This window comes from Clostridium fungisolvens (assembly GCF_014193895.1).
GTDB classification, from domain to species: domain Bacteria; phylum Bacillota; class Clostridia; order Clostridiales; family Clostridiaceae; genus Clostridium_AR; species Clostridium_AR fungisolvens.
On the sequence record NZ_BLZR01000001.1, the window covers coordinates 403,701 to 461,371 of the forward strand.

Consider the following 57,671-nt stretch of genomic DNA (forward strand, 5'->3'; position numbering starts at 1 on the left):
CTTGAAGTGGAGAAAGTTCAGCAACTATTGTATCAGCTACATCGCTCTTAAGCTCTGCATAACCTTTTCCTACATAGTCAGCAACCACTTCGTCAGGCTTTAAGCCTTTTATGGCACACAATATATCTATAAGGTTTTTTACGCCAGGTTGTTCGTCAGTATAGTTTACCACTCCAATACCATCAGTAACGGCTCTGCTTACTTTCTTTCTTATAACTTCTGGTGGGTCTAGAAGCAAGATGAAGCTATTTTGATTTTCATCGGATTTAGACATCTTCTTTGTTGGCTCTTGAAGACTCATTATCTTTGCACCTTCTTTAGCTATATAGCCTTCAGGTACAACAAAGGTTGGGCTGTAAGCATTATTGAATCTTTGAGCTAAATCTCTAGCTAATTCTAAATGTTGAGTTTGGTCCTTTCCAACAGGAACTAAATCTGTATTATATAAAAGTATGTCAGCGGCCATAAGAACTGGATAATTGAAAAGTCCAGCCACTATAGAGTCGCCCATCTTTTGTGATTTATCTTTATATTGAGTCATTCTTCCTAGTTCACCCATATATGAATTACAGTTTAAAAGCCATGCTGCTTCGCTGTGGGCAGGTACATGTGATTGTATGAAAAGAGTATTCTTTTCAGGATCTATACCAGCAGCTATATATATTGCTAAGACTTCTAGAGTTCTTCTTCTAAGGTCTGCAGGTACTTGCTTTACAGTAATTGCGTGTAAATCTACTACGCAGAATAGACAGTCGTATTGATCTTGAAGTTTAACCCAGTTTTTTATAGCTCCTAAATAATTCCCTATGGTCAATTCGCCAGAAGGTTGAATACCACTAAATATTACTTTCTTTTTGTCTTCCATTCTTTATTCCTCCTACTCGGTTATAATGAAATTAAATTATCTATAGTATATCTACTTAAAAAGATAAAAAAGTCGCTGAAGTGATCTTCTTCAGAGAGTTTTTTTGCGCATCTGCCTTTTCTTAAGCGTATGTGAAGAAATTCTGGCAGGCGACATAAATTTTGTTTTTTACTGTTTACATAAATAGTTGTTCTGAGCACTTGATATTGATAGGTTTTGTTATCAAAAAAAATTATGCTTTCCTAAACAGTAAAAAAGCCCTATGGATAAAAATCCATAGGGCGTATAAAACGCGGTGCCACCTATATTCAAGAGAAGTTCATTCTCTTCTTTAATTAAGATACAATAATATCCTATCTCTATAACGTGAGAACACGACTAAAACTACTTAATTATCTATAATAATTTTTCGTCTAAGTATCTCAGAGATCCATTCAACTTAAACAACATTACTGTAATTTCACCGCCTACAGTTCTCTGGAAATGTGAACTAAAGTTTACTATTTCTCTTCTTTGATTTTAGAATATAGAAGTAATAATTTATTACTTCTATAATATGACATATAAAACAAAGTGTCAACTCAGACTTTATTCTTTCTTCCGAAGATTAAGTTAACTATAAAAATTATTGCTGCAACTACAAGAAGAATGTTGATAAAGTAACCTCCTATTCTGAAGATTATTCCAAGTAACCAAAAGAATATTACTATACCACCAAGCCATCTTAGGAAAGCCATATAATCACCTCCTTTTTAGTACAGATGATTTTAAGAAATATTTGAAACTAAATTTGTCATTAAATCATGAATCTTGATAATAGTATTAGTAAAAATAAAATAATAATACATAAACTTTGTATCGATACATTTGCAATGCAATAGGTTATGTTATATCATCCATTTATGGAATAATTTCTTATTAAAAAATTTAAAAAGGGGCTAGATATTATGGAGAATTCAAAAAACTTAAAAGCTAGAGATTTAGCTTTAACAGGATTGATGATTGCATTGGTTTTTATAGCTGGGAATATAATTAAGATTCCTACTGCAGGTGGTTTTGTGCATTTAGGAGATTGCATGGTTCTTCTTTCAGCAGTTGTACTAGGGAAAAAGAGAGGTGCATTAGCCGCTGCTATAGGGATGGCTATGGTAGACATAAGCGGAGGATGGCTTATCTGGGCTCCGTTTACTTTTATAATAAAGGCTGGTATGGCTTATATAGCTGGAGTTGTGATTGAAAGATTCAAGGGGACTTATATTTCATATGTAGTAGGTTTTATTTTAGGGGGGATATTCATGATTTTTGGATATTTCTTGGCTGGCACAGTTATTGCAGCAGCTACATCAGGAAACGGATTTTCAACTGCTATAGTTGGTGGGCTTGTATTTGCTGCTAAAGATATTGTGGGAAATGTACTTCAAGCGACTTCTGGTGTTGTTATAGCATTACCTTTGTCAGTGGCACTTGTGAAGAAAAGAAAAAGTGCCAGTATTTAAATTGTCACATGGATGTACCACTTCATTTTAGAATTTATATTTTCAAAACTCCTCTCAGAACCCAGATGAGTTTTGAAAATAGTTTTCAGATTGAAGTAGTACATCCTCAAAACCAAAATAAATAACCCAGTAATCCGTATAGGACTACTGGGCTTACTCAAAATCTCGAAAGATTAATTAGAATCTATCTCTTTGTTTTTGAGCTTTTCTTGCTTTTCTGCATTCTGGACATCTTACAGGATCATTTTCAAATCCTTTTTCTTTGTAGAATTCTTGTTCTCCAACTGTGAAAACAAATTCCTTTCCACAATCTTTACATAATATTTTCTTATCTTCCATTAAAAAAACCTCCTTTAAAACTCATAGGCTATTTTGGATATTTACTGCCTTACCAGTCTTTAAAGGGTAGGTTAGTAAACAGAAAATTTCCTATAAAATTTTAATAATATTCACACCTATATTATAGCATATTTTAGGAGATTTTCAACTGGATTTTTTATTTAACAATTCTTCTTAAGCTTTAGTTTTCCTCTGTTTCCGTGAAAATGCTTTGCTCTATAAATGCTAAAAAGTATCAATGGAAAAATCAAAAATATCACTAGATAAATGTATTGATTTATTTCTAAAATATCCATAAATCTGAAAGCATTATTACCAATTAATAGTGAATAAATGTAAAGTAATATTGAAAGTGTTGTTACAAAAAGTAATTTATTTTTTATATTGTTTCTAAATAACATTACGATTCCATTTATAGCCAAAATGTATTTTACCATCAGTCCAAGTGTGCACAAAATTAGAACTAATATTTGGCCGTTTTCAATAAAGTTTCCGTAGGATATTCTTTGCACTTGTCTAAATGCTGGAAATAGTATGTTTTTTGCTCTCATGGAACCCATACTTGCGATATGGCCAGTTATTGCAAAACACACCAAGTCCACGGATAATAATACTCCTATGAAAAAGTGAAAAGTAAAACTTCTAGTTTTTCGTACATTTTTTAGTAAGGGGAATATTATTGCAACACAGCTAAAGCCACCTAAAAACTCTAAACCACAGCGTATTTGGTCATAAAGTGAGTTGTACTTAAATAAGGGGAATAGGTAGTCAAAGTGTTTATACCTATGTACTAATAACTCTATTACAACTATGGTTATTAGTACTATAGATGTTGCAATGAGTACTATATTCAGTACACTGTTGAAATTCCTAGATGCAATATACACTGCTGGAACAATAAAGAACAACATTATATACCAAACAGGGCTTTCTATAAATATGTTTACATGTATGGAGCTCGCTTCCACTGCAGCGCTTTCACCAGCGGATATGAATAGACCAACAGCAAAAAGCCATATATAAACCTCGCCAAATCTATCACCAATGGCACCATGGACTATCTCTCTAAAATTGAAAGTCTTTGCTTTGCTAAATGTATTTACAATGTATAGAATTAAAATCATAAATACAATTGATGAAAGTATACCAATAAACCAGGTGTCTCTTCCCCCCGTGGATATGAAGATTGATGAAAAAATCTTCATGGATACTATCATAGAGCCTGCTATAAAAAGTATTAAATGTTTTGATGACAATCCTTCCAAAAAATTCACCTCTTTTAAAAATCCTATAATTACCTTAATTTATTATTCTCCAAAAAGTGAATATTAAACATTTTTAGTGAAGATAATATTTTTAGGTGATGATTATGAAGAATACAAAAGATTATATTTCAGAAAAACTAAAGGGTTCTTTTGACTTAAAGATTAGGGAGGTAGATACAACACTCGGAAAGGCTACTGTAATATTTATAGATGATATGTGCTCTACAGTATTTGTGAGTCAATATATTGTTGCTCCTTTGATAAATGCTAAAGTAGGCATAAACTCTATAGAGGATATGGCAAGCAGAGCCTTGGATATAAATATAGTAGGCTATGCAAAAAATGATGATGATGCTATTCTTCACATTCTATCAGGTGATGTTATAGTATTGTTTGATAATTATGATGGAAAGCTACTATACTGCGAGGCTAAGGGTTTTATAAGAAGAGGGGTAAGTATACCGGTTTCAGAAGCGGTTCTTAAAGGCCCTAGAGAAGGCTTCACAGAAGCTTTTGTGGATAATGTGGCTCTGATAAGAAGAAGGATAAAAGATCCGGATTTAAAGTTTGAGCCTATATACGTAGGTGATAAATCAAATACTGTAGTATGTCTTACTTATTTGAAAGGTACAGCGCCTAAAGGTTTAGTTGATTATGTAAGAAATCAGATAAATGAATTAGATTATGACTTTATCTTAGATACAAACTACATAGAGAATAAACTAAGAGATAAAAATACAATTTTTGATACTATAGGATATACTGAGAAACCTGACACTGTTGTAGCAAAATTAATGGAAGGAAGAATTGCAGTGTTAGTAGATGGAACTCCTTTTGCAATGACTGCACCGTGTTTCTTTATAGAAACCTTTCAAGCTCAAGATGATTATTATATAAATAGGTATTATGCTAATTTTACAAGATTTATGAGATGGCTTGCTTTCTTCTTTGCAGCATTTTTGCCAGGTTTATATCTAGCCATAGTAACTTATCATTTTGATGTAATACCTCCATCGTTTGTCTTTAGATTAGCAGTTTCTAGAGCAGGTGTGCCAATACCTACTGTGGTCGAAGTTATACTTATGATGGTTTTCTTTCAGTTAATAAAAGAAGCAGGACTCAGACTTCCTCAGCCTATAGGTACGGCAATGAGTATAGTATCAGCTCTTATACTAGGAGATGCAGCTGTTGGAGCAGGAATCGCTTCCAGAATAACAATATTAGTGGTAGCAATAAGCTCCTTATCATATTTTCTAATTCCTAGGATATATGGAGCACTTACAGTATGGTCTATGATTTTGATAATTATGGCTGCATTTTTGGGGTTGCCTGGTTTCTTCGTTGGAGTAATGCTAATGTTTGCTCATATATGTAATCTTAAGTCATGTGGATATTACTATATGTTTCCTATAGGAACTTTAAAAAAGTTAAAACTTAAAGACATAGTATTTAGAGGACCTTTAGAAGATATTTCAAATGATTTTTTAGGTGAGGATGATACTAATGAAAAGATTAAATAAGATAGTTTCAGTTCTGTTGATTATATGTCTTTCAATAGGGCTAACAGGGTGCTATAACTATAGGGATATTAATAGAGCTACATTTGTAACAAGTTTAATTTATGATATTGATGAAAATAAAAATACAGTCTTATACTTGGATTGTGTTATGCCTTACAGAAGTACAAATGAAAGTTCTGAAAAAGGAAAAAGAATGGTCTTTAAAGGACAAGGGAAAACTGTCCTAGAAGCAATTAGAAATGCAAGTACCTTTTCAAGTTTTAAGCTTAATATGACTCAATGTAGAGCCTACATTTTCTCTGAAAGGGCAGCAAAAGAAGGTGTGGGGCAATTTGTTGATATAATGGCGAGAGATCAAGAATTTCTTATAAGACCTTACGTTTTTGTGTTTTTTGGTCAAATTGAAGATCTTTTCACCAAGGTAAAATCAGACGAAGAATACTTAGGGATATTTTTAGATGAATTGGTGTATAAAATGAAATCAAGTCCTAGAACTATAGCAACTAACTTAAATGATTACCTAACTAATAGAATTAATGGAGGCAATGTTGCAGTTTTAGGAGGATTAGAAATTGTCAAAGATATTATGGAAAACAGAGTGCAAATAAAAGGTGGAGCTATTCTTAAAAATGATAAGCTTGCTGCTAAATTAAGTATTGAAGAAGCACTAAGTTATAGTTTTTTAAGCAATAATGTTAAGAGTGGAACTCTTGAAATAAATAATCCTCAGAATCCGGACCAATTCATAACCCTTGAGATACTAAATTCAAAGACTAAAACGGACGTAAAATACGATGGTGAAAGAGTAAAATTATACAAAACTATAAATATAAGATGTGATTTGGCCGAATCTCAAGGAAGGTTAATAGTAGATAAGACCGTACGAGATTATATAAAAAGTGCTGAAGAACAAAATGTGAAGAAATATCTTAATATGGTATTTGATGCTTATAAAGTACAGGATTTAGATGTATTTAAGGTTGGAAGGCTCATGGAAGAGAAATACCCTAATGCAAATCTAAAAGGTGAACTTATGGAGAAAACTGATTTGATATTAAATGTAAATGTCAACTTAGAAGGCCCTAGCGTAAGAGAACATACATTTTAATGTCGTAAAAAAGTAAATATTGATTTCATAAATTTAGATGAATTAAAAAGATTACTTAACATGTAATAATTTAGGGGGCATGTGTATAAAAATGCCCCTGAAATTCTTGATGAAAGAAGGTACATAAGCTAAAATAACCATATGAAGAATAAACCCCCTAGGGGAATAATTGAAGGGCAAAAGTTTATTTCGTAAAAAATGAAAGTTAAATGAAAATTGCAATTTAATTAATTGAATATTTCAGAAAAATGTAATAAAATGGCTATTTTTTTCGATTTACAAATTAAACCTAATAAGATAAAATAATATTGTATGTCATAAATTATTTAAATATCCTAAGTACTCTAATAATGACATATTAGAGCTTGTTTTTTTTACCCTTTATAAATTTGAAATTTTAAGTAATATAATAGATTTATAGATGATATTCTAAATTTGGTTTGTAAAATATTTTAATATAATGTTGAAAATGTATTTAAGTATGAAATAGGATATATAAAAATGGAACACTTCAATTTGAAAATATAAGTTTAATTATGAAGTGGTTCATATATATATGATTAAAAAAGATTCAGATAATGATAACTTACATTCATTATAAAGAGTAAAAGAAGAAAAGTAGTAGGAGAGTTGCTTATGGACGATTACAGATTGATGTATGAAAGAATACATGAAGAGTTTGAGACCTATCAAAATTTTGCTGAAAAGCAATTACAGGTGCTAAGTGAAAGAAATACTAGATTGGAAAGAGATCTAGATGCACTAGCAAATATAGTTGAAGTAAGCCAATATATTAATTCATACATTTCTCATGAAAACTTAATATCAATGATAAATGATATGATTGTTGGTATACTTGGAGGAACTTACTCTACAATCTATCTTATAGAAGATGGAAAACTAGAAGTTAAAGCAACTAATACAAACTCTCAAGAAATAATATTTCCTACTATTATAAACAGTTATATTGAAAATGCTGAAGAATTCGTAGTAAATTCCAAAGATATAATATTTGAAGATCAAGACTTTAGAAGAGACATTCGTTCAGTAATAGGATTTCCTATAAGAATAAGAAATAGAAATATTGGATATATAATGGTTGAACATACATTATATAGATTCTTTACAAGGGCACATATAAAGTTTGTGTCGTCTATTGCCAATCAGATTGCTATCGCTATTGAAAATAGTATACTTTATAAAAGAATTCAGGAATCATCCAAGAGGGATCCTCTTCTTAATATATATAATAGAAAATATTTCTTTGAAAATTTAGATAAGAAGATTAAAGATTTTCCAGATAAGAGCTTCGGAATAGTTATGATAGATGTAGATAATTTCAAAAAGGTTAATGATAATTTTGGACATCAATTTGGAGATGAAGCCCTTCAACATGTAGTTGAGGTTATAAAAAGCTGCCTTAAAGATGAAGATATAATTGCAAGATATGGTGGAGAAGAAATAATAGTTTGTCTACGTGGTGACGAAACAGAAAAAGAGATGGAAGAACGAGTAGAGCAAACAAGAAAAAAATTGGAGAATAGTCCTGTTATAAGAGACAATATTATAAAGACAATAACTATAAGTATTGGATTAAGCTTTTATCCTGTGGACGGACATAGCGTTGATGCGGTGGTAGAAGTAGCCGATTCACTAATGTATAAGGCTAAGAGTTCCGGTAAAAATAGAGTAATAAGTTCACTGATTTTCAGATAAAAACAGCTTGTTGTACAGGCTGTTTTTTTTATAATTTAACTTTTATGTGGTATCTTATACAAGGCTATTGGAATATAATATATTATATTAGGGAGATTTAATTTAACTTTTGAGAGGAAATTTCTAATGGATAAGAAAAAACTTTTAAGCCTACTAGCTAGGGAAGAAGGAAGAAAGTTAGATTTTAAACAACGATTAGAGTTGAACTTTGAAACGGGCAAAAAGGAATTAACGAAGGATATATGTGCTATAGCTAATTCTAATGGTGGAAGAGGCTATATAGTAGTTGGAATAGAAGATAAGACAAAGAAAATCATAGGGATAAGTGAAGAAGATAAATTTAATGAGGAAAAAATTCAGCAGATAGTAGCCTCTAGGTGTGATCCTCCAATACCGGTATCTGTGGATTATCTTAGAATTGAAGATAAAGATGTAGCAGTGATAACCATATATAACTGGGAACAGAGACCATATCAAGTAAGAGAGAGTGGAGCGTTTTTTATAAGAAGGGGTTCCACTACTGATATCATGAGAAAACAAGAGCTTGTTGCTGCTTTTGAGGAAAGTTTAAACCTTAATATAGAAGCCTGTGCTATTGTAAGGAGTGACATCAGTGCTTTAAATATGGAGATAGTTAATAAGTACTTTAAGTCTAAATCCATTGAAATAAATGATGAGAATAGAGAATTTCTTCTTCAAAGGAGCTCGATAACTTCTAGAGACAGGGAAACAGGAGAAACTATTTGTACTCTTGGAGGGCTCTTAGTATTTTCAGATATAAATAGTATATATATACCTCATAACATGATAAAAATAATAAATAAAATAAATAAGAATAAACCAGAGGTTATAATAGTTCAAGGTAATATAATAAATATGATTGATCTTTGTGAAATTCACTTAAAGGAATTGCTGCCAGCTGATTACCCATATATTGCAGTATTAGAAGCTATTAAAAACGCGGTTTTATACAGAGAATATTCAGAATTCTCAAGGATAATTGAAGTTTATATGGGATATAACTCCATTGTAGTGATGAGTCCAGGCGAGCTTATGAAAACCAATAAAAAGAATGGTGATACAAGGGATTATAATAGAAGAAATATGTGGTTATATGAAAAAGTGATAACCCTAGATGATAAAGGGAGATTTCTAAAGAATAACACAGGTTTGTCTAACATGAAAAAAGCTTTTAAAGGAAAAGGAAAGATAATATTTATTAATTCTAAACAAGAGAATGTTTTTAAAGTTATATTTCCAGGAGTAAGTGAAGCTTTATAAAATTTAAATATTTATGAAAAATGTTAAGAAAATCTGAATATTATATAAATAAAGGAAAATTATATAATTAGTTGATTTTTTTCACTATTTCTAGTTAATAATCTATATAAAGATTAAGTAACTTCTATAAAATCTTAATTAATGTTCGTTTGTACTTATTCTTTAGTTGAAGATTTTTCACAAAATATCTGTGTGAAATCTTGAACTAAATTAAAATAAATTTAAGGAGTGATTCTAATGATTCAGGTATTCTGTAATAAGAGAGGTTCTGGGAAAACAAAAGAGCTAATAAATCTTGCAAACAGAAATGTTTTAACTGAAAAAGGTAACTCTGTTTTTATCGATGATGATAGCAGATGCATGCTACAAGTAGACAAAAAAATAAGGTTTATATCTACTAGCGATTTAGGTCTAATGAGCTATGAAGGTATGTATGGTTTTTTGTGCGGCATAATTTCTGAAGACTACGATATTGAGAACATCTATATAGATGGTCTGTGTAATATTGTTGATTGTGAAATAGAAAATGCGGCACATTTGTTTTATAAATTAGATGAATTGGCTAATAGATTTGGAATAAACGTATACATTAGTATTAATCATGAAAAAGAAGCTCCGGAATTTATTCAAAAATACACTAACTATCAATTGGTTGCTAACTAAGAATTTATATGATTAGGAAACTATGATTTTTAACTTCATAACTTAATAGGTGAAATTGAATATTATAATATGTTAAATAAGGGAGCTACTATATAGTAGCTCCTATTAAGTTTGTTGTAAAACTTGAAATTATTAGCCTTTTAATTTAATTTATATGGAGACAGCCTATATTTAGAGTTTTATGTTGATAAATAAAGGGAATATTTATATACTATAATTATTGGCTTTTACGAGCAGATGTGGGGCTTTTAGCTTTTAAAGAGAAAAACAAAATAACAGTTGGATGATAAAGTGATACATCTAAGAATATTTGGAGGGATTTAAATGGCACAAGTACTTGATGAGTTAGTTGAACGTGGATACATAAAACAGTTTACTCATGAAAATGAAACTAGAGAATTACTAGAAAAGGAAAAAATAACTTTTTATATAGGTTTTGATCCAACAGCTGATAGTCTTCATGTTGGGCATTTTATTGCTATGATGTTTATGGCACATATGCAAAGAGCTGGACACAGACCAATTGCACTAATTGGTGGAGGAACAGCTATGGTTGGAGATCCAAGTGGAAAAACTGATATGAGAAAGATGCTTACAAAAGAGCAAATACAGCACAATGTAGATTGCATAAAGAAGCAAATGGAGAAGTTTATTGATTTCTCAGAGGGAAAAGCAATTCTTGCAAACAATGCTGATTGGCTTTTAAATCTAAACTATGTAGATTTCTTAAGAGAAGTAGGAACCCATTTCTCAGTAAATAGAATGCTTACTGCGGAATGCTTTAAACAAAGACTAGAAAAGGGACTTTCCTTCTTAGAATTTAACTATATGTTAATGCAAGGTTATGATTTCTATGAATTAAACCAAAAGTATGATTGTAAGATGCAGCTTGGAGGAGATGATCAGTGGTCAAATATGATTGCTGGTGTTGAACTTATAAGAAGAAAATCTCAGAAAGATGCTTTTGCAATGACATGTACGCTGCTTACTAACAGTGAAGGTAAGAAGATGGGGAAAACAGAAAATGGGGCTTTATGGTTAGATCCAGAAAAGACATCTCCATATGATTTCTATCAGTATTGGAGAAATGTAGGAGATGCTGATGTTGAAAAATGTCTTGCATTACTTACTTTCTTACCTATGGATGAAGTAAGAAGACTAGGTTCGTTAAAGGACGCTGCTATAAATGATGCAAAGAAGGTTCTTGCTTTTGAAGTTACAAAGCTTATACATGGAGAAGATGAGGCTGCTAAAGCTCAAAGCGCAGCAGAAGCTTTGTTTGGTGCTGGAAGTGATATGAGTAATGTACCTACAGTAACTGTAACTAAAGAAAAGCTAGGACTATCACTTTTAGATGTTCTTGCTGAAACTGCTATAATTCCATCAAAGGCTGAAGGAAAGAGATTAGTTCAACAGGGCGGATTATCAATAAATGGAGAAAAGGTAACTGATTTTAAAAGAGAATTAACTGAAGAAGACTTCAAAGATGGAGCTGCTCTAATAAAAAGAGGTAAAAAGAATTATAATAAAATTGAATTAGCTTAAGCAGATTTTAATGCACTACTACATGCTTTTTATTGAAAATAGCCATTTGTTTTGAATCAAGGTTATTTGCAATGATTTAAGCATGAAGTAGTGCTTTTATTTATTATTTGGATATACCTGTTTATTTTAATATATCCATGGTGCTATACAAATTTCAACAGCAATATTGAGTGTAATATTTAGAGAAAGCTCAATATATATACATTTATCTACTAAATGGATTATAATAGATACAGTGAATTTTAAGAGAAACAATTATTAAAGAAAAGGTATTTATTTTTCGATAATATATTATAAATAGTTTTCTAGAGAGGAGTAGCTTATGCCAGCGATTTGGAATGTAAATAATGTATATAATACTGGGAATAAAAAACTATCTTCAAAGCTAACCTTTGAAGTGGGAGAAAAGTTCTCTGGAAGAGTTGTAAAAGCTTTAGATGATAAAAATGAAGTAATGATTAAGCTTATAGATGGTTGGCAATTTGCTGCTGAAGTAGATGCCCCTCTAGAACAGTTGAAAGATGGAATGGTTAAGTTTCAAGTAGATGGTTTTGTAGACGGAAAATTAAAACTTAAGCTTGTAAATGATGATACTAAAACTGGAAGCAGTACCAAAGATCCTGTTGATGATTTTATTAAAGCAGAGGGTCTTTCTTCAGATGATAAGGATACTATAAAGTTAATGATAAAATTTAACATGAGTTTGACAAAGGATAATGTTGTAAGACTTAAAGGAATTATGAATTTTAAGGACAAGCTACAAGGTAATCCTAAAGAAGCTGAGGTGTTTATAGATAAATATCTTTCTACAAAAGGCATAGAAAAAAATAGCGAGCAAGGTCAAAAGATTGAAAGGCTTTTAAAAGATTTTTTTACTAACTTTAAGTCTTTAGATAAAAATGCACTTATGATGATGATGGAAAATGGTATAGATTTAACATCAGAAAATATACAGAGTTTTAATAAGATATCAAAAAATTTCTCGGTAATTTTTGAAAGCTTGAATTTAGTTAAAGATGAGCTGTCTGAAACGGAACTAAAGTCAATTGCTAATGGATTGGATTTAAAACAGTTATTTTCTTCTGAGGAAAATGAGAATAGTAGTAAAATTAGCATTAACCAATCGAATAATGAAAAAGCTGCTAATAGTATGGGGAACACTAGTGAGGCTAATACTGAGTTAACTTTCAATAATTTAAGAGCTAAACTCATTAATGACTTATATTCCACAGGAAATAGTAAGGTTAATATGCTTCAACTTCTTAAATCTATGAATTCAAGTGATAATGATATACTGAAAAACAGCTTAAAAGACTTACTAGTAGATAATAAAAGTCAATTTATAATGTCTGGTGAATATGATGCATTGGAAAACAGATTAAATTCACTATCAGATAAAGAACTGATTGCTACAATTAGACAGGAAGTTTTAAATAGCGGTAATGAAATGTCCAAGGTGAGTAAGGAAAATATAGAGGACAGTGTATTTAAGATATTGGATAGAAGAATGAACGTATCCAATAAAGATCTTAACAAGCTTCAAGATATTATAAGGATTGTTAATGCTTCTTATGAAGAGAGTGGGGTAGACGATACTTCTAGTACAAATGGAACAATAACAGAAGGAAAACAAGCAAACGCCCCTGAAAGCAAACCAATAAGCCTTAATGAGTCTAATGGGATGAGTAAGTTATCTTACGATAAAGATGTAAATTTTGATTCAAACTTACCTAATAATGAAATTATAAAGAATCAATTTTCTAGCCAAAACGAGCAAGTAAAGGATATTATAAAAAAGGTAATAACTCATTTAGATTTAGTAAACAGTACAATAAATAATGATTTAAATACCTCGATCGATGATGTTATAAATAAAATTGTTCAAGAGCAGACTAATAGTGATGGAATAGCAACTGAAGGCAAAACAAATACTATTAATAAGAATGAAACTGTTCTTAATAGAGAAACTATTGGATATAAAGAAAATTTGCTTAAAGATAAGGCAGAGCTTCAATCAACTAAGTCCTCTATTGATAAATTAACTGAGCAGTTGTCACCAAAAGACATCGAAAATTCTAAGCTTGATATAGTAAAGCTTTTATCAGATAAGCATGGAATGGATAAGATTTTGGATGTAAAAATGGCTAATTTGGATGAATCAACAAAAATGAAGGTTATTGAAAAATTAAATGATACTATTAAGAATCAATTAAATGGGGTATTTTCTGAAAAACTCGGTGAAAAAGTTATGGAACTTTTAAAAAATAATATGAATGATTTTAAAGTATTTAATAATTTAAATAATCAATATTATTGTTTAGATCTTCCTATCCAGCTAAAAGAAAAGGACTATCCTTGTAAGCTTATAATAAAAGATGATAGAAAAGAAGGCAAAAAAGTTGATTCTACTGATGTTAAGATGGTAGTTACCGTAAAAACATTTAATTTAGGCACAGTGGACGGATATTTAAATTTAAAAAATAAGGTTCTTAACATTGATTTAAAATGTGACGGAAGATTTGTTAAGGCATTGGATCTTGGAAAAAGTAAACTTCAAAATTCATTAGAGAATATGGGCTTTGTTTCTAATATTGTCATATCAAAAAAACTAGAAGATGTTAATCTAGTAAATTGTAGAGATTTTTTTGATGATAAGAATATATCTGCCATAAATGTAACTGTTTAATATATACGATTTACCGATTAATCTGCTATAATTAAGAGTAGAAACTTTATTTATTCTTTTTAAAATTATAAATTAATTAGATTTGTTGATAAGAATTGGTAATAGACTTAAAATATATATAAGTCAAAGAATAAATAAGAAGAATATGTAGCCTGCCAGATTTTCCTCATATACATTCGGAAAGGCAGATGCGCAAAAAAAATTAGCTGCTTCAGCAATTTTTTGATAGATTTTAACTATAAGGTTACATATCGATGAATGGAATAGGCAAAGGGTGTGATGATGTGAACCAAAGGAGAAAAGCTGCTGCACTTAAATACGAACAGAATTTTGAAGCACCTATTGTAACTGCAGCAGGTATGGGAGTTATCGCTGATAAGATAATTGAAAAAGCAGAGGAAAATAAAATACCTGTGGTTTATAATAAAGAGTTAGCTGAGATGTTGTCAAACGTAGATGTAGGCGATAATATTCCCTATGATCTTTACGAAGCTGTAGCCCATGTGATAGCCTATGTAACTGATATAGATAAACTAATAGACGAAAGGTGAATTTAATATGGCGCTATATGCTATTTCTGATCTTCATCTTGCTTTGAATGTTGATAAGCCTATGGATATATTTGGACAGAACTGGTATAGGCATGATGAAAAGATAAAAGAAAATTGGATAAGTAAAATAACCGCAGAAGATACTGTACTAATAGGCGGTGATATATCATGGTCAATGACTGCTGATGAAAGTAAGGATGACCTTGATTGGATTAATAATCTCCCAGGAAGAAAAATAATAATAAAGGGAAATCATGACTATTGGTGGAGCAGTATATCTAAATTAAACGCTATGTATGAAGGGATGCATTTTATACAAAATAACTTTTTTACATATGAAGATTATGCCATATGTGGCACACGAGGATGGATTTGTCCAGGTAGTGACAAGTTTACAAGCCGTGATGAGAAGATTTATTCTAGAGAACAAATAAGATTAAAGCTGTCCTTAGATGCTGCTAAAAGAGCTGGATATGAAAAGTTTATTTGTATGATACATTATCCACCTACTAATGAAAAATTTGATGGATCGGCCTTCACAGAAATATTTAAAGAATATAATGTGGAAAAGGTCATATATGGCCACCTGCATGGCCCAGCACTATCAAGAGTGATAAATGGTATGCATGAAGATGTTCAGTATATAATGACTTCATGTGACTATATTAACTTTAACCCAGTAAAGATTTTAGATTAAATACTGATTTGTTAAATCGCTGTGCTTAAATAAAATGGTTATACATCCAATGCTTTAATGAGCATCTCCTGTATAACCATTTTATTTTAAATATAGTATAAATAATGAAAACCACTTCGGTAATAAAACTGAAGTGGTTTTTTAATACATAATTATTTATTGTTAAATAATTATTGACTAATATATCACTATATCGTAATATATGAATATACTAATATTAGATGGAACGAAAATGATCAAATACCGAGGTGAAGTAAATGGAAATGAATTATAAAGAATTAGAAGAATTAGCAGAGATGCTTAAAATAATTGCACATCCTGTAAGACTTTGTATAATAAAAGGTTTGCTTGAGAGTGGAGGCTGCAATGTTTCTCATATGCAGGAATGTTTAAAATTACCTCAATCAACTGTGTCTCAGCACCTTCAAAAATTAAGATCCTTTGGAATTATAGAAGGCGATAAGAATGGGCTGGAAATAACCTATAGAGTTAGTAATGACAAAGTAAGCAAGATAGTAAAGGCTATAACTGAGATAGATAGATTATCAAAATAGTAAAAAGGTTTCAATTTAACAATTTAAAGTTGGTTTTAACAAAAATTATTGGAGGCGTAGTAATATGAGTAAAAAAGTTATAATAGTTGGTGGAGTAGCAGGTGGAGCATCTGCAGCTGCAAGGATTAGAAGATTAGATGAAAATGCTGAAGTTGTTATGTTCGAAAAGGGTGAACATATATCTTTTGCAAATTGCGGACTACCATACTATATCGGAGAAACTATTAAAGAGAGAGAAAAGTTATTGGTTCAAACTCCAGAAGCTATGAAGAGAAGATTTAATATAGATGTAAAAATAAATAGTGAAGTGGTATCTGTTGATACAGAAAGAAAAAGTGTGAAGGTAGTTTCTAAAGAGTATGGAGAATATGAAGAATCATATGATTTTCTGGTACTTTCACCTGGTGCAAAACCTATAAGACCAAATATAAAAGGCATAGATAATGATAATATTTATTCACTAAGAAATATAGCAGATACAGATAGAATAAAGGCTGTAATTGATGCGAAAAAATCACGTAAGGCTGTTGTTATTGGTGGTGGATTTATTGGTATTGAAATGGCTGAAAATCTCGTTGAAAGAAACTTGCAAGTTACTTTGGTAGAAGCAGCCCCTCATATCCTAGCTCCATTTGACACAGAGATGGTTGCAATTGCAGAAAAGGAACTTGCCTTTAGTGGAGTTTCGCTGATTCTTAATAATGGTGTTAAAAGCTTTATTGATAGTGAATCAGGAGTAGTAGTTGAACTAAATGATGGAACAAAAATAGAGACAGATATGGTAATTCTAGCTATAGGTGTAACTCCAGATACAGCTTTTTTAAAGGAGTCAGGAATAAAGTTAGGTGAAAGAGGTCACATTTTAGTAGATGCGCACATGAAAACTTCTGCAGATGGAGTTTTAGCTGTTGGTGATGCTATAGCAGTTAAAGACTTTGTAAATGGAAATGAAGCTTTTGTTCCACTTGCTGGACCAGCTAACAGACAAGGAAGGATAGCAGCAGATAATATCTGTGGAATTAGCTCAGAATATAAGGGAACCATGGGAACGTCTATATTAAAGATATTCTCACTTGTTGCAGCTTCAACTGGAAATAATGAGAGAACATTAAAGAGATTAGGTAAAGAGTATAAGAAAGCGTATGCTCATCCTATGTCTCATGCAAGCTACTATCCAGGAGCTACTGAACTTTCAATAAAGCTATTATATGATTTAGATGGCAAGATATTGGGAGCTCAAGCGTTAGGTTATGATGGGGCTGATAAGTTTATTGATGTAATAGCTACAGCAATAAGATTTGGAGCTAAAGTTGATGATTTGACTGAACTAGAACTTGCATATGCACCGCCATTCCTTTCAGCTAAATCACCTGCAAATATGATAGGATTCATTGCTCAAAATGATTTAAGAGGTTTGGCTGATTTATATTCGTTAGATGAACTAAAGACTTTAGATAAAGATGATACTATACTGCTAGATGTTAGAGATGAATTAGAAGCAGAGAATGGGATTATAGAAGGAGCGATAAACATACCTGTCAATTCGTTGAGAGAAAGAATGAACGAGCTTGATAAAGCAAAGGAAATATTAGTATATTGTGCTGTAGGTTTAAGAGGTTATGTTGCTTCGAGAATGCTATCTCAAAATGGTTTTAAAGTTAAAAACCTCACTGGTGGATATAAGAGCTTTATGCAAGGAAATTATAAGGTTAATGAACCTTCCTTAGAAAATGCTTTCACTAATAAGGATGATATTAAAGATTATAGTTCTGAAACTGTAGAGAAAGGTTATGAAAATATGGATAACAGTAAGGTTATTGAATTAGATGCTTGTGGACTTAGTTGTCCTGGACCATTGATGAAAGTAAAAACTGCTATGGATAGTTTAGAAAATGGAGATGTTCTTTGCGTTAAGGCTTCTGACCCAGGCTTCTATGAAGATATCAAAGCTTGGACTAAGAGAACTAATAATGAACTACTAGATATAAAGAAATCTGGAGCAATAATAAATGCTTATATAAGAAAGAGTAATGTATTAAGTCATGAGACTGCAGTTACCAGTGATGGAGGTCAGATAAAAACAGATAATGATGGAAAGACTATTGTAGTCTTCTCAGGTGATTTAGATAAAGCTATAGCATCCTTTATAATTGCAAATGGAGCGGCTGCTATGGGAAGAAAGGTCACTATGTTCTTTACTTTCTGGGGACTTAATATACTTAGAAAACATGATAAAATAGACACTAAAAAGAATATTGTTGAAAAAGCATTTGGAATGATGATGCCTAGAGGCAGCAAAAAGCTTACACTTTCTAGAATGAACATGGGTGGCCTTGGTGCTAAGATGATTAGAGCGGTTATGAAAAATAAGAATATACAATCCTTAGAGGATTTAATACAGGCTGCAATGGATAATGGAGTTAATATAGTAGCATGTACTATGTCTATGGATGTAATGGGAATAAAGAAAGAAGAGCTTCTAGATAATGTTAATTTTGGTGGCGTAGGTTATTATTTAGGTGAAGCTGAGGATTCAAATGTGAATCTTTTTGTATAAGTGATATAGATGTGCCGTTAAAGATAAAAACCACTTCAGTATTAAAACTGAAGTGGTTTTTAATTTACCTATTTATTAAGATCTTTCTCTATTTCCTTAACTGAATCAGTAAATTCTGAAAGAGAGCCAACTTGATCATTTAGAGTTACTGCTATTTCATCTACCAAAGCTGAATTTTCTTTTGATAGAGTAGTTACATTTCCTATAAAATTAATTAAGTTATCCTTTTGTTCAGCAGTTGCAACAAGGTTAACTAAACAATCATTTATTTCTGAAGTAGCACCATCTATAGAATTTTTAATATTAGTGAAAGTATCTTTTGTTTCAACTATAGTATCATGTTGAGCTACTATTGCTGTATTTCCGCCATTCATAGCAGAAGAAGCATTAAGTATTTCTACTTTTATTTCATCTAATATTTTTGTTATACTTTGAACAGCTTGTTTTGAGTTTTCTGCAAGCTTTCTAACTTCTCCAGCTACTACAGAGAATCCTTTACCAGCTTCACCAGCTCTAGCTGCTTCAATAGCTGCATTTAAAGCAAGTAGGTTTGTTTGACTTGCTATTTGGCTTATTGAGTCAGTTATCATATTAACTGATTCTAACTTTGATACAAGCTCATTTACAGTTGAATATGAAACTTGGAAAGCTTGTTGAAGTTCTTTTAGTGATGAATCTAATGAGTTAATTGTAACGATACCTTTATCTGCTAATTCATCAGTATCAAGAACAGAAATATGTACATTGTTAATGTTCATTGCTAAAGATTCCATAGAATCATTAAAACCTCTAAGCATTCCATCTGCTGTATGAAGTTCTTCATTGATTGATTCACTTGAGGTTGTAAGGCTTGATATAGAGTTAGTTACATCTCCAATGTTACTCTTAACATTATCGGCTTCATTAGAAAGTGTAACCAGTTTGTCCACAAGTTTATGGTAATCAGTGTTTACTACTTCTTTTACTGCTACTTCTTCTGGTTGAGTAGCGGTAATTTCTCTTATAGACTCTTTCTTTTTTGAAAATAATCCCATCATTATCCTCCCCTGATTTGCATATATAATATTAAACATATAAGTTTCTTTTAATAAATTAATAATAATAATTGTTAAATAAGAAAAAATGTTTATTTATTTCAACTTATATAATTTAATTATAGCACAAAGTGCAAAAAGTTCTCTGCTTTTCTATAAAAAATAGCAAAAAAACCACTAATATTACAATTGTTGATCTTTAATTAATTCTCTCATATCTCTAGTCATATCTTTAATCTTTTGGGGTGCCTGAATACTGCTAATTACTTTGCTAAACCATTGAAGTGCTGCTTCGGTTTTTCCTATTCTTCTGGACAGTTCACCAAGAAGATACATTAGGCTAAATCTATCCATACCGTATATAGGGAAGTCTTCATTTTGGTAAGCGTTGTCAAAGCCTTCCAAAGCTTTTTCTAAGAATGCAGTTTCATTAGCGTTATCTTCAAGTAGTCTATACATCCAAGCAAGTTTAAGACATATCATTGCTTTTGTACTACTTTTTCCTTCCATCACAACACTATTTATTAGGGCTAATTTATACCTTTCAATAGCTATCTTCTCGTCATAAATTGCAGGATACGCTTTACGATTCCATTTACTAGATACACCTTTTACAATAGGTTCAATTTGGTAAGATTTTAATTTGTTAAAATCAGCCTTCATTGCACTATAGCCACAAGTTGGACACACATAAACATCATAAAAATATGGGTTTATAACTGAATATCTCATGAAGAAATCTGAGTCTTTACTTTGTAATCTAGGTCCGTTTGTTTTTGGTGAACGAGCCTTAAATTTAATTTCGCATACAGGGCATTGGCATTCCTTATCGTATAAAAATGTTGATAAATCTATTTCTTTTTTTTGGGCTTTCGCAGCATCTGCTTTTGCTTTTTCTTCTTTGTTATATAAATCTACATTTTGTAGATTGTCAAACCCCAAGTTTTCTAATCCTGAAAAAATTTTATCCATAATAACACCTCTTAACAAGTACACCCTTAAATATTAGTTGACATATTATGTAAAATAATTTAAAATTGGCATTTGTGGGCTATAAATTATTAACTAAATTTTTAGGTGACAAAATATAATTTTAATCATAAGTTTAATTAGATTTTACTCTTAACTTTAATTTTACTCTATATTTTAATACATTTCTACTTGGAATTATAATTAATTATCGTAATATTTATAAAAATTTTTACACACAAATTATATTTTGATATAATTATATAAGTTGCAATAAAGTTTATTCATTTTTGTATTTAGAGCTTGGATTTAAAGTGATTATGAAAAGGTGAGATTATGGCAATAAAGAACTGGAAGGAATTCCTTACTCCTTATGAGCAGGCTGTTGAGGAATTGAAAGTTAAGCTAAAAAGTATAAGAAAAGAGTATAGAAGGAAGAATGAATATTCACCTATTGAATTTATTACTGGAAGAGTAAAAGAAGTTTCCAGTATTTTAGAGAAAGCAAATAAATTCAACATTCCATTGCAGAGGCTTCAATATGAGATGGAAGACATAGCTGGTGTTCGTATAATGTGTCAGTTTGTTGATGATATACAAAGAGTTGTTGAAATTATAAGAGAAAGAAAAGATATGCAGATACTATATGAGAAGGACTATGTTGCCAATGTAAAGGGTAGTGGCTATAGAAGTTATCATATGATAATCAAGTATCCAGTGAATATGGCTGAAGGACAAAAGGAAATACTAGCAGAGTTTCAAATAAGAACTTTAGCTATGAACTTTTGGGCTACCATAGAACATTCTTTAAATTATAAATATAAACAACAGATTCCTAGCGAGATAAAGCAAAAGCTTAAAAAAGCAGCTGATGCAGCCTTTAGGCTAGATGAAGAGATGTTAGAGATAAAAGATGAAATAAAGGATGCACAAAAGCTATTTGAGGTTAAATCAGATCTTATCTCTACTATAATGAACAATATATTAAGTCTTATGTCTATTGGAAAGCTTGCTGAGGCTTCAAGATACCAAGTTTCTCTTAATAAGTTAATTGAAGAAGGAGAAGTATGGGAACTTAATAATCTGCTTCACTTGGTTCAAAGAGATATAGAGAAATACAAGGAAATATAAAAAATAGACTAAACTTAATATGCTGTACACAAAAAACCTCTGTTCTATATTACAGAGGCTTTTGTTTTGTTAACTTTATAAAAATACAAATGTGTTAAAATTTGAATTTAAATCTTTTCATTATATCAGCTTTCTATTGGAACTCTCACAGTATGACTAATGTTTTGTGTGATGATTCTACTTACATCACCTAGATAATCTTTACGGATTTCATCAGTAACATAAGGAACTGCACCAAAGAAGGTTTGATCCACTTCTTTTATTCCACTGAAGTTAAATATGCCTTGACCTATAGTTTGTTCCATAGATTTGTGCATTCCACTTGCTGCATACATTTCATTTGGGGTACCAGTAGTAGAGAATATAACTACCTTCTTGCCTTTTAATAGCCCATTTGGAGCTCCATCTACATATTCATAAGCAAAACCATATGAAAATACTCTATCTATATATCCCTTTAAAATTGCTGGCATAGATGCCCACCATACAGGGAAAACGAAAGTTATTACATCAGCCCATTTGATCTGATCTTGTTCTTCTTTTATATCGGCTGGGGTACCGCCACTTTGAAAAGCCACGAAATCATCAGGCTTAAGTAGTGGGCAAAATTGCATTTGATATAAATCTCTAACTTTTACATTTGCGCCTGCTTCTTTAGAAGCCTTAACTACAGTATCTACTATTCCCTTACAAAAACTTTGTTGATTTGGATGTGCAAAAACAACTAAATTATTCATTACTTTCCTCCTAATAATATGTTATTGATGAACCATTGTCATTTAAATTGAATATGTTATATGTATGTATCACTTCATAATAAAATTTATATTTTCAAATTCACCTCTCAGACCCCAGAGAAGTTTTGGAAATAGTTTTCAGATTGAAGTGGTACATCTTTAGCTATGTAGGTTTAATATAACGTGCTATTTAGTATTATTAATTTCAACACAGCGCATAATAAAACTAATATAAAAAGTATGATTATTTATCAAAGATTCATCTTAAGTATTTTTTCAATGTAAAACTATGTTTATACTAAATCAAAAGAAAAATTACAAATACTTTTATAAATATATAGCAAAGTTCTAAAACTTAACTTGATTTAATATACATAATTAATTAAAATACTTATATCAATTGATTTTCAAATGAAAATAAATGAGAATCATTTTAAAGTAACTATGCAAATCAATATAATTCATGTTTCGGAGGATGTTTATAATGAGTGAAAAAAATAATGTTGCCAAGCTATCCATAGTATCAAATTCTCTACTTATAATATTGAAAATATTATTTGGGGTTTTTACAGGATCTGTAAGTATAATGTCAGAGGCTATACACTCATCGGTAGATTTAGTGGCAGCTATTATAGCGTTTATTTCCGTAAAAATTTCAGGAAAACCTGCAGATGAAGCTCATCCATATGGACATGGAAAGATGGAAAATGTGTCGGGAGTAATTGAGGCTTTATTAATATTTGTGGCTGCATTTTGGATTATATGGGAAGCAACTAAAAAGATATTATCTGGAGTAGAAGTTGAATCTGTTGGGGTTGGTTTTGTAGTTATGTTCATATCAGCGGCTGTAAACTTTTATGTATCTGGTAAGCTATATAAAGCTTCGCAGAAGTACGATTCAATAGCCTTAAAGGCAGATGCTCTGCATCTAAAAACAGATGTTTATACCTCTTTAGGTGTAGGTGGAGGACTTTTAATAATTTGGATAACAGGACTAAATTTTCTTGATCCAATAGTAGCCATATTGGTAGCGTTATTTATATGCAAGGAAGCTTTTGAGTTATTAAGAGATGCATTTAATCCGATTTTAGATTCTAGCTTATCAGAAGAGGATTTATTGGTGATAAAAAGTATCATGGAAAATTACAAGGATTCTTATACTGAATGGCATGAACTAAGAACAAGGAAAGCTGGAAGTCAAAGATATGTTGATATACACCTAGTATTAGATGAGAATCTAACATTAAAAGAAGCAAGTAAGATCTCAAAAAGCATTGAGAATGATATAGAAAGTAAATTGAAAAATTGTAATATCTTAATCAAGCTTGAAACTTTAGTTTAAGTTTAATAAGGAGGAATAATTGTTAATTAACGTTGTTATTATTATATCAATCGTAATAATTTTTGCTTTTATCCTTAAGGCACATAAGATTAAAGATATACGAAAAAGAGATCAGGTTTACGATATCTTATCCTGTATAGCTATAATATATATTTTAGTTGTTGGATTAGTTAAATACTATGATAGCATATCTACATATAATTATATGATAATGCGAATTCCAGCAGGATGCTTATTGTTTATATATCTTTTAAGAAAGATAAGTTATAGAGTTTTCGATAAGTAAATAGAATCTTCATAACCATACTCATCTTTATGTGAGTATGGTTATTTTTTTGACAGAAATATTATGGAAATGAAAATGCACTTATTTAAATTTTAGTTTAGAGTTTCATATAAGGAGCTTGTTTAAACTGATGTATTTTTGTTTTTTAAGTTTAATAAAAAAATGTTTAGAAATAGTTGAATTATTATTATAGATGTGAAAATTGTGTAAATATATGTCGTAATTTAACGATGGTGCGATAAAAGTTATAATTATATAATATCTAAGTAACAGTTTAAGGTATATAGATTTAATTATAGAGGAGGTGAAAAGTTTTATTGTGATATGTTTTTATTAAGCTAACTTTTTAAGGGGGACTAGAGAATGAAGAGAAATTTTAAATTTATAGCTAGTGTAATATTAATAGCATTTAGCTTCGTAACATTTTCACCACAAGTAATAAAAGTTGAAGCTATCACAGCAGAAACTAAAAGTAAAGATGATGATAGCAAGAAACAAAACGGAAATAGTAAAACTAAAATTATTGGGGAATTGGTTGAAAGAAGAAGTGCTAACGTAAAGCAATTTGCCAAGGATGATGGAACTGTGGTAGCAGAAGTATACTCGGAGCCAATTCACTTTTATGAGAATGGTGAATGGAAGGATATCGATAATACATTATCTGAAGATTACAACAGTGAAAGCGAAGAAATAGTTCGTAATAACCAAAATAGTTTTAATATCAATTTTTCTAAAAAAGCTTCTTCACAAAAAATGATTGAGATGAAGTATAAAGACTATAACATTTCATGGTCAATAGAAGATGCCCTTGATAGCTCAAAGATTAAAAAAGCTGATAAAAATGTAAACGAATTCTATGGTGATCAAAAAGGTAATAAATCAATGTCTTCATTAACTTACAGCGATGTATTTAAAAATGTTGATATACAATATAAGCTTCAATCAAATAGTTTAAAAGAAAATATAATATTAAAGGAAAAAAACAATAAGAAAGAGTTTAAATTCTTGATAAAAGGAAAAGATATAAAGTTAAAACTAAATGATGATAAATCTATATCATTTATGAGTTTAAAAAATGATAATGAGCAAATCTTTAAGATGGATCCACTTTATATGTATGATAGTAATAATGAAATAAGTAAGGATGTTAATATAACTTTAAATCAAATGAAGGAAGGATATGAAATTTGTTTAAAGCCAAATTTGGATTGGATTAATGATACTTCAAGAAAATATCCAATAGTGATAGATCCATCTATAACGCAAACGTTTTACTACGGTGATAAAAATAATACTAGTTTTAAAGATTTCACTGTAATTGAATATGGAACAGGTTCTGGAAATCCTAATTTGTCTAATTATTTAAGAATTGGGTATGATTCTACTCAGAAAGTAAATTATAACACATACATACAATATAGTTTGCCGAACATTCCATCTTCATCGATAATAACTGATTCAAAATTATATATGTATAATACTAAGGCTTATCAGGCGGGAGTTAATCTAAATTTATATCAAGTAACTAGCTCGTGGAAAGACAATTCATTTTCATACACGAACCAACCAACTCATGATAGCAATATTCTTAGTACAATGGTAAGCAGTGCCAATGGAAAAGGTATGGGGAGTGAATTTGTATGGGATATTACCTCAGTAACTAAAAAATGGTTTAATGGTGATGCAAATAATGGAATAATGCTTAAAAGTAATGGAAGTACAGACCCTTTTATAGAGTTTAACTCAACAGAATATGCAGGAACAAGTTCAATAGCTGCACCAAGAGTTTCAATAACATATATTGATGCTGCAGGACTAGAAGACAATTGGCAGTATGAAACTCTAGATAATGGAAATACCGGAAAAGGATATATAAATAAGGGAAATGGCGAACTGACATATATACATGATGATGCTACGATTTTGGGCAACCGGTTGCCTTTGCAAATACAACATATATATAACCTTAACAATTACGGAATCGATAATGGTTATGGATATGGATGGAGAACAAACTTCGATCAGTGTATTATAGCAGATTCTACCTACGCTTATAACTGTTATCAATATATAGATGAGGATGGGACTAGACATTATTTTTCACAAGATTCTACGGGGAGCTATATTGATGATTCAGGGTTAAACTTAACCTTAGGTATAGATAACTCGAAGGATGAAAGTAGATATACAATAGTTTCTTCGTCTGGTAAGAGCTTAACATTTAATAAAGATGGAAAGTTGAAATCTATAAAAGATAACAATAATAATTTTATTAGTTTAACTTGGACAAATAACGGTGTATATAGGCTAAGTGCTGTGACTGATGCAGTAGGAAAGATATATAAATTTGAATATGATTCAAATAACCGATTAGTATCTTTAACAGAACCGTCAGGAAGAAAGACAAGTTATACTTATAATACTAGTTTTCAGTTGCAAAAAATAACGTATTCAGATACTACATATATAACTTTTGAGTATGATACTGGTATAACTAAATTTAAAAATCTATTGACTCGTGTTTACGATATAAATCATACTGGACTAGCATTTGCATACTATGAAACATTAAGTCCTAAGATAAGTAATTCATATATTACCAGCTATGGACCGAATAAGCAAAGTTTTAGATATGAATATAAAAATAATACAACCGTAATGACGAATCAATATACTGGAGAGGTTGATAAACTACAATTTGATCAATATGGAAACTTAGTTAACAATATAACAAATGATTTATATGGAAGCTATTTTCAATATAATACTGATGGGAAAAGTAAAAATAAATTAAGTTATGAATCAAAGATTCAATCTATAAGTAAAAACTTAGTAAAGAACAGTAGTGCTGAAATTATAACATCAGGTTTATCTGATAGTTGGAATTATATAAATGAAAATGGTGCTGTAGGTATTGGAAGTGTTGATTCAAATATAAAATATATGGGTAATAGATCTTTGAAAATCTCAAAGACGATACAGAATAATAGATCGTATTATTCACAAACTTTAGCATTAGCAAAGGGTAAAACGTATACCTTTTCTGGTTTTATAAAGACAGATTCAGTTAGCAAATTTAATTTAAAAGGTGCAAATCTTTTAGTTAGATATCAAGATTCAAGTGGAAACTGGGTAGAAGCCATATCGAATTATATTAATGGATCTAATAGCAGTTGGGAAAGAGCTGAATTAACATTTACTCTTCCACAAGATTCAATTTCAACAAATGTAAACATTTATGCTTGTATATCTAATGAAACTGGAAATGCTTATTTTGATTGTATGCAGCTTGAAGAGGGTAATATAGCTAATAGATATAACTTATTGGAGAATTCAGATTTCGATTATGGGTTGAATTACTGGGATCAAAGCCAAGGTATTACAACTGATGATGGTATAGTAGATATTGATGGCAAAAAGGCATTTAAGTTTAAAGGTGAACTTAAAGTAGTAAAAAACGTATCGCAAAATATAAATATATCAGGAGATTCTACTACACCATTAGTTTTAGGGGCTTGGGCTAAGGGGAGTTCTTTGCCTATTTACGACTATAAAAATTTTGGAATATCTATAGTTTTTAATAAGACAGATGGTACTAAACAGCAAATAGGTATTCCTTTTAATTATTTATCAAACGATTGGCAGTATATATGTAAGGATGTTAGAGCAGATGGTACTTTTAATAGTATAAGTGTGACTATTAATTATGAAAATAATGCCAATATAGCTTATTTAGATAATGTTCAATTATATGTTGATGAATTCTCAAATAGGTTTCAATATGATTCAAACGGAAATCTATCTCAAAGCATAGGATTGGATGAAGCGAGTACAAAGTATGAATATAATTCTAATCAAGATTTAACTAAGATTACTGATTCGCAGACAAATTCGAGTAAAACTATTAATTATGATGATAATCATAATGTTAATAATGAAGTATCAAGTGAAGGTGAAACAATAACTTATAGTCGTGACAATTATGGTAATGTTTTGAGCAAGAAAAACGGAAATGATACTTTGTTTGTAAAAGATTCATCTACGTTTACATCAGATGGGAATTATCTTAAATCTGAAACAGATGAGTTAGGTAATACAGTGTCATATAATTATAATCAAGTTAATGGATTGCTTACTAGTAATACTGATGGTAAAGGAAGTACTGAATATTATAATTATGATAATAAGGATAGACTTACGAGTATAAATAAAACTGTTGATGGAGCAAGTATTACTCAAGTTTATAAGTATACCAATGATAGGCTAAGTAATACAACTGCTAATGGTACGAACTATAACTATCAATATGATTTGTTTGGTAATATAAACGCTATATTAGTAGGAAATCAAAAGTTAGTTGATATAAGTACTTATTCAGAAACTTCACAGAAAACTTCTTTTGCAAATGGACAATCGGTAAATTTAAACTATGACAAAAACATGAATGTAGTAAATAAACAGTATAATGACTTAGCCATAGCAAGATATGAATATGATTCTCAAGGTTTGTTAGGATATAAAAATGATTTAGTTAACGGGAAATATTATAGATATACTTATGATTTATCAGGTAATTTAGCTAAAATATTAGATTCTGAAAAGAATGAAACTAGATTCTCAAATAATTCAGATGGGAAAGTAATTTATGAAAGTTTATACAACAAAATTTTTACTACTCAGTATACTTTAGATAAAGACCAAAGATTAAAAAATATTAATTATTTGAGAGACTCACTAAATAGTGTTCTATATTCCTATGACACTATTGGAAGATTGATTAATAAATCCATTAATACCGGAGAAAGTAATTATAAAACTACATATAGCTTCAAAAATGGGTTAGATGGAGCAACCTCCAATATAATTAACTCAATAAATAATAACGGTAAAATACTAAGCTACACCTATGATAACAATAGAAATATAGAAACAATAACTGATAATGGTAAGACAATTAGATATTACTATAATGAGTTAAATGAACTTAGTAGGGAAGATAATCAAGTATTAAATAAAACTATTGTATATTCGTATGATGCTAGTGGAAATATTTTAAGTAAAGTTGAATACCCATATACAACAGGGATTGTTTCTATTGCAAACAAAACTTATGTGTATGATTATACAGATACAAACTGGAAAGATAAACTTACTAGTTATGATGGCAAAGTAGTTACTTATGATGTCATTGGAAATCCATTGAGTTATAACGGATGGAGTTTTTCATGGGAAGCTGGAAGACAATTAAAGACAATAAATGGAAATGGATATAATATAAGCTATAAGTATAATGACGATGGCATTAGGACAGAGAAAAATGTAAATGGTGTAATTACTAAGTATCACTTAATAGATAATAGAGTAACATATGAAACTAATGGTACAGATATTATTTATTATACTTATGATAATTCAAACACTTTGGTTTCAATGAATTTAAATGGAGTTGAATATTATTATATAAAAAATGTACAAGGTGATATTATAGGATTATTTGATAAAACTGGAGCTCAAGTAGTTAGCTATACTTATGATTCTTGGGGGAAATTAATTTCAATAGATGGAACATTAGCTTCAAGTGTAGGTACAAAGAATCCATACAGATATAGAGAATATAGATATGACACTGAGACAGGATTATATTATCTTCAGAGTAGATATTATAATGCTGATTGGGGAAGATTTTTAAATGCAGATGATACTAGTGTTTTGCAAGCGTCTCAAAGTACGTTGTTAGGGACAAATTTATTTGCATACTGTGGCAATAATCCAACGAATTACGCAGATCCTACTGGACATTGGCTACCTAGAGTAGTAAAAAATATTTTGAAAGCAATAGTTGATGTATTTTGTCAAGACTGGATAGATAATACTTTGATGAATATCGTAGCTACTTTTGGCGGAGGAATAATTGGTGGGATAAATGCTTTTAGGAGTGTTAAAGCTGCAAATAGACTAACTTTATTTATTAAAAAGAATCCGTTAATGCCTACTATAATAGGAGTTTTTAAAGGTATGTTAGTAGGATTTCTTGCTGGAGAGGCTGGAAAGATTTCTAGTGTATTAGGTAAGATATCAAAGTATGTTAATTTTGAAGCAGCATTTGATAGGTATTGGATTGGACAATGGCTTGATAATAAAATATTGTATATAAGAAATAGTTTAGACTATTATATTGAATATAAGTTATAATTAAAGGGGGATATGTAAAGTGACAGAAAGCTATATGAGAGGTATAGTTGTTGGTATAATAATTGTTATATATGCTACTTTTTATATAATTAATAGGGCAAAGAAGCCCAAAAACAAAGAACAGTACATTAGGAAGATACAAATGTATTATGCTAGAAAGAATATGAAAAAGACTATCGAACTTTCAATGGAAGCTTTAAACAGATTTCAATTGGATATTGAGGATAAGGTAACTGTACTTATTGCAATAGCAAATAGTAATTATGAATTGAAAAATTATGTGGACGCTATAATGTACTATAATGAAGCTTTTAATATAACATTTATTCATAAAAAAGAATATCATTATTCGGAGTGCTTTATATATGCACTAGATTGCCTAATAAAGCTAGATAAATTGGAAAAAGCTAAGGCTTTATTCAATAAAATTATTTATTCAAAAGAGGAAAATAAAGAATTTAGAAAACTAATTGTGTTTGCGAAAAAGAATAGTTTGATTTGAACTAGCTAAAAACTTCAGATAAGATTGGTTTTGAAAATAAATTTATAGGATAAAAGAAAGGTCTTCGAATATATTACTTATTAATTCCATTACTGAGAGTATATTGATGCCTTCATACAAATAAAATCAATAAACTTTATAATTAAATTAGTGAACATACTCATTTAGTAATTAAATGGGTATGTTCACTTTTATATAGTAAGTCAGTAGATTATAATTGAGTTTTTAAGTTTCGTCTAAATAGCTTGTTGTATATTTACCTTAGTAGAATAATTTTTAATATATGCTAAATGTACAATTATAGTATGTGTTATAGTTGCTTTAGCAAAAAAATGTCTTGAGGTATAAAGTTATTGAGAAAGTATAATATGAATTGTATATTTTTATTAAAAATAATTTGCATAATGAAGATAGTTACTTCAGTTCCAATAATGCTTTTAGGTGGTAAGGCAAAAACAGAATTGGTTGAAGGATTGTAGAAAAAAGGCAGTATAACAATCATTGATACAAAAATAAAAAACTTATAAAAAACGTAATAGACTGATGTTAGTGGGTACTGGAATGGTAGCATTAGCTGGAATAATAGGTATATTAGTTCAGAGATTATAATAATGGGTAGCTCATTAGTACTTTATGCGATAAATTTATTTAAATATTTGATAATTACTATTATCTAATATATAGTAATATTGTAAGATAAGATATTGGTAGAATTGAACATATAAATGTAAATATAAAGTTGATGAATTTTATCTTTTTATGAATATAAAATTTTATAATTATAAAAAGATAAAAAGATAAAAAGATAAAAAGTTAACAATTTATGTGTAGAATCAGGCTTGAGGACCTTAAGTAGGTTTAAGAGAGAAAGGAATTAAATATGGCAGATAATGAACTTAGAAGTATATTAGACAATCCTATTTCTATAAGAAATATAGAAAATCCAAACATAGAATTAAAGCTAGCTGCTGTTAAGAACAATGGATTTGCTATTCAGTATATAAAGAATCCAGAATATGAGGTTCAATATGAAGCAGTTAAAAATAATCCTTTAGCTATAGAGTATATTGAAGACGTTGCTGAAGATATAGCGGTTATGGCAGTTAAGAGTCTTTGGAATTCACTAAAGGTTATAAAGAAGAAAACTGAGAAGGTGGTCACAGAAGCTGTAAAAGCTAAGGGGTGGGCTATACAATTTGTTGAGCATCCAAGTGTAGAACTTCAACTTATGGCTGTAGCTAAAGATTATGATGCAATAAAATATATAAAAGATCCATCTGAAGAGGTACAGCTTAAGGCCATTGAAAGCTACTGGGGAGCTGTAAGATTTATAGAAAGACCGACCTTGAATGCTAAAAGAGCTGCTGTTAAGGCTAGTGAAGAGGCAATTAATTATATTTCGAATTTTGATTATGAAGATATAAAGCTTTTTATAAGAGACAATATAAATGTAGTTAAGTATATACATGACAGCATAGAGGTGGACATGGTTGTGGAAGTACTGATGGAGGAGTTTGCAAGAGAAGATATCAGTGCTGACTATGTAAGAAATTATTTAGAGCTTGAGATACTTGATATGAATAAAGTAAGGTTTATAAGTGAGTATGGAAGTAAAAATGCTAAGAAGATTTTAGTTGATTATAAGCTATCGATGTAGAGAAGGTGACGGTATGAATTTTGGTGAAGCATTAAAAACAGTTGAATTAATTTTAGAGGCAGGGGATGTGCCTCTTATTATAGGTGAAAGTGGAATAGGTAAAACTTCTTTAATTAAGGAGTTATGTGAAGAAAATAGATATTACCTGGTAAATATAGACGCTAATCTTCTTAAAGAAGGAGAAATTGGGGGATTACCAACAGTTGAAGATAGAGATTATCTGATAGGTGGCAAAAAAGTTAAGAGGAAAACTACTATTTATGCTACTCATTCTAAGCTTGTAGAAGTTGATGAGGCTTTAGAAGATGGAAGTACTGATTCAGTTTTACTTTTTATAGATGAGCTTAATAGATGTGAGCATGCAGTACAGCAGGAACTTATGAATCTTATACTCAATAGAGAGATTAATGGATATAAATTATCTTATAGAGTTCATGTGGTTGCTGCTATGAATCCTTCGAACAAGTATGATGGTTTTGAGGAAAGTGATTATCAAGTTGTGGACATGGATCCAGCGCAAGAGGACAGATTTGTTTGGATCAACATGGATTCGGATGTTAAGTCGTGGATAAAGTGGGCAATGGGTAAAGGTAATATACATGGAGATGTCATTCAATTTATATCCACTTTTCCAGAATATCTTCACACACCAGATTCTAAAGATAGCATTAAAGCGACTCCAAGAAGTTGGGAAAGAATATCTAAATCTTACAGGGTTTATTTAAAGCATAAAGATAGCATATCCTTTGATATATTCTACAATGTGGTTAAGGGAAACGTAGGAACTAGCATTTCAGGAGATTTTATAAACTTCGTAAAAAATTTGAAAACACCGCTTATAACTGCTGCGGATATATTTGAAGATGATATTTTATCTTTTGAACTAAAAGAAAGAACTAAAAATGAAAGTCATTCTAGACTTTATATAATTGCTAAAAACTGCTTGGAATTCTTGGACGGTTTAGAAGGAAAAAGAAGTAACAAAATAGCTGTTTTCTCAGAATTATTAAAGGCATATCCTAAGGATTTAAGGCTTGGAATAATGAAAGAGATAAAAAGTGACTATTCTTCCAGTGGGTTATATAAAGAAATTTTAGATACAGAAGACTTCTTAGATGCATTCTTCGATATATTTGCATAGTACTTGCAAGACGATTATGAGTAAATTATATAAAATGCTTCATATTTAAATCCTTCAAGATAAAGATTCATAAAATTACCGAAATTTTTATTTTGAGCCTAAGGATTGAAGTGTTCTATCTTTAATTCCCTAATAAGGATGTGATAATATATGAATTTTGATATAAGAAGAAGAGAGTTACTGAGGGAAGTAACCACTTGGGAAAGTGAAAATGATGTTAATGAGAGTTTTAAAAGAGGCTTTAATGAGTTAATAGAACAAGTGATAATAAGTATGCTAGAAAAAGAAGATAACTTTTTTGGTCAATTTCTTGTACAAGTAAAGAGATGTATTAAACTAGATATAACTTGGCCGATAGCTACTGAGCCACTTATATCAGGCTTTAACATGTATTTTAATCCGGTTTTATTTCTTCAATGCGAGCTTAAGGAAATGCAGGCACTTTTTAAACATGAAATCTATCATATAATGTTAGGGCATTATGAAAGGCAACGGGCTTTAAGAAATAAATATTCTAATATAGCTATAAGTAAGGCTATGGATATAGCTGTAAACCAATATATTGAGCATCTTCCTGCTTGGTGTGACAGACTATATACTGTGAACTTAGAATATGAGCTTGAACTTAAGGAAGATATGACAATGGAGCAGTATGCTGAGGAAATACAGAAAGCAATAACTAAAAAGGGTAAGAAGGCAATAGTAAAAACTAAAGAGAATATAGCTACAAGTATTAATGTAGAAAGTGCTCATGACACTTGGGAAAATTCTAGTATATCTGAAGATATATTAAAAGAGATAAAGAAAAAAACTGCCCTAAATGCTTATAAAGGGAAAGCTCCTAAAAATATTGAAAAATATATATTAGCGCTAGATGAAAAACCTGAAATTCAATGGAGTGATTACTTAAAAAAGTTAATACCTTCTGTAAGATGTGGATATAAAAAAACAATTACCCGTAAGGATAGAAGACAGCCAGAGAGATTAGATTTAAGGGGGAAGCTTCCAAGTGTATTGCCTAAAATTTTAGTGGCTATTGATATAAGTGCATCTATGAGTGATAAAGAAGTAAATAATATAATGATTGAGATTTTGGCAATATCAAAAAGTAGAAGTGCAGAAATCACAGTGATCGAATGTGACAACGAAATAAGAAGAGTATATGAATTAACATCTCCAAAAGATATAAAAAAGAGAATAAGTAAAAGTGGAGCAACTAAATTTTCACCAGTGTTTGAATATATGAAGAAAGAGAATATGAGGAATCATATTTTAATATATTTTACTGATGGGGTAGGTGAACAAGACCTTACTGTAAAACCAATAAATAAAGATATCCTATGGGTACTTACTGGTAAGGAAGAACTTAGCTTGAAGAAGTATCCTGGAATAGTAAAAAGGCTTACTAGAGAAGAAACAATAAAATATGGATATGATTATGGACTTCAAGCTATGAGAGATGTTATACATGACTGGGCTAGGTAGAGATATATCACTTAGATTTCAACAATATTCTTAGGAATAGCAATAATATAAAGCTAATCATGAAGAGGAATATATAAAGATGCATATTGTGTTACATTATGTAACGTTAAAAAAGTTAAATTAATAAAAAATTCATAATCTTCGTAATATCCAATATAGATGAATGATACATCCTATGGTAAAATGTAATCTATAGGGATTTATACGAAGATTACGAATTTATACATGTTTGAGTTTGTCTTAAGCCTTGTAGCTCGGGGGGAGATTATATGGGGAAGTTTAAAAATTCTCAGTATGTTACTTTTATTGTGGTAGTTTTACTTATAAGTTTGATTGTAAATGTTTTCTTAAGTATTGATAACGGAAACTATAGGGAGAGGATTGGAAAAAAATCTTCTGATGAACTAGAGACAATAATACATGGAAATGAAACTATTAATCAAATATTGGCTAATTCAATACAGAGCAAGTGTATATTAAAAACTGATTTGGTCAAGTTATCTTCCCAGTATGATCAAGTGTATCTAGGAGTTTGGAAGTTAATGGATGACTATTCCTATTATAAGCAATCTAAGAGATTTACATTTAAAAATGATTCAAATATTAATTATGATATTACAAATGACACAATCAATAAGATAAAGCTTTATGTAAATAAGTTTGTTGAAAGTAATGCTAACTCAAATGGGGACAAGGTAGAACTTAAAAGCAATGATTTGCTGAACTTTAAAAAGATGAATGATTTTTCGAAGGAATTAGATGCTTATTTCCAGTCGACTATAAAGAAGAACTCTAATGATGGAACTTACGACGGAATGAAGGATAAGATAGAAGTTAAGAATTTATGGATTGATATGTTAAATAAGATATTTAACATAAGTAATAACTATTCAAGCTTTGAGTTTAAGGCTTAGAATTTAAGGTGTGTTGAAATTAAGGTGCTACTACATCCGATACTTTAATGAACTTCGCAAAGAATTAATATGATTTTCTTCAATGAAGTTGCTAAAACTGTATAACTCACTACGTTCGGACAATACAGTTTTTTTACGCAACTTCATCTCCGAAAATCATTTAATTCTAATAGCTCGTTCATATAGTATCTCCGTAGCATCACCTTAATTTCAACAATAACATTAAACTGATATAATATTATTGTATTGTAAATTTATATAGCTATGTATAATAATGAATTAATAATATAAAAATAAAAGGAAGAGATATTTATATCTCTTCCTTTTTGAGGATAATTATTCAAAATGATTACCTAAGGTAAAAGTTGTTACTAGTGGCAACCACCACAAGTACCACAGCCGCCTTCAGGTTCAATTATTGGTCTTAGTGATAAGCCTCTGCCATCATTTTCTTCTGTTGATAAAATGATAAAACCACCAAATTCATCAACTAAATTAGGCTCTACAAGGAAAGTAATATCATTTACTTTTTCAACTACATCATTTTCATGTGATTCATCAACAGAAATATTAAATACTGGACCACTACAACCGTAACCTGCAAGGTTTATTCTGATGTTGTAGTTATCAATTTCATTTTCATCTAAGAACCCTTTGAATTCCTCATAAGCTGGTGTGCTTATTGTTATTTTTTCCATAAAAATCACCTACTTGATAATAAATAGTATTTAAAACTTGTTTTCAGTATATACCTATTAATTACTAAATGCAAGTGTTTTGATTTATTATAATGTTTGAATATGTTGGAAAAAATGATACAATATAAATATAAAATATAGAATTGAGGGGACAGCATGATTCCGTTTGAAGAGGAATTTTATATTGATAAACTAAAGATATATCACGACAAGTTAAAAAATACTAAAATTAATAATCTGATTATAAGTGAGAATTATTTAAATAGATTAGAAGGGTATCTTTTTTTAGAAGATGGACTTTCATATAATAATAAATTACAGATACTAGAACTCACTAATGGTGAAAAAAGGTATATGGAGCTTTCGCCTAAGGAAATCCAAGGTTCTTTTGAGGCTATTAAAAAGGTGAGAGGAAAAGTTGGAGTCGTTGGACTTGGAATGGGGTACTTCGTTCAAGAAATATTACAAAAGGAAGAAGTAACTGATATAGTAGTTTATGAAAAGGATAAGGATGTAATCAGTCTTTATGAAGCTAATTTTGGTTCTAATAAAAGAGTTAAATTAATTAATTGTGATGCATTTGAAGCTCACAAAGAAACTTTTGATTTTTTCTACGTAGATATTTATAATTATGAACTTTCAAAAGATGTTGTGAGTCATTTTATTAAATTCAATGAGCTTCATAACATAGAAAATTATTTGTTTTGGGGAATGGAACACTTTTTGTTAAGTTGTAAGGTGGAAGAAATAGCTTGGGTATACATACCAGAGTTATGGATGGGAATGGCAAAAGATTTATTTGAGAGATTTAATGATTCAAAATATATAGATTACTTTAAGCAACTAGATGAAGAGTTAGTAAAAGATGTATTGGGTTGTTTCGCAAAAGTACTTTAGTATAGTTTTCTTAAGTAAAGATTTATGTTATCTACGGAAAGACTGATGTGCAAAAAATGAAATATATTTGCCTGTCAAGTTTTCTTCTTATCCATTTGAAAAGGCAGATACGTTAAAAAGTTCGCTGAAGAGAATCATTTCAGTGAACTTTTTTTTATTTACATAAATAGAAAATTAAAGAAGTTAAACTTAGATACGATAATAAAGAGTTGTTATACTAGAAGAGTATATATACATGCAGGAAAGCTGCTTAATCGGGAATTTATTTTTAAGGATTAATAAAGTTCTGAGAGTAAAATTTTAAAATATGAATTTGATAGAAATATATATTTTAATTAATAATTATGCTTCAAGATATTTGAATTTAAAATAAAACTTTATATATTATGTATAATTATGTAATTCTATATAATATTGTGTTATAATCTGTAAGTATGAAAATTTTGATGTTTTATCATAGTAAAGGATGAAGTATGGTGAGTTTATATTATTTTATAATAGTTATTGTTTCGTATGCGATTTTTTCAACGATATTCATGATCTACAATATAATAGAACCTAAAAAATATTTTGGATATATATCATTAAGTCATATTGTAGGGATATTCACTACAGTTGCAACTTTATATAGAGAAGTTTATCATAATTCAATAGCAAAAGGTTTATCTGTATTTTTCTTTCTAGCCTGTCATTTCATAATATACATAGGACTATTAGAATTTATGGGAAAAAGGATAAGAAAATCATATATTACTGCAATGTTTATAGTACTGATTATGGACCTAGTTGCTATTTATGATTTTAATATAGTTTCTGTTATTATACATAAGGTGCTTTTAATGTCCATTTACATATATATAGGAAAGAAATTTATTAAACATACAAATACAATAAGCAGGAGAGCTTTTGGGATAGTTGCTATATTTCTTTCATCATTCCAGATTATTTATTTTATAGCGAGTTTATTTTTAGACCTTCAAAGATTTAAGATAGATCTTGTGGCTTATTTGGTGCAAAGTTTCATATTATCTTTACTACTTATAGCAGTTACTATAGAAGAGTCAAGAAAGAATATGGATTTAAAGTTAATGGATCTGAAGAATCAGGTTGAAAATAAAAAGATTATGTTAGAAGAAGCTTATGAAGTAGATAAGCTTAAAAATGAGTTTATAGTAAATATATCACACGAGTTAAGGACACCTATAAATGTACTTTATAGTAGTATACAATTGATCGAACATACTGATATTAAAAATAATGAAGATAGTGTAAGAAATTATCTACTCAGTATGAAGGGTAATGTAAGAAGACTTATTAAGCTTGTAAATAACTTCATATATATAAGTGCTATTGATACAGGTTATATGAAATTAAAAATGGGCAACTACGATATAGTAGAGTTTATTGAATCTTTAACTTTGTCAACAGTTGATACTGCTAAGGATAAAAATGTAGAATTAGTATTTGATACCGAATTTGAAGAACATATGATAGCCTTTGATAGTGAAAAGTTAGAAAGAATTATGCTAAATCTGCTTTCAAATGCTTTTAAGTATACAAAAACGGATGGACACATTGAGGTAGTTTTATCTAAAGAAAATCAGTATATAGTTATAAGCGTAAAAGATGATGGTGAAGGAATACCTGAAGACATGCAAGATAAGATATTCGATAGATTTGTAAGAGGAAGTAGTTCTCTTGTAAGAGAAAACGAGGGAAGTGGCATAGGACTATCTTTGGTGAAGGAACTTGTAGAAATGCATGGCGGGAAGATTCTACTAGAAAGCAAAGTTAAAGAGGGAAGTACCTTCAAAGTATATTTACCTGATAAAGAAAAAAATGATTTAGCTATCAATTCAGTTGAAAGTCTAGTAAATAGCGAAAATAAAGATATAGAATTCTCTGACTTGCTTTAGTATGCAAAAAGACCACGAGTAAAATCGTGGTCTTTTTTGAGGTCAAAATTCTATTTTACAACTATATTAACTAAACGTCCTTTTATAACTATAACCTTAACGATTGTTTTATCAGCAGTAGCATTCTTTATTGCTTCATCTTCTAAAGAAGCAGCCTTAATTTGTTCATCATTAAAATCACTTGGGATAACTATTTTAGATTTTATCTTACCATTTACTTGTATAGCTATCTCTATTTCGTCTTTTACAAGAGCCTTAGGATCAAATGTTGGCCAAGAAGCATTAAATACAGAGAATTCATTGCCAAGTGATGCCCAGTTCTCTTCTACAAAATGAGGTGCAAATGGTGCTAAAAGCTTCAAATAATCATCTAATACTTCCTTTAGGAAAGTAGGATTTATAGTGCTTTCTTGAGTATACTTAGATAAAGCATTGATAAATTCCATCATTCTTGCTATAGCTGTATTGAATTGCATCTTTTCAGTATCATCAGAAACAGCTCTTATTGAATTATGTCTCCAGAAGTTAAGTTCTTTTTCAGCCTTATCAATTGTTGATTTAGTATTCTTACCTGAATCAATAAGCTCTTTTGAAGTCTCTATTATTCTTTCGATTCTTTCAACAAATCTGTGAACCGATTTTATACCATCGTCACTCCATGCGCCACCTTCTGTATAAGCAAAACCAAACATTAGGTACATTCTAAATACATCTGCACCGTATTTTGAGATATAATCATCAGGAGATATTGTATTTCCTTTTGATTTACTCATTTTTAGTCCATCTGGTCCAAGGATTAAGCCTTGATGAGTTAAGGATTTAAATGGTTCGTCAAAGTTAACGTAGCCCATATCTCTTAATGCTTTAGTTATAAATCTTGCGTATAGTAAGTGCATGCAAGCATGTTCAGGTCCACCTACATATTTGTCTACAGGAAGTATCTTGTTGATCGTTTCAGTATCAAAAGGTTTCTCTGTATTTTTGTTATCTGGGTATCTTAAATAATACCAAGAAGAACAAATGAAGGTATCAAGAGTATCTGCTTCACGTTTTGCAGGTCCACCGCAGCAAGGGCAAGTAGTGTTCATAAATTCTTCACTCTTAGCTAGAGGTGATTTTCCATCTGGAGTGAACTTAACATCATATGGAAGCTCTACTGGAAGATCTTTTTCTGGTACTGGAACTGTTCCACATTTTTCACAATAAACTATTGGAATTGGAGTTCCCCAATATCTTTGTCTTGATACTAGCCAGTCTCTAAGTCTAAAGTTTACTTTTTGCTCTCCAAGATTACTTTCAGCTAGTTTTTCAACAACCTTAACCTTTGCTTCTTCAGTTGTTAAACCGTCAAACTCTCCACTGTTAACAAGTACACCATATTCAGTATATGGAAGTTCATCATTTCCACCATTTTTAGCTGCTATCACTCTTTCTATAGGAAGCTCATACTTAGATGCGAAAGAATAATCTCTATCATCATGAGCTGGTACTGCCATTACTGCACCTGTACCGTAAGTTGCAAGTACATAGTCACCTACCCAAATTGGAACTTCTCTGTTGTTTATAGGATTTATAGCATAAGAACCAGTGAATACACCAGTTTTTTCTCTTGTTATAGATTGTCTTTCTATATCTGATTGCTTTTTAGCTTCTTCTTTATAGTTTTCCACGTCGCCTTTGAATTCATCCTTAGTGATATCGTCAACTAATGGATTTTCCGGTGCTAATACAACATAAGTTACTCCGTTTAGGGTATCTACTCTAGTTGTGAATACATCAAATTTAATATCTGAGTCTTTCACTTTGAAGGTAACCTCTGCACCAGTTGATCTTCCAATCCAATGTTTTTGCATGGATACTGTCTTTTCTGGCCAATCAAGTGTATCAAGCTTTTCAAGTAATTCATCAGCATAATCAGTTATCTTAAAGAACCATTGAGTTAAGTCTTTTTTTGTAACTTCAGTTGAGCATCTTTCACAAGCACCATCAACTACTTGTTCATTTGCAAGAACAGTATTACATGAAGGACACCAGTTTACTGGAGCTTTCTTTCTATAAGCTAAACCTTTTTCATACAACTTTAAGAACAACCATTGTGACCACTTGTAGTAGTCTGGTGAACAAGTTATAACTTCGTTATCCCAGTTGAACATTGCACCCATAGCTTTAAGCTGTTGTTCCATTGTTTCAATGTTATTATAAGTAGAATCCTTAGGATGAATTCCAGTTTTTATAGCGTAGTTTTCTGCTGGAAGACCGAAGGCATCAAAACCCATTGGCTGGAACACATTGTAGCCCTGCATCTTTTTAAATCTTGCCCAAGAATCAACTGGTCCATAGTTAAACCAGTGACCAGCATGAAGCTGACTTCCTGATGGATATGAGAACATTTCAAGCACATAAAGCTTTTTATCTAAATTCTCTTTATCAAATTTATATAGATTAGTTTCTTCCCACTTTTTTTGCCATTTTTTATCTACGGCAGTACTGTATTTTCCCATTACTTTTCCTCCCTTAATGCTTACTAAAATATTAATAATTAAATGTTCTAGTAAATTTTTATATAAAATGAAAAATCGCTAAAGCAACTTTCTTTAGAGATTTTTTTGCGCATCTGCCTTTTCTTAAGCGTATGTGCAAAATCTTACAGGCGACATATTCTTCTTTTTTTTTATTCTTTAACTTATACTATGTCTTAAGTCTGTTTGTATAATTATCAATAGATATAATTTCTTAAAGAATAAAAAAAGCCCTTCGTCTCCAAAAGAGACGAAAGGCATGATCCGCGGTACCACTCTTATTAGATCAGTGAATAATAAAATATTCATTGATCTCACTTAATTTTATAACGGAAAATCCGTACCTGATTTTCTTCAGGTATGCTCCATGGCGAGTTCATATTGTTGAAACACTGTGTCGCACCATCCCACAGCTCTCTGAAGATTCTAAAATACTACTATTCCAATTCACAGCTTTAATTATTATATTTATTTACATGATATTATATATTATACGAAAAGTTACAGTCAATAGCAAATAATAAAATTTATAATATAAGTATTTAATTCTAATAGCTTGCGCATTTAACATCTCATGTATAGTCAATTAATTTCAACAATTTTTTTAAGCATAGCCCTAAAATAGAACTATAATTAAAATCTTTGTATCACATGAAAATCACATATTTACTTGATATTGATTCAACAATTATTTTATATAATTCTAAATGTAAGCAAAACAAAATATTAGTTACTAAAACTTTAGATGTAATTTATATATGCTGGTATATCTTCCCCCCTTTTTAGATACTATCAGCATATAGAATTTTTCTAAGAAAGGTGCTAAAGATTTATTATTCGTGGATTAATTATAGTTTTAATTTTTGATAATAGTTGATAACATTTGACAAAATTTATAGTATAATTATTAATAAAGGTATAGTAAATTCAAGATGAAAATTATTGCAGGTTTTATTTCTATTATACTGCTTGTAGAATTTTACTAGGCATGCTTATAAGATTGAAGAACAAAAGATGTGTTTTTATAAAAATGAAATTGTTTTCAAAGCCTTTATATTTATTATGGCAAAAGAGGACAAGTATATAAGCATTGAGATAAAGCACGTCTCTATTAAAAACATTTAAGGGAGTGGGTAAGGGTGAAATTGTTAAACAGGATGAAATTATGGCAAAAGATGAGTGTACTTACGGTTAGTTTTTTAGTCTTTATTGGACTTATGGGAGGAGCTTCTATACTTAGATTATCAGATTTGAACTCAAAGATAATTGAGCTTAATGATGAAAGACTTACACCAATAGTACAATTAGAGGATATTAAAACAGGTATTGATTCAATAAAATACGATACTAATACACTTATGGATGAAACTGATACTAGTACAATAGCTAATACAAAAGCTACTATAGCAACAGAAGTTGCATCAGTAACAAAAGCATTAGATAAACATAAATCAGATCCTGAGTTTAAAACATTGCTTGCTGACTTTAACTCTTTCTTACAAGCTAAGGATGCCTTTATAAATAATGCTGAAGAAAGAGCTAATGAGAAAGCACAAGGTGTACAAGGTCAACCAGGACAACCAGGGCAACAAGGACCACCAGCAGCTGTATCAAACTTTGACTCAATGAAGAATACCTTAACAAAGGATTTCAATAAGATAATAGATAAACATGTAGCGGAAGCAAAAACTACATATGACAGTAGTAAAGTTACTTATACAACTACTAGATTGGCTTTATTTGGGCTAATAGCTATTTGTGCTTTAGTTTCAATTGTATTATCTCTTATTATAATAAGAGCTGTGGTTGTGCCTGTAAGAAGAGTTACTTCAAAGCTTAAAGAAATTAATGAAAGCAATGGTGATTTAACTCAAAGAATAAATTATAACAGTAATGATGAAGTTGGAGAATTAAGCAAAAACTTCGACAAGTTTATGGATAAATTACAAACAATAATTAGAGAAGTTGCAGTATCTGCAGATACTATATCTTCTTCAAGTGATCAACTTAATGCATCAACTGCTACTTCTACCGAAAGTCTTGAAGAAATATCAAAAACGGTTATGGAGATATCAGCTTCAACTTCAGATGGAGCTGCCGCTGCTGAACAAACAACTGCTAGTCTTATAGAAGCTGCAAGTTTCTCTGAATCTACAGCAGTAGCGAGTAAGAATACGACAAACAACGGAAGAAAAGCAAAAGAAGCTGCAGAAAATGGTGAACTAAAAGTAAATGAAATAGTAGAATCAATAACAGAAATTGCAGAATCATCTAAGGAAGTTTCATCAATAATTAATGATCTTGATGTTTCCTCAAAGAAAATTGGTGATATTATAAAGATAATAACTTCAATATCAGAACAAACAAATCTTTTAGCTTTGAATGCAGCTATTGAAGCAGCAAGAGCTGGTGAGGCTGGAAGAGGCTTTAACGTAGTATCTGATGAGATAAGAAAGCTTGCTGACGAAAGTAACAATGCAGCTAAGGAAATCGCTGAGTTGGTTAAAGAGAATCAGATTAAATCTGCTACTGCAGTTCAATCAGTAAGTCAAGTTGAGGATAAGGTAGCTCTTGGAGTTTCTAAGGCTTCTGAGGTTAGAGAAACTATACAAAATATAATAGATAGTATTCAAAATATAGCAGCTCAGATTGAGCAAATTGATGATGCTAATGAACAACAAGCAAGAAGTACTAAGGAAATAGAAAGAGCTATAGGAAATATTGCTTCAACATCAAATGAAATAGCAGGAAGAACTGAAAATATGAGTGCTAGCGTACAAGAACAGCTTAGTGCTATGTCTGAAATAGAAAGAACTACAGATGAGTTATTTGAAATGTCTAAAAAGCTTAAAGAAATAACATCTGGATTTAGAGTTTAAGGAATGCTTTATCAAACATAAATTAACCATAATAGAATGATTTTGAATAGTAAAAAAGATTGATGTACTTGCATCAATCTTTTTTACTGTTTGAGAAAGTATAAAATTTATGTCACCTGCCAGTTTTTCCTCATATGTATTCGGAAAGACAGATGCGTTAAAAAAGCTCACTGACGAAGGTAGTTTCAGAGACTTTTTTATGTTAACCAAAACTACTATTTTCAATTTCGTTGAAAGCTTTTTAGGTCATACAGTAAAAGATAAGTTTTCGTTATGAAAACCTATAAATAGTGTCTGATAGAAATGAGGTTTATGGGTATTAAAACTATACTTAAGGGGAATATAAGTTCAATTATAGGATAAGACAACGCCACAGTAATTGTAACTTTTATGAAGTGAATTAATTAATTTGGTATGATATAATAAGTTGACATTTTACTGTTAAGAGGAGAAGTATAATATGGGGAAACGTTATAAGAAGAAAGTGAAGAAACCAATTAATAAGAAAAAGAGAGTATTAATAGTTGCTACAGTTGTTATCATTATAATCGGGCTGGTTATTGGTATACCATATTACATGCTAAATAGGCAACTTTCAAAGATACATAAGGCTGAACTTCCTACCAATATAGGAATTGATAATAATTCCTATTTAGAGAAAAACAAAGAATTGCAGGATAATTACATTAACATCTTATTGATGGGAGTGGATTCAAGAGCTGCAGATCAGGATGCAAGATCTGATTCTATGATGATTGCAACCATAGATAAGAAACATAATAAAATAAAACTAGCTTCCCTTATGAGAGACATGATTGTCGATATGACAGGACACGGACCTATGGAGGGATTAAATCAAGATAGATTAACTCATGCGTATGAGTACGGTAAAGCTGAATTAACTTTAAAAACCGTTAATGAAAACTTTAAGATGAACATAAAAAACTTTGTGGAAGTTGACTTTTTTGGACTTGAGAAGATAATAGATCAAGTTGGCGGAGTAGAGATAAATGTTACTTCAGAAGAGGTTCCATATTTAAATGCCTATGTAAAAGAAGTTGCTGGAATAGAGAAAGTAACTCCTAAATTAGTTACGAAGCCTGGGCTACAGCTTCTAGATGGAAAGCAGGCAGTTGGTTACGCTAGAATAAGATACGTGGGAAATATGGATTTTCAAAGAACAGAAAGACAAAGAACTGTTTTAACAAAGGTTTTAGAAAAGCTTTCTAGTATGAATCCATTGCAACTAAATAATGCAATTGGTGAAATGCTACCAAATGTTACTACAAGTATGGATAGATCAGATATAATAAGTTTATCTAAAGATGTGCTTTTAAAGAAGATAAATAAAGTAGAGCAATTAAGAATTCCTATAGATGGGCATAACGGTACAATCTATGTTAGAAATACATATTTTTTAGGCTGGGACAAAAAGGAGAATCTTGAAGCACTTCATAAGTTTATATATGAAGAAGATTACAATGAGGAGTCTATAAAATAGCCTGGATTTATAAAAAGGTTTCTGTTTTATTTACAGTATTCAGGAGATGGTTTATAATCAAAAGGATGTGTAGAATTTTACAAATTAAGGTTTAGTAAATAGTTTTAAAAGAGCATACACAGCAGTGCATGCTTTTTTTATTGTGTAAGAGTACTTCAGCAACTTTTTTAGTGTAGAGAAGCTTTAATCATTGTAAGAAATACTGATTATGTAATATGATTATATATGTATATATTTGAACGTATAATTTTGGAGGAGAATGATATGAACAACAGGGACAGCCTTCTTATTAAGGGAAATAAGCTAAAGCAAATTTTATATAAGTACTATTATGTTTTGTTACTGATAATTTTAGCTATAACTGTTTTTAGCTTAACATATAAACTTGGAGTAGAGCCTATAAAGGATTGGGATGAGGCTAGACATGGAGTTAATGCTTATGAAATGCTCAAAAATAATAATTATATAGTGAATACTTTTAATTATGAAAATGACTACTACAACTTAAAACCACCACTAAGTTATTGGGGAATAATTTTAGGATTTAAGATATTTGGATATAATCTAATAGGTTTTAGAGCTATGTCGGTTTTGAGTGCTTTTTTAACTATAATTATTGTAGCAGTATTCTCATACAAGAGATTTGGAAGAATTGCATCACTAGTGTCAGTTGGTGTTATGGCTACTTCAATACACTTTTTACAGTTTCATGGAGCAAGAAGTGGAGATGCAGATTCAATGTATGTTTTGCTGTTTACAATTTCAATTATGGCAGCAATAAATTCATACTATAAGAAGAGTTACATATATGTAACTGGACTAGCCTTTTCACTAGCATTCTTAGCTAAGAGTTGGCATACTATGGCTATAGTAGGAGTTGTTGGACTATATTTAATAGTCACTAAGCTAATTTTAAAGTTTAATTGGAAACAGTGGCTTACATTCATTGGATGCAGCTTTGGACCTATTCTTGTATGGGCACTTATAAGAGTAAGATATGATGGTTTTAAATTTATTCATGATATGGTAACTTATGATTTGCTTTCTAGAACTAATTCTCCAATAGAGGGACATACAGGTCCTTGGTACGACTATATTATAGATTTAGTTGTGTATTATAGATGGTATATTGCTGTTTTTATTTTACTTGTATTTATACTAATAATATCAAGAAACATAAGATATGCTATTAAGGACAATCTTAATGAGTATATAGGATTAATAATATGGGTAGTGCTACCGTTGATTTTATTTTCAATTGCCAAGACAAAATTGGCATGGTACATATTCCCTATATATCCACCATTAGCATTATTGATAGGATGTATGGCTGAGTATAGTATTCAAAGCTTTAGAAAAAGTGTATATCCTATTATATTATGCCTAATAATTGCCGCTACAGCAGGATTATATGAATATAAGCTCTTAAATTATATTAGAACTGAACCTGTAGATGTGTTTGAAAACTATCTAAGAGATAGCAAGATATCTTTAGACAAGTACACTTCTTATGTTTATAGACCTACTCAAGTTGAAGGTACGGATTGGAATCAAAGAAATGTATTTGCTTTAGAGCTTTTCAAAGATGGAAAAGCGAAGAATGGTGGCATAAAGGAATTCTTAAATACAAACAAAGATAGTATTCTGTTTTTAGATAATAATGAAGCATCATTAAAATTAATTAAAGAAAATAACCTTAAAATAGTAGATTCTAATAGCAGTATAATTTCTGTAGCTAAGCAATAAATAAAGTTTAAGCTTACGATAACGCACGTAAAGATAATACCCAAATCGTCATATGATTTATATGATTGCATCTATGTTCAAAATAGTAACTTAAATTTAAGTTACTATTTTTTATTTCTATAAATTCGGATTGAAGTGTTTCATATTTAAAACAAACCAAAAAAATGACACCAAAAACAAAAAACAATTACTTATGTAAACGTTCGTAGCATTGTAAAATAATACTTGTAAACGTTGCAGTGAGGGGGAGAAAGGATGCAGGAACGAGGAACAGCCGTAGCAATAAACAAATCAAAAAACAAAGTACCATTCAAAGAAAAATTTGATAAGATGAAACTAAAGTTTAAGAATCAAAAGCAACTGCAAGTTATGGCATGGCTTGGAGTTATATGGATGATTATTTTTTCCTACATACCAATGTATGGGGTAGTAATTGCTTTTAAGAAGTATAATATTACGAAACCTATATCAGAAGCACCTTGGGTAGGACTTCAATACTTTAAAGAATTTTTAGCTGATGAGAATTTCATGAATGTAATGAAAAACACAGTAGGTATCAGCATATTTAAGCTTATAGTATGTTTTCCATTACCAATAATTTTTGCATTGATGTTGAATGAGCTTACATCTATTAAGTTCAAAAAGTTTGTACAAACTATATCATATCTTCCACACTTTTTATCATGGGTAATACTTGGTGGAATAATGATGAACTGGCTTTCTGATGTAGGAATTCTCAATACAATATTAAAGAGTCTACACATAATAAAGGAGCCAATCACCTACCTCGGGGAACCGAAGTATTTTTGGCAGATATCGGTAATATCTGAATTATGGAAGGAATTGGGCTGGTCAGCTATAATATACCTTGCAGCCATAGCAGGGGTAGATCCCGAACTGTATGAAGCAGCAACCACTGATGGAGCTGGAAGAATTAGAAAAATGATAAGTATAACTTTACCTTGCATAAAACCTACTATAGCACTACTGTTTATACTTGCAGTATCAGGGCTTTTAAATACAAACTTTGACCAAATAATGGTTTTAAAGAATCAATTAAATGCTAGTGCTAGTGATGTTTTAGATGTATATGTTTATAGAATGGGTTTACAACAAGCAAGATTCTCTTATGCAACAGCAGTAGGATTATTTAAATCAGTAATAGCATTTATGCTTTTATGGTCTGCTAATTTTGTAAGCAAAAAGATGAATGATACATCATTATTCTAGGAGGAGCAAGGTATGAAGATAAATTTTTTAAAACGCCGAACTAAAGGCGAAGCAGTATTTGATACTATAAACATAATAATCATGCTAGTAATATGTTTTATAACTATATATCCAATTTGGTACACAGTAATTAACTCTTTTAATGAAGGACAAGATGCTATGCTTGGAGGGATTTACTGGTGGCCTAGAAAGTTCACTTTAGATAATTACAAAGCAGTGTTTAGTAATGCAGGGATTATAAAGGCTCTAGGGGTAACGGTTGCGAAAACTGTAATAGGAACTGTAGTACATGTTTTCTTTACAGCGATGGTAGCATACTCACTTTCAAAGAAGAGTCTAGTTGGAAGAAATTTTTATACAACTTTAGGACTAGTAACACTATTCTTTAGTGGTGGTTTAATACCTCTATATTTACTTATAAGAAATTTAGGAATGTTAGATAACTTTTTAGTTTATATAATACCAGCAGCATTTAGTTTTTATGACTTGCTAATATTCAAATCGTTCTTTAGCCAGATACCGCCTTCGCTGGAGGAAGCAGCGAGGATAGATGGAGCAACTGACTTTAAGATATTTATTAGGGTAGTAATACCTATATCACTTCCAGTAATAGCAACTATAGCATTGTTCCATGGTGTTTATCAATGGAATGACTACTTCACAGGTATGATCTATATAAACAATAATGATTTACAGCCTATACAAACTTATTTGTATAAGATTGTAGCTCAAACTGGTGCTAATGCAGTAAATACAAATATGCCTGGTGCGGTAGGAGCATCTACAGTTACACAGCAGACTATAAAGCTTGCAACTATGGTTGTAACCACATTCCCAATAGTATGTGTTTATCCATTCCTTCAAAAGTACTTTGTAAAAGGAATGCTTTTAGGTTCAGTAAAGGGTTAACAATTTCTGATTAACATCAAGTTAACTTATTCAAATCCTAAATACTTTTAATCAGAAGTTAGTATAAATATAATAATCTTAGGGGGGACTAAGTATGGTCAAGAAGAAAATTTGTAAGGCTTTAACTATAGGTCTAACAACTGTAATGAGTGTAGCACTTTTTGCAGGTTGTGGTAGTAGTAGTAAAGAAAAGGCTCAAGAAACAACAAGCAATTTAACTGCAGACCAACCAGGTTGGAAGGAAGATACTTCACCTATAACTCTTGATTGGTATGTTAACTATTCATGGTTCACTAAGAAATGGCAAGACGATGCTATTTCTAAATATGTAACCAAGAAAACTGGTGTTACTCTTAATCTAATATCACCAGCTGGTAATGAAGCTGAAAAAGTAAATACTATGATTGCATCAGGTAAGCTTCCAGATATTTTAACTTTAGATTGTAATGATGCTGCAATTAAGACTATGATTCAAGGTGGATTAGTATCTCCATTAGATGAATTAGCTAAAAAGTATGATTTGTACTTTACTAAGGTTGCAGATCAACAAAAACTTGACTGGTATAAACAAGAAGACGGTCACGTTTATGAATATCCAAATGCATCATCATCTTTAAAAGATTTCGATAAATACAAGGATCTTAAACCATCAAATCAAACTTTCTTAGTAAGAAAAGACATGTATGAAGCTTTAGGAAAGCCAGATATGTCAACACCAGATGGTTTCTTAAATGCTTTAAAAGCTGCTAAAGAAAAATTTGGTACTGTAAATGGTCAACCATTGATTCCAATAGGATTCCATGAATTTGGAGATACAGGAAACTATTCTTTTGAAGCATATCTTCAAAACTTCTTATCTATCCCAATGGATAAGGATGGAAAGTTCTATGATAGACAAACTGACCCAGAATATGTAAATTGGTTAAAGACTTTCAGAAAAGCTAACGAAATGGGACTTTTAGCAAAAGATATATTTGTTGATAAGAGATCACAAATGGAAGAAAAGATCGCTCAAGGCAGATACTTTGCTATGTTATATCAGAGATCAGATATGGCTACACAACAGTTAGCATTATACAAAAAAGATCCTAACTCAATATATATAGCTGTAGATGGACCTAAGAACTCTAAGGGAGAACAATCAAAGCTTGCAGGAGACAGCTTAGGTGGTTGGACAGTAACACTTGTATCAAAAGCTTGTAAAGATCCAAAGAGAGCTATAAGATTCATAAGCTATTTAATCAGTGAAGAAGGTAATAAAGACTTATTCCTAGGCGAAAAAGGCGTAACTTATGATACAATAGACGGAAAAGAGCAATTCAAACCAGAAGTTCTTGATTTATTAAACACAGACAGAGCTGCATTCGATAAGAAATACGGTGCATCATTCACTTACTGGATGTTAATGGATACTAACCTACAACTTAAGTGGGCTCCTCCATCATCAGCTCCAATAAAAGCTATGGAAGATTGGACAAAAGGAAAGACTGTAAGCTATGCAGTATTTGATAATACTAAACCAACTGGAGATAATGCAGAAGGAATAGCAGAGACTAAGATTGAACAACTTTTCGGTACTACACTTCCTAAGTTATTAATGGCTAAGTCAGATGCTGAATTCGATAGCATATTTGCTGAATTCAAGAAGAAGAGAGACGAAGCTGGTTTCGATAAAGTTATGGCTTACAAACAAAAACAATACGAATCTAATAAGACTAAATTAGGCGTTAAATAGTAATTATAATAAGGTGTTGTCTTGAACAATAGTTCAAGGCAGCACCATAATTTAATTTGAAATAAATTCTAATATTGAAAGAAATATGGTATAATAAGATGAAGAAATTTTTAACCTCTCTAACGAAAAAAGTAAGAATCAAATGTATATTTGGTGATTATATTGATTTTTTCATAAAAATGAAAACCTTTAAATGGGGGAAAGAATGATAAAAAAGCTTATTGCCAAATTTAATAATACTACCCTTGTAAAAAAGTTCTTAATTTCTTATATAAGTATAATTGCTGTACCCATACTAGCAGTTGTATCAATATCTTATGGAACCATTCAGAAAAGAAACCGTGAAGATTCACTAAAGCAAAGTGATTATAAACTAGATGCCGAGTATCAGAACATTTATAGAAATATGAGCATAATGGGCAATATCATACAGATTGTAATAAATAACAAAGAGATGTTGGCCTTTATAGGTGGAACAGAAGAGTATAGTACTGAGGATTTGGTGAAATTCAACAATACAACCTATAAGGATATTGTACATCTTCAATATAACAATGCAATGATTGAAGGAATAAATATCTTTACGGACAATGAGAAGGTAAAGGAAATATGGCCCTTAATTTATAGGGAGAATAGAATAAAAGATAATCAATGGTTCCAAAAAACTCTTGAAAATAATACAAAGGTTTATTGGGATATTAATCATTTGGATAATGATATTAATAAGGCAGTAGTTACTAATGAAGGGGAACCTAATCTAATAGTTTCTCTAAACAGAGAACTAAGATACCCAGAAGATAAACATATCGGGGTAGTAAGAATAAATATGGCTTCAAAAAACTTCTTCCCTAAAATGTACGAGAATCCAAATGATGATAGCAATGAAATGTTATTAGTAAACAAGAATGGAAAGATGTATGGCAACAAGGATAATGCATTTGAACAAAACGCAAAGTTTAATAAAACCAAGTTTTTTAAATCTTTTCAAGATAAAGTCAAAGGCAATGATGGCATGTTTTCATATAATGACGGTTTTACTGAGTATACTGTGGTTTACAAGGTAGCTCCTATAGAAGATTGTTATCTTGTAAATATAATAGATATAGGTAAAGTAAATAGTAGTATAAAATATACTAGAAATTTATTTGTAATTGGGACTGTTTTCCTAATAGGAATGCTTTCTTTAATAATATACTACATAACAAACATAATACTTAGGAGACTATATATAATCATAAAATCCTTAAAGAAAGTTCGTGGGGGAGACTTAAATGTAGAAATACCTGTTTACAGTAATGACGAGATTGGTCTTTTAGCCCACCATTTTAGACAACTAGTAAATAAAATAAATGTACTCATAAAGGATAGTATAGATAAGAAAACTGTAACTAAAGAAGCTGAATTGAAGGCTTTAAAAAATCAGTTAGATGCCCATTTTTTATATAATACACTAGAAAACATAAGAATGATGGCAGAGATAGAAGAGAACTATACCGTATCAGACTCTTTGGCAAGTCTTGGTGAAATGATGAGATATAATATGAAGTGGGATAGGGATTATGTTCCTTTATTTGAGGAGATAAACCATATCAAAAATTATATAGCATTGATGGCAATAAGATTTGAGCATAACATAAGTTTGAGAATAAATATTGACGAAAGATTAATGGACAAGGATGTGCTTAAGTTATCGCTTCAACCATTAGTAGAAAATGCAGTAAAGCATGGATTAAGTAAGAAACTTGTAAAAGAGGATGGTACAATAGTTGTTGATGGTAAAGAGGATAAAGAATTCACTTATATAACTATTACAGATAATGGTTGTGGTATAGATGAAGCTAGTCTTATAGAACTAAAAGAGTTTTTAAATAGCAGTGAACAAAACACAAAGCATGGACTTGGAATGAAAAATGTAAATGAAAGAATAAAGATTTATTATGGAGAGTATTATGGCATCGATATTGTCAGTAAAAAAGGTTATTTTACTAAGATAATACTAAAATTACCAAGGTAAGGTGGAGAGGCTATTTGAAAAAGGTTTTGATAGTTGATGATGAAAAGTTTATACGAAATGGACTTGAATCCATAATTAAAAGAAAATATGAAGATAAATATGAAACCATTTTATGTTCAAATGGGATTGATGCATTGGATAAAGTAAAGAATAACGAAATATTTTTTGTTATTACTGATATAAGAATGCCTGATTGTGATGGAATAGAATTTTTGAAAAAATTAAATAACGAAGAGATAAAAATTCCGACATTGATTCTTAGCGGTTACGATGATTTTAATTATGCCGTAGAAGCATTAAGATATGGTGCGAAGGATTATTTATTAAAGCCTATAAAAAAGAATGAATTATATGAGTGTATTGAAAAAATAGAAAAAGAGTACGATCTAGCTATGGAAAATAGCAATAAGGAGAGTATTGAGCTAATAAATGAAGTTAGTAATAGATTCAACATAATACTATTAAATGAAAGGCTTAATGATGAGGCAATAAAAGAGGAATTAGCAAAGCTTTGTCAGGGAATTGACGAAAGTTCTTATTATTTAGCTGTTCTCTTTAAGAAAGATTTAATGATGATACCTGAGACAGAAAGGAATGAAAAGTATGATGAGCTGTTAAAAGCAATCATACGGCAAGAAGAAAAGGTTTCTGCCTTTGTTGATAATCAAGGAAACTTGAACATAATCTATAGTGACATTAATGCAATAGCTGATATAAAAAATTGGATTAATGAAAATAAAAAATACGGATACTGCTGTGGAGTAAGTAATAATTTAATTGATTTCAATCAATTTAGATTTGGATATAAGAATGCTATCCTTGCTTTAAAGAGCAATTTAATATACAAGGAAAATAGACGTCTTACAACTTATGAATATGTATTAGAAAAGAGTAAAACTATTGTTCAAAATGAATTGGTTGAAAAGCTTATTAATTTAATTGGAACTAAAAGGCGAGATAAGATAGTTGAGTTTCTTCAATTAATCTATGCTGAGGAAGTGGTTAGAGAGCATGGTATTGTATACCTTGAGAGATCTAATGAAAAATTGCTGGAAAATATGAAAAGTTATTTAGATCAACAAATCTCTAGTAACCTAGAGCTAAAGCATAAGCTTGAATTTATAAGCAATATTTTAAATTTTAGTAACTACAGAGAATTTTATTATGAACTTAAAGAATTAGTGCTTTATGTTGATGAGTTGCTTTTTGAGATGAGAAGAGCTTTGTGTGATAAGAGTTTTATAGGAAAAGCAATCGAATATATAAATGATAACTATTCTAAAAATTTATCACTGACTGTGGTATCAAATGTAGTGTCTGTTAACTACAGTTACTTCTCACAGGTGTTTAAAGAACATACTGGAGAAAATTTCATAAATTATTTAAGAAACATAAGGGTTAAAAAAGCTCAAGAGCTTTTAAGAGAGCAAGAACTTAAGGTTTATGAGGTTGCTGAGGCTGTAGGATATTCTGATTCAAAGCAGTTTACAAAGGCTTTTAAGAGTGTCACCGGAATAACTCCACAAGAATTCAAAGAAAAGCAGTTTATTAATTAGTATTTTTTGATGTTTGCTGAAATTTAGGTGTCACTATCTCCAATGCTTGAATGAGCTTCGCAGAGAATTAATATGACTTATTCCAATAAGATAGCTACAACTGTATAACTCACTACGTTCGGACAATACAGTTGATTAACGCTATCTTATCTTCATAAGTTATTTAATTCTAGTTGCTTGCTCATATAGCATCTCCGTTAGTAACACCTAAATTTCAATAGTAATATTAAAATAATACTAATTAGCGTTTTAAGAGGAAACTAAAATTAGATGGTTATATTTTTGATGAATGAGAGTTGTGAAGGATTTTATCTATGTAGGAAACTAGATTATAAACAGTATTAAATATAGTACAAGCTTAATTACTTTAATGATAGCATCATAGATGGATTTACTAAAAACTATAATGAAAATAGCAATTCTATTATTAGTTAATAATAGAACATTTATCAGTTGATAATAAATATCATGAATAGTAGAACAGAAAATAAAATATATATAATTGTAAAAGTCTTATAAATACCGAGGTGTAAAGAAATATCCTCGGTATTTTTGTTGATTTTAATGGGTCAAAGTATTATTTAATGAAAAATTTTCTAAAAAGGGTCTTTACAATTAATAATAACTATTATATAATATGAATTGTGAAGAAATTAATCAGTTATCAAATGAAATTAATATATATGATTTAAGAGGAGGATTTAGAAATGAAGAAGTTTATATGTACAATATGTGGATATGTTTATGAGGGAGAAGCTGCTCCAGAGAAATGCCCAGTATGTGGAGCACCAGCTGAAAAATTCAATGAACAAAGCGGAGAATTAGTATGGGCTGATGAGCACAGAATCGGAGTTGCTCAAGGCGTTGATGAAAGAGTATTAGAAGGTTTAAGAGCTAACTTTACTGGAGAATGTACAGAAGTAGGAATGTATCTTGCTATGAGCAGACAAGCTGATAGAGAAGGTTTCCCAGAAGTTGCTGAAGCATACAAGAGAATAGCTTTTGAAGAAGCTGAACATGCTGCAAAGTTTGCTGAATTATTAGGAGAAGTTGTAGTAGCTGACACTAAGAAGAATCTTCAAGCTAGAGTAGAAGCTGAATACGGCGCAACTGCTGGTAAGAAAGAATTAGCTACATTAGCTAAGCAATTAAACTACGATGCAATCCATGACACAGTTCATGAAATGTGTAAAGATGAAGCTAGACATGGAAAAGCTTTCAAGGGTTTATTAGAAAGATATTTCAATAACTAATTATCACATATCAAAGGACAGGCGCTCGCCTGTCCTTTTTAGTTGTATAATGTTAGTAAAAATTTAGATGCCACTACATCTGATACTTGATGAGCTTCGCAGATAATTAATATGATTTCTTCTGATAAAGTTGCTAAAACTGTATAACTCGCTTCGCTCAGACAATACAGTTTCTTAACGCAACTTTATCTCCAGAAATCATTTAATTATAATTGCTTGCTCATATGTATCTCCTGTAGTTGCATCTAAATTTAATATATAACATAGAACAACTTAAAGTTGTATTAATGGTACGTGAAGTAGATTTTATAAGCTTACATAACTCGCTTAATTCTAGTTGCTTGCTCATATAATATCTACTGTATCACTACCTAAATTTTAAATATAATATTAAACATAACTTGAAATTTAGTATCACTACATCCAATGCTTCAATGATCTTCACAAAGAATTAATATGATTTATTAAAGTCCTTTTTGATCGCCTTTTGCAAGGCCTCTTTCTTCTAGGATCTCGTAGATTGTCTTTGAGGTAGTGTCTGCCATTGTATATCCTAGAGCTTCTACAACTTCTTTAAGTTCATCT

General features: G+C 30.4%; 42 protein-coding genes and 2 other annotated features (2 of these 44 cut by a window edge). Of the genes, 32 read left to right on the plus strand and 10 right to left on the minus strand.

Features of this window, described 5'->3' with window-relative positions; all coding sequences use genetic code 11:
- Together trpS and bsdtw1_RS01570 are read right to left on the minus strand one after the other, a co-directional pair.
- Positions 1 to 865 carry the 5' portion of a tryptophan--tRNA ligase gene (gene trpS / locus bsdtw1_RS01565; protein WP_183275843.1) on the minus strand. Its footprint begins 134 nt before the window's first position, so the window shows 865 of its 999 coding nt (coding positions 1–865); its start codon is at positions 863 to 865; the stop codon falls past the left edge of the window.
- Positions 866 to 1,139: 274 nt separating this feature from the next.
- Positions 1,140 to 1,388, minus strand: a binding site (T-box leader).
- 58 nt (positions 1,389 to 1,446) lie between these two features.
- A complete protein-coding gene (locus bsdtw1_RS01570; RefSeq protein WP_183275844.1) occupies positions 1,447 to 1,602 on the minus strand; it encodes a lmo0937 family membrane protein in 156 nt (51 codons plus the stop codon).
- Positions 1,603 to 1,812: 210 nt separating this feature from the next.
- Here bsdtw1_RS01570 and bsdtw1_RS01575 point away from each other — a divergent pair, with 210 nt between their 5' ends.
- Positions 1,813 to 2,361 (plus strand): ECF transporter S component, encoded by a 549-nt coding sequence (locus tag bsdtw1_RS01575; protein WP_183275845.1) that lies wholly within the window; start codon positions 1,813 to 1,815, stop codon positions 2,359 to 2,361.
- Between the two features lie 177 nt (positions 2,362 to 2,538).
- Here the strand turns inward: bsdtw1_RS01575 and bsdtw1_RS01580 are convergent, their stop codons facing one another.
- Together bsdtw1_RS01580 and bsdtw1_RS01585 are read right to left on the minus strand one after the other, a co-directional pair.
- Positions 2,539 to 2,700 (minus strand): zinc-ribbon domain-containing protein, encoded by a 162-nt coding sequence (locus bsdtw1_RS01580; RefSeq protein ID WP_183275846.1) that lies wholly within the window; start codon positions 2,698 to 2,700, stop codon positions 2,539 to 2,541.
- Positions 2,701 to 2,861: 161 nt separating this feature from the next.
- The gene (locus bsdtw1_RS01585; RefSeq protein WP_183275847.1) at positions 2,862 to 3,965 is read right to left on the minus strand and encodes an endospore germination permease; all 1,104 of its coding nucleotides are present in this window, start codon (positions 3,963 to 3,965) and stop codon (positions 2,862 to 2,864) included.
- A 104-nt stretch (positions 3,966 to 4,069) separates the two neighbouring features.
- On the opposite strand from bsdtw1_RS01585, the gene bsdtw1_RS01590 reads away from it, so the two are divergent.
- The 11 genes from bsdtw1_RS01590 (at position 4,070) to bsdtw1_RS01640 (ending at position 18,843) form a co-directional block, all read left to right on the plus strand.
- A complete protein-coding gene (locus tag bsdtw1_RS01590; RefSeq protein WP_183275848.1) occupies positions 4,070 to 5,485 on the plus strand; it encodes a spore germination protein in 1,416 nt (471 codons plus the stop codon).
- Entirely contained in the window at positions 5,469 to 6,593 is a 1,125-nt protein-coding gene (locus tag bsdtw1_RS01595) for a Ger(x)C family spore germination protein (protein WP_183275849.1), read from the plus strand. Before bsdtw1_RS01590 ends, bsdtw1_RS01595 begins: the two co-directional genes overlap by 17 nt.
- 636 nt (positions 6,594 to 7,229) lie before the next feature.
- The gene (locus tag bsdtw1_RS01600) at positions 7,230 to 8,309 is read left to right on the plus strand and encodes a sensor domain-containing diguanylate cyclase (protein ID WP_183275850.1); all 1,080 of its coding nucleotides are present in this window, start codon (positions 7,230 to 7,232) and stop codon (positions 8,307 to 8,309) included.
- A 126-nt stretch (positions 8,310 to 8,435) separates the two neighbouring features.
- Positions 8,436 to 9,590, plus strand: a complete 1,155-nt coding sequence (locus bsdtw1_RS01605) for an AlbA family DNA-binding domain-containing protein (protein WP_183275851.1) — start codon at positions 8,436 to 8,438, stop codon at positions 9,588 to 9,590.
- Positions 9,591 to 9,827: 237 nt separating this feature from the next.
- Positions 9,828 to 10,253, plus strand: coding sequence for a hypothetical protein (locus bsdtw1_RS01610; RefSeq protein WP_183275852.1), 426 nt, complete (start codon positions 9,828 to 9,830; stop codon positions 10,251 to 10,253).
- A gap of 324 nt (positions 10,254 to 10,577) precedes the next feature.
- The gene (tyrS, locus tag bsdtw1_RS01615) at positions 10,578 to 11,798 is read left to right on the plus strand and encodes a tyrosine--tRNA ligase (RefSeq protein WP_183275853.1); all 1,221 of its coding nucleotides are present in this window, start codon (positions 10,578 to 10,580) and stop codon (positions 11,796 to 11,798) included.
- 322 nt (positions 11,799 to 12,120) lie between these two features.
- Positions 12,121 to 14,484, plus strand: coding sequence for a hypothetical protein (locus bsdtw1_RS01620; protein ID WP_183275854.1), 2,364 nt, complete (start codon positions 12,121 to 12,123; stop codon positions 14,482 to 14,484).
- A 284-nt stretch (positions 14,485 to 14,768) separates the two neighbouring features.
- Positions 14,769 to 15,035 (plus strand): EscU/YscU/HrcU family type III secretion system export apparatus switch protein, encoded by a 267-nt coding sequence (locus bsdtw1_RS01625; RefSeq protein WP_183275855.1) that lies wholly within the window; start codon positions 14,769 to 14,771, stop codon positions 15,033 to 15,035.
- 7 nt (positions 15,036 to 15,042) lie between these two features.
- A complete protein-coding gene (locus bsdtw1_RS01630) occupies positions 15,043 to 15,732 on the plus strand; it encodes a metallophosphoesterase (RefSeq protein WP_183275856.1) in 690 nt (229 codons plus the stop codon).
- Between the two features lie 257 nt (positions 15,733 to 15,989).
- Positions 15,990 to 16,286: an ArsR/SmtB family transcription factor gene (locus tag bsdtw1_RS01635; protein WP_183275857.1), complete on the plus strand. Its 297-nt coding sequence runs from the start codon at positions 15,990 to 15,992 to the stop codon at positions 16,284 to 16,286.
- Between the two features lie 64 nt (positions 16,287 to 16,350).
- Positions 16,351 to 18,843 carry a DsrE/DsrF/DrsH-like family protein gene (locus bsdtw1_RS01640; RefSeq protein WP_183275858.1) on the plus strand — a complete coding sequence of 831 codons (2,493 nt, stop codon included), beginning with the start codon at positions 16,351 to 16,353 and terminating at the stop codon, positions 18,841 to 18,843.
- Positions 18,844 to 18,911: 68 nt separating this feature from the next.
- Here the strand turns inward: bsdtw1_RS01640 and bsdtw1_RS01645 are convergent, their stop codons facing one another.
- Positions 18,912 to 19,877, minus strand: a complete 966-nt coding sequence (locus bsdtw1_RS01645) for a methyl-accepting chemotaxis protein (RefSeq protein ID WP_183275859.1) — start codon at positions 19,875 to 19,877, stop codon at positions 18,912 to 18,914.
- A gap of 183 nt (positions 19,878 to 20,060) precedes the next feature.
- Positions 20,061 to 20,849: a DUF2225 domain-containing protein gene (locus bsdtw1_RS01650; RefSeq protein ID WP_183275860.1), complete on the minus strand. Its 789-nt coding sequence runs from the start codon at positions 20,847 to 20,849 to the stop codon at positions 20,061 to 20,063.
- A 333-nt stretch (positions 20,850 to 21,182) separates the two neighbouring features.
- Between bsdtw1_RS01650 and yjbM the strand changes: the two genes are divergently transcribed.
- Positions 21,183 to 21,977 carry a GTP diphosphokinase gene (yjbM, locus tag bsdtw1_RS01655; RefSeq protein WP_183275861.1) on the plus strand — a complete coding sequence of 265 codons (795 nt, stop codon included), beginning with the start codon at positions 21,183 to 21,185 and terminating at the stop codon, positions 21,975 to 21,977.
- A 125-nt stretch (positions 21,978 to 22,102) separates the two neighbouring features.
- On the opposite strand, the gene bsdtw1_RS01660 is transcribed toward yjbM, so the two are convergent.
- A complete protein-coding gene (locus bsdtw1_RS01660) occupies positions 22,103 to 22,714 on the minus strand; it encodes an NAD(P)H-dependent oxidoreductase (RefSeq protein WP_183275862.1) in 612 nt (203 codons plus the stop codon).
- Between the two features lie 484 nt (positions 22,715 to 23,198).
- Between bsdtw1_RS01660 and bsdtw1_RS01665 the strand changes: the two genes are divergently transcribed.
- The 8 genes from bsdtw1_RS01665 to bsdtw1_RS01700 all read left to right on the plus strand — a co-directional run bounded on the left by bsdtw1_RS01665 (position 23,199) and on the right by bsdtw1_RS01700 (position 36,233).
- Positions 23,199 to 24,056, plus strand: coding sequence for a cation diffusion facilitator family transporter (locus bsdtw1_RS01665; RefSeq protein WP_183275863.1), 858 nt, complete (start codon positions 23,199 to 23,201; stop codon positions 24,054 to 24,056).
- 19 nt (positions 24,057 to 24,075) lie between these two features.
- Positions 24,076 to 24,342, plus strand: coding sequence for a hypothetical protein (locus bsdtw1_RS01670; RefSeq protein WP_183275864.1), 267 nt, complete (start codon positions 24,076 to 24,078; stop codon positions 24,340 to 24,342).
- A 363-nt stretch (positions 24,343 to 24,705) separates the two neighbouring features.
- Positions 24,706 to 30,534 (plus strand): DNRLRE domain-containing protein, encoded by a 5,829-nt coding sequence (locus tag bsdtw1_RS01675; RefSeq protein WP_183275865.1) that lies wholly within the window; start codon positions 24,706 to 24,708, stop codon positions 30,532 to 30,534.
- 19 nt (positions 30,535 to 30,553) lie between these two features.
- Positions 30,554 to 31,036 carry a hypothetical protein gene (locus bsdtw1_RS01680; RefSeq protein WP_183275866.1) on the plus strand — a complete coding sequence of 161 codons (483 nt, stop codon included), beginning with the start codon at positions 30,554 to 30,556 and terminating at the stop codon, positions 31,034 to 31,036.
- 880 nt (positions 31,037 to 31,916) lie between these two features.
- Entirely contained in the window at positions 31,917 to 32,693 is a 777-nt protein-coding gene (locus bsdtw1_RS01685; RefSeq protein ID WP_183275867.1) for a hypothetical protein, read from the plus strand.
- A gap of 13 nt (positions 32,694 to 32,706) precedes the next feature.
- Positions 32,707 to 33,834, plus strand: coding sequence for an AAA family ATPase (locus tag bsdtw1_RS01690; protein WP_183275868.1), 1,128 nt, complete (start codon positions 32,707 to 32,709; stop codon positions 33,832 to 33,834).
- Positions 33,835 to 33,984: 150 nt separating this feature from the next.
- Positions 33,985 to 35,319 carry a vWA domain-containing protein gene (locus bsdtw1_RS01695; RefSeq protein ID WP_183275869.1) on the plus strand — a complete coding sequence of 445 codons (1,335 nt, stop codon included), beginning with the start codon at positions 33,985 to 33,987 and terminating at the stop codon, positions 35,317 to 35,319.
- Positions 35,320 to 35,588: 269 nt separating this feature from the next.
- A complete protein-coding gene (locus tag bsdtw1_RS01700; RefSeq protein ID WP_183275870.1) occupies positions 35,589 to 36,233 on the plus strand; it encodes a hypothetical protein in 645 nt (214 codons plus the stop codon).
- 371 nt (positions 36,234 to 36,604) lie between these two features.
- Here the strand turns inward: bsdtw1_RS01700 and bsdtw1_RS01705 are convergent, their stop codons facing one another.
- A complete protein-coding gene (locus bsdtw1_RS01705) occupies positions 36,605 to 36,931 on the minus strand; it encodes a HesB-like protein (RefSeq protein ID WP_183275871.1) in 327 nt (108 codons plus the stop codon).
- 156 nt (positions 36,932 to 37,087) lie between these two features.
- On the opposite strand from bsdtw1_RS01705, the gene bsdtw1_RS01710 reads away from it, so the two are divergent.
- Both bsdtw1_RS01710 and bsdtw1_RS01715 read left to right on the plus strand, forming a co-directional pair.
- The gene (locus bsdtw1_RS01710; RefSeq protein WP_183275872.1) at positions 37,088 to 37,828 is read left to right on the plus strand and encodes a spermidine synthase family protein; all 741 of its coding nucleotides are present in this window, start codon (positions 37,088 to 37,090) and stop codon (positions 37,826 to 37,828) included.
- 476 nt (positions 37,829 to 38,304) lie between these two features.
- Positions 38,305 to 39,744: a sensor histidine kinase gene (locus bsdtw1_RS01715; protein WP_183275873.1), complete on the plus strand. Its 1,440-nt coding sequence runs from the start codon at positions 38,305 to 38,307 to the stop codon at positions 39,742 to 39,744.
- A 50-nt stretch (positions 39,745 to 39,794) separates the two neighbouring features.
- Here bsdtw1_RS01715 and leuS read toward each other — a convergent pair whose 3' ends face one another.
- On the minus strand, positions 39,795 to 42,245 hold the full coding sequence (gene leuS, locus bsdtw1_RS01720; RefSeq protein ID WP_183275874.1) for a leucine--tRNA ligase: 2,451 nt from the start codon (positions 42,243 to 42,245) through the stop codon (positions 39,795 to 39,797).
- A 261-nt stretch (positions 42,246 to 42,506) separates the two neighbouring features.
- Positions 42,507 to 42,723 (minus strand) — a binding site (T-box leader).
- A 679-nt stretch (positions 42,724 to 43,402) separates the two neighbouring features.
- On the opposite strand from leuS, the gene bsdtw1_RS01725 reads away from it, so the two are divergent.
- The 9 genes from bsdtw1_RS01725 (at position 43,403) to bsdtw1_RS01765 (ending at position 57,086) form a co-directional block, all read left to right on the plus strand.
- Positions 43,403 to 45,142: a methyl-accepting chemotaxis protein gene (locus bsdtw1_RS01725; protein WP_244638088.1), complete on the plus strand. Its 1,740-nt coding sequence runs from the start codon at positions 43,403 to 43,405 to the stop codon at positions 45,140 to 45,142.
- Between the two features lie 460 nt (positions 45,143 to 45,602).
- A complete protein-coding gene (locus tag bsdtw1_RS01730; RefSeq protein WP_183275875.1) occupies positions 45,603 to 46,643 on the plus strand; it encodes an LCP family protein in 1,041 nt (346 codons plus the stop codon).
- A gap of 264 nt (positions 46,644 to 46,907) precedes the next feature.
- A complete protein-coding gene (locus bsdtw1_RS01735; RefSeq protein ID WP_183275876.1) occupies positions 46,908 to 48,389 on the plus strand; it encodes an ArnT family glycosyltransferase in 1,482 nt (493 codons plus the stop codon).
- A 255-nt stretch (positions 48,390 to 48,644) separates the two neighbouring features.
- Positions 48,645 to 49,619 carry an ABC transporter permease gene (locus tag bsdtw1_RS01740; RefSeq protein ID WP_244638089.1) on the plus strand — a complete coding sequence of 325 codons (975 nt, stop codon included), beginning with the start codon at positions 48,645 to 48,647 and terminating at the stop codon, positions 49,617 to 49,619.
- 12 nt (positions 49,620 to 49,631) lie between these two features.
- Positions 49,632 to 50,528 (plus strand): carbohydrate ABC transporter permease, encoded by an 897-nt coding sequence (locus tag bsdtw1_RS01745; RefSeq protein WP_205245264.1) that lies wholly within the window; start codon positions 49,632 to 49,634, stop codon positions 50,526 to 50,528.
- Positions 50,529 to 50,622: 94 nt separating this feature from the next.
- Positions 50,623 to 52,263: a type 2 periplasmic-binding domain-containing protein gene (locus bsdtw1_RS01750; protein ID WP_183275877.1), complete on the plus strand. Its 1,641-nt coding sequence runs from the start codon at positions 50,623 to 50,625 to the stop codon at positions 52,261 to 52,263.
- A gap of 205 nt (positions 52,264 to 52,468) precedes the next feature.
- Positions 52,469 to 54,277, plus strand: coding sequence for a sensor histidine kinase (locus tag bsdtw1_RS01755; protein ID WP_183275878.1), 1,809 nt, complete (start codon positions 52,469 to 52,471; stop codon positions 54,275 to 54,277).
- Between the two features lie 14 nt (positions 54,278 to 54,291).
- Positions 54,292 to 55,833 carry a response regulator transcription factor gene (locus bsdtw1_RS01760; protein ID WP_183275879.1) on the plus strand — a complete coding sequence of 514 codons (1,542 nt, stop codon included), beginning with the start codon at positions 54,292 to 54,294 and terminating at the stop codon, positions 55,831 to 55,833.
- Between the two features lie 707 nt (positions 55,834 to 56,540).
- On the plus strand, positions 56,541 to 57,086 hold the full coding sequence (locus bsdtw1_RS01765) for an NADH peroxidase (protein ID WP_183275880.1): 546 nt from the start codon (positions 56,541 to 56,543) through the stop codon (positions 57,084 to 57,086).
- Positions 57,087 to 57,550: 464 nt separating this feature from the next.
- Here bsdtw1_RS01765 and bsdtw1_RS01770 read toward each other — a convergent pair whose 3' ends face one another.
- Positions 57,551 to 57,671, minus strand: partial view of a class IV adenylate cyclase gene (locus bsdtw1_RS01770; RefSeq protein ID WP_183275881.1) — the 3' portion only. 440 nt of this gene lie beyond the right edge of the window; only the last 121 of its 561 coding nucleotides appear in the window; its start codon lies off the right edge, out of view — the gene reads right to left on this strand; the stop codon is at positions 57,551 to 57,553.

Coding starts and splice junctions, on each gene's coding strand:
- bsdtw1_RS01570 (WP_183275844.1), bottom strand. CDS start 1,602: ATGGCTTTCCTAAGATGGCTTGGTGGTATAGTAATATTCTTTTGGTTA.
- bsdtw1_RS01575 (WP_183275845.1), top strand. CDS start 1,813: ATGGAGAATTCAAAAAACTTAAAAGCTAGAGATTTAGCTTTAACAGGA.
- bsdtw1_RS01580 (WP_183275846.1), bottom strand. CDS start 2,700: ATGGAAGATAAGAAAATATTATGTAAAGATTGTGGAAAGGAATTTGTT.
- bsdtw1_RS01590 (WP_183275848.1), top strand. CDS start 4,070: ATGAAGAATACAAAAGATTATATTTCAGAAAAACTAAAGGGTTCTTTT.
- bsdtw1_RS01595 (WP_183275849.1), top strand. CDS start 5,469: ATGAAAAGATTAAATAAGATAGTTTCAGTTCTGTTGATTATATGTCTT.
- bsdtw1_RS01600 (WP_183275850.1), top strand. CDS start 7,230: ATGGACGATTACAGATTGATGTATGAAAGAATACATGAAGAGTTTGAG.
- bsdtw1_RS01605 (WP_183275851.1), top strand. CDS start 8,436: ATGGATAAGAAAAAACTTTTAAGCCTACTAGCTAGGGAAGAAGGAAGA.
- bsdtw1_RS01610 (WP_183275852.1), top strand. CDS start 9,828: ATGATTCAGGTATTCTGTAATAAGAGAGGTTCTGGGAAAACAAAAGAG.
- tyrS (WP_183275853.1), top strand. CDS start 10,578: ATGGCACAAGTACTTGATGAGTTAGTTGAACGTGGATACATAAAACAG.
- bsdtw1_RS01620 (WP_183275854.1), top strand. CDS start 12,121: ATGCCAGCGATTTGGAATGTAAATAATGTATATAATACTGGGAATAAA.
- bsdtw1_RS01630 (WP_183275856.1), top strand. CDS start 15,043: ATGGCGCTATATGCTATTTCTGATCTTCATCTTGCTTTGAATGTTGAT.
- bsdtw1_RS01635 (WP_183275857.1), top strand. CDS start 15,990: ATGGAAATGAATTATAAAGAATTAGAAGAATTAGCAGAGATGCTTAAA.
- bsdtw1_RS01640 (WP_183275858.1), top strand. CDS start 16,351: ATGAGTAAAAAAGTTATAATAGTTGGTGGAGTAGCAGGTGGAGCATCT.
- bsdtw1_RS01645 (WP_183275859.1), bottom strand. CDS start 19,877: ATGGGATTATTTTCAAAAAAGAAAGAGTCTATAAGAGAAATTACCGCT.
- bsdtw1_RS01650 (WP_183275860.1), bottom strand. CDS start 20,849: ATGGATAAAATTTTTTCAGGATTAGAAAACTTGGGGTTTGACAATCTA.
- yjbM (WP_183275861.1), top strand. CDS start 21,183: ATGGCAATAAAGAACTGGAAGGAATTCCTTACTCCTTATGAGCAGGCT.
- bsdtw1_RS01660 (WP_183275862.1), bottom strand. CDS start 22,714: ATGAATAATTTAGTTGTTTTTGCACATCCAAATCAACAAAGTTTTTGT.
- bsdtw1_RS01665 (WP_183275863.1), top strand. CDS start 23,199: ATGAGTGAAAAAAATAATGTTGCCAAGCTATCCATAGTATCAAATTCT.
- bsdtw1_RS01675 (WP_183275865.1), top strand. CDS start 24,706: ATGAAGAGAAATTTTAAATTTATAGCTAGTGTAATATTAATAGCATTT.
- bsdtw1_RS01685 (WP_183275867.1), top strand. CDS start 31,917: ATGGCAGATAATGAACTTAGAAGTATATTAGACAATCCTATTTCTATA.
- bsdtw1_RS01690 (WP_183275868.1), top strand. CDS start 32,707: ATGAATTTTGGTGAAGCATTAAAAACAGTTGAATTAATTTTAGAGGCA.
- bsdtw1_RS01695 (WP_183275869.1), top strand. CDS start 33,985: ATGAATTTTGATATAAGAAGAAGAGAGTTACTGAGGGAAGTAACCACT.
- bsdtw1_RS01700 (WP_183275870.1), top strand. CDS start 35,589: ATGGGGAAGTTTAAAAATTCTCAGTATGTTACTTTTATTGTGGTAGTT.
- bsdtw1_RS01705 (WP_183275871.1), bottom strand. CDS start 36,931: ATGGAAAAAATAACAATAAGCACACCAGCTTATGAGGAATTCAAAGGG.
- bsdtw1_RS01710 (WP_183275872.1), top strand. CDS start 37,088: ATGATTCCGTTTGAAGAGGAATTTTATATTGATAAACTAAAGATATAT.
- leuS (WP_183275874.1), bottom strand. CDS start 42,245: ATGGGAAAATACAGTACTGCCGTAGATAAAAAATGGCAAAAAAAGTGG.
- bsdtw1_RS01730 (WP_183275875.1), top strand. CDS start 45,603: ATGGGGAAACGTTATAAGAAGAAAGTGAAGAAACCAATTAATAAGAAA.
- bsdtw1_RS01735 (WP_183275876.1), top strand. CDS start 46,908: ATGAACAACAGGGACAGCCTTCTTATTAAGGGAAATAAGCTAAAGCAA.
- bsdtw1_RS01740 (WP_244638089.1), top strand. CDS start 48,645: ATGCAGGAACGAGGAACAGCCGTAGCAATAAACAAATCAAAAAACAAA.
- bsdtw1_RS01745 (WP_205245264.1), top strand. CDS start 49,632: ATGAAGATAAATTTTTTAAAACGCCGAACTAAAGGCGAAGCAGTATTT.
- bsdtw1_RS01750 (WP_183275877.1), top strand. CDS start 50,623: ATGGTCAAGAAGAAAATTTGTAAGGCTTTAACTATAGGTCTAACAACT.
- bsdtw1_RS01755 (WP_183275878.1), top strand. CDS start 52,469: ATGATAAAAAAGCTTATTGCCAAATTTAATAATACTACCCTTGTAAAA.
- bsdtw1_RS01765 (WP_183275880.1), top strand. CDS start 56,541: ATGAAGAAGTTTATATGTACAATATGTGGATATGTTTATGAGGGAGAA.